Origin of the sequence: Anabaena azotica SJ-1, from assembly GCF_047275885.1 — a bacterium.
In the GTDB taxonomy this organism is placed as follows: Bacteria; Cyanobacteriota; Cyanobacteriia; order Cyanobacteriales; family Nostocaceae; genus Trichormus_B; species Trichormus_B azotica_A.
Genome location: NZ_CP178454.1, coordinates 4,727,373 through 4,785,043, shown reverse-complemented (window position 1 = coordinate 4,785,043; position 57,671 = coordinate 4,727,373). Strand labels below are relative to the sequence as shown.

The window sequence follows — 57,671 nt, the reverse complement described above, 5'->3', positions numbered from 1 at the left end:
TTCCAAAATTTGCAGCAGCATATTGAACACATCGGGGTGTGCTTTTTCGATTTCGTCAAACAGCACCACGGTGTAAGGACGACGGCGTACAGCTTCTGTTAACTGACCACCTTCGTTATAGCCGACGTAACCTGGAGGTGAACCAATCAATTTACTGACGGTGTGACGTTCCATGTACTCGGACATATCCAAGCGAATCATTGCTTCTTCAGAACCGAAGAAGTAAGAAGCCAAGGATTTCGCCAACTCGGTTTTACCAACCCCGGTAGGTCCAGAGAAGACAAAACTCGCAATTGGCCGATTAGGATTCTTCAAACCCACACGAGCGCGACGAATAGCGCGGGAAACAGCCTTCACAGCATCATCTTGACCGATGAGGCGCTGATGTAAGGTATCTTCCATGTGTAGCAACTTCTCAGATTCAGATTCAGTGAGTTTGTTCACTGGTACACCTGTCCAAGAAGCGACGATGTGAGCGATGTCTTCTTCTGTTACTACAGGTTCAACACCGTCACCACCAGCCGCATTGGTTTTGGTTTGAGCAATGGTGCGTATTTCCGCTTTGATTTCCATTTCTCTGTCCCGCAGTTCTCCGGCTCGGTCAAAGTCCTGAGAACGGACAGCATCATCTTTTTCTTTTAAGATTTGCCGCAATTCCTTGTCTAACTCTTTTGCTGCTGGGGGTAGCTGGGAGTTAATCAAGCGGACGCGAGAACCTGCTTCATCAACCAAGTCGATGGCTTTATCTGGTAAATAGCGATCGCTAATATATCGATCAGACAATTTTGCAGCCGCTACTAAAGCTTCATCGGAGATTTTTAACTTGTGGTGTTGCTCGTAGCGATCGCGCAAACCATATAAAATTTCAATTGTTTCATCAACGGAAGGCTCACCCACCATCACAGGCTGGAAGCGTCTTTCCAACGCTGCATCCCGTTCAATGTGCTTCCGGTACTCATCCAAAGTGGTCGCACCGATACATTGCAATTCACCTCTTGCCAAAGCTGGTTTGAGGATATTTGCCGCATCAATTGCCCCTTCAGCTGCACCTGCACCAATTAAAGTGTGAACTTCGTCAATTACCAGGATGACATTGCCCGCAGAGCGGATTTCATCCATGATTTTTTTTAGTCGTTCTTCAAATTCACCCCGGTACTTGGTTCCTGCTACTAGCAAGCCAATATCGAGAGTGACAACACGCTTATCTTCGAGAATGTCGGGGACATCTTTGTTAGCTATCCGGCTCGCTAGACCTTCAGCTATCGCCGTTTTACCTACCCCTGGTTCACCAATCAGCACTGGATTATTCTTAGTCCGGCGACCCAAAATTTGAATCACGCGCTCGATTTCTTTAGCGCGTCCCACCACAGGATCAAGTTTATTGTCTGTGGCCATTTGGGTCAGGTTGGAACCAAATTCATCCAAAGTCGGGGTTTTTGTGCGACCAGATGAACCTCCCCCTGGTGAAACTTCGGCTGTTTCTCCTAACATTCGGATTACCTGGGTTCTCACCTTAGATAAATCCACACCGAGGTTTTCTAACACCCTGGCTGCTACACCTTCCCCTTCGCGGATGAGGCCCAACAGCAGATGCTCGGTGCCTATGTAGTTATGCCCCAGTTGGCGTGCTTCTTCCAAGGATAGTTCTAGAACTCGCTTTGCCCGTGGCGTAAACGGAATTTCCACGGCTACAAAGCCTGAACCCCGACCTATGATTTTTTCAACTTCAATGCGGGCATCTTTCAAATTAACGCCCATTGATTTCAGCACCTTGGCGGCCACTCCTGTGCCTTCACCAATCAGACCCAGGAGGATCTGCTCGGTTCCAACAAAGTTGTGACCTAAACGGCGGGCCTCTTCTTGGGCCAGCATGATTACCTTAATGGCTTTTTCTGTGAAGCGTTCAAACATGGCATCCTTCCCATCACCTGCGTCGTGCCGGTACGCTGATTTTAGCACAGGCTAAAAGTTTGGATGTCTGTATACAAATTTTTGACATCCAACTTCCATTGCCAATGGTGATGAGTTAATTGCTAACTTTTTATTACTTTTTGTGTAGCTTGTGTACTGAGGAGGTTGAATTTACCAGGCTTTTTGGGACTAATGACAAACAGATATAGCCTTAATGTTGAGATTTTGTTTATTTAATCCCAAGCAGACATAAATATCACAAGAGTTGGTATTTTGTCAATAAATTGCATATTCCATAAGCCTAGATTATGAAAAGACTAAATTTAGTTTAAAATTCTGATTTAAATTAAGTAGCATGAAAATTGCATTTTTTGTCATTAAGGAGAAAATTAATTAAAAATTAAAAATTAAAAATTGAAAATTCTTACTTGTTCCCGCTTATACCACTTTCCAGATCAGCCTGATACAAATAATTGGTTCTTAATTGCTGCCTGCGCTCCTTCTCGGTCTATTTGTACCAACTTTCAAGTGAAATATATTAACTATCCTCTATGACCAATCTTCCATATCTAAACACCAACAAGATTGACACAGGCGATCGCTCACTATGGTATACCAATCGTCCAGATTTTTGAAAAATTTCGGCTGTTGTAAATCAGAAAGCCAAAGAATCAGCGCGTCTTCTTCGTTATCTTTGTAGTAACGCGGTCTTCTACCAGCGGTTTTAAAGCCAAATTTTTCATATAACGAGATAGCCCCGTCGTTAGAAGCTCGGACTTCAAGAGTAGCTCTCTCCAAACCGCGATCGCTGGCTGTCTTGAGTAAAGAATACAATAAAGCCTGTCCCAAACCTTGATGGTGATATTGAGGATGAACCGCCAAAATCGTAATATGTGCTTCCTCTAAAATTGACCAAAAACAGCCCATTCCCAACAACCCAGAACTAGAAAACGGGGAAAATAAACCCAGAAAATGACTATTAGGGCTTTCCAACTCACGTCGGTAACCATCCATTGTCCACAAGCCATCAAAACAAGCTTTATCAAGCTCCAGCAATTCACCCAAATGCTCTGGTGTCAAGGATTGAATTTTTAAATCTAATAATTTCACGATTGGAATAGGGAATAGGGAATAGGGAACAGGGAATAATATATATCTTTTTTTCTGACCAATGCCCAACACCCCATTACCAGCAAAGCTGTAAACTGAGAATCGAGATAATAACTCACGCCCGTAATTTTAACAAGGACAACTCTTAATTAGATATGGTATCGACTCACCCCGTCGGGATTCAAGCTTCTGGCAGTCAATATTTACCTCAAAAGCGCAACAACACAACTCTTTCACCCAATCAAGAACTCTTACCCTTGAGTGCTAGAGTTAATCATCATGACTCCCTAGAAATCGGTGGGTGTGATGTCACAAAGCTGGTTGAGCAGTTTGGCTCACCTTTATATATTTTAGATGAAGAAACCCTACGGACAGCTTGTAGGCAATACCATGATACTTTCAAAGCATACTACAAAGGCGAATCTCAAGTATTGTATGCCTCTAAAGCATGGAATTGTTTAGCTGTTTGTGCCATTGTTGCTTCTGAAGGCTTGGGAATTGATGTGGTATCTGGTGGTGAACTATACACTGCGCTCAATGCGGGTGTGAATCCAGATAAAATCTACCTACATGGCAATAATAAATCTCGTGATGAGCTAGTTTTAGCGATCGCATCAGGTTGTACCATTGTTGCCGATAATTGGTATGAACTGCATACCTTGGTAGAATTGGCAACACCCTCTTCTCCAATCCGTATTATGTTGCGGTTAACTCCGGGGATTGAATGTCATACCCACGAATATATCCGCACCGGACATTTAGACAGTAAATTTGGCTTTGATCCCAATGATTTAGATGAGGTATTTGCCTTTGTCAGCAAACAACCAGGTTTAAACTGTGTGGGTTTACACGCTCATATTGGTTCGCAAATTTTTGAACGGCAACCCCATCGGGATTTGGGTACTGTAATGGTACAGTGGTTGCGGGATGCGGCCAAATATAATTTGGAATTAACAGAATTAAATGTTGGTGGTGGTTTAGGAATTAGGTACACAGAATCAGATGATCCCCCAAGCATTGAAGAATGGTCAAAGGCAATTTGTGAAGTAGTTCAACAAGCTTGTGCTGCTGAAAATTTGCCCTTACCTAAATTACTCTGTGAACCAGGGCGATCGCTAATTGCCACAGCTTGCGTTACCGCCTACAGTATTGGTTCAGCTAAAGTTATTCCTGATCTTCGTACTTATGTGACAATTGATGGAGGAATGTCTGATAATCCCCGCCCCATCACCTATCAATCAGTTTATCGAGCAGTAGTTGCTAATAAAATGTCTGCTGCTTTAACAGAAACAGTCACATTGGCTGGTAAACATTGCGAATCAGGAGATATTCTGATCAAAAATGCCCAACTGCCAAAAACTGAACCAGGTGATATTCTCGTCGTTATGGGAACCGGTGCCTACAATTACAGTATGGCATCTAACTACAACCGCTTGCCCCGACCAGCAGCTGTTTTAGTGGCGAATGGTGAAGCAAATTTAATTTTGCAACGTGAAAATTATCAAGACATAATTCGACAAGATTGCCTACCTGAAAGACTGAAATAATAGAAGGAGTATGGCTTACGCCACGCTACGCTATCAGTAGTTGAGTAGTTCAGTAGTTCAGAATTTTAGTAGTTGAGAAAGTTTAGTATCCTGCTTCTACAAATTCTGTAACTCCTGTAACTCCTGTAACTCCTGTAACTCCTGAATTCATTATTTATCCAGATGTCATGAGAGATTGGTGGAAGCAATGGCTGATAAACCTGGGATGGTCACAGTCCTTGCTATTTGGGACTCTGGATATTGTGTTGGTGCTGGCGCTGACATACATGATCCTGGTGATTATTAACGAACGCCGAACGCTGTGGATGGTAAGGGGATTTATACTCTTGATGCTGGCCTCAGCATTCAGCGGTACTTTAGGGCTACCTCTGCTCAATTTCGTTCTTGAAAAGTTGGTAATTGGTTGCGCTGTAGCAATGGCTGTAGCACTTCAATCAGAGTTTCGCCGCTTTTTGGAACAACTGGGACGAGGTGAGTTCCGGCTGTTATTTCAACCCAACCGCTTGGCAGTCCCCAAATCTGATAGCGTGATTGATGAAATTGTTGAAGCTGTAAAGGAACTGTCAAAAAATCGGATTGGCGCTTTGCTAATTTTGGAAACTTCCGGGCCAATTGATGAGAGAGATTTTTCAGTACCTGGAGTAAAGTTAAATGCAGAGGTTTCTAAGGAGCTAATACAGACAATTTTTCAGCCAAAAACTTTATTGCATGATGGGGCAACGTTGATCCGGGGTTCACGAATTGTGTCATCGGGTATAATTTTACCACTTTCGGGACGCACAGCCTCGCGCCAGTTGGGTACACGCCATCGGGCAGCAATGGGAATTACTGAACGGGTCGAAAATTGCATTTGTGTCGTTGTATCAGAAGAAACGGGTTCTATTTCCTTAGCGGAAAGGGGAACTCTATACAGACCACTGACGATTAGGAAGTTAAAAGAATCTTTAGAAACTCGATTTTCGCCCACTGTCGATAGAGACGCTGTAGCTCCTGGTCTTGTCAGTTTAATTCGTCAAATTAGTGGTCAGACACTAGCACTGGTGTCACGTTTACTCAGATTATCAAGTCTTCGACACGCTATGCGTAGCTTGCTTCCCCGTAGGGATACGACCCCTTCTCGCCAAAAAAATAAGACTGAAAAATGACTACACAACATACTGAACTGCAATATTTACCCTCTGATTTACAACGAGAATTACTCCCCCAGCACGTTGCGGTGATTATGGATGGTAATGGTCGATGGGCTAAACGTCAAGGTCTACCAAGGATTATGGGTCACAAGCGGGGAGTTGATGCCCTCAAAGATTTGCTGCACTGTTGTAAGGATTGGGGAATTAAAGCCCTGACTGCTTATGCTTTTTCGACGGAAAATTGGAAAAGACCACAGGAAGAAGTGGAGTTTTTAATGAGTCTGTTCCAACGGGTTTTGCGGCAAGAACTACGGGAAATGGTGGAGGAGAATGTACAGATTCAGTTTGTGGGTAATTTGCAAGCTCTACCAACAGCACTCCAGGAAGAAATTTCTCGTTCAATGGCAGAAACTAAGGATAATCGCAGTATCCGGTTCACAATAGCTACAAATTATGGCGGTAGACAGGAGATTTTACAAGCTTGTCAGGCGATCGCTCAAAAGGTACAACAAGGTATATTAAAACCAGATGAAATCTCTGAAGAATTGTTTGAAAGTCATTTATATACAGCTGGAATAACAGATCCAGATCTACTTATCCGCACCAGTGGGGAAATGCGACTTTCTAATTTTCTGCTTTGGCAAATGGCCTATGGAGAAATTTATATTACCGATACTCTCTGGCCTGATTTTGACAGAAAAGAATTTCACCGGGCTTTATGTGCCTATCAACAACGGGAACGTCGGTTTGGAAAAGTATGATAATTTTGGATTTGAGATTTTAGATTGTCAATTCTGACATCTCAGTTTCAATTGCTTAGTTATTATTTCTCGATCTTTACAAAACGCCAAAAACCCTTCTCAGTGGAAAATGAAAACCAGTGTTTTTATGCCCTTGGTACTAGGTCTGACTGGATGCTCACTAATATCACCTTTAGTATTAACTCCAGCAGCACTTCAATCAAAGACAAGGATTGCTGCTAATATACCTGCTTCTGAACTGCCTTGTGTGGAAATTCAAAATTCCAACCAGTCAGAATTATCATTGAGAAGCAATATTTCTTCTGAAATTGCTGCTACTTTTTCATCGGGAAATTTTGAAAAATTAGAAAATTATTACAACCTATATAAAAAAAGAACCAGTCGAACACCTTCAGGTTTGTGGAAGTTAAAATTTTTTTATGATGGAATGTTTGATAGTAATTTGACTAAATATGATAATGAAAATAATTGGATAAAAGTTGAAGCTAAAATACGGGAATGGATAAAAAAATATCCTCAGTCTCCTGCGCCTTACATTGCCTATAGTAACTTTTTCATTAAACGCGGTTGGCATTTTAGAGGAGGTGATTTTGCTGACAAAGTTAGTGATGAAGCTTGGGAAAAGTTCAGGACTAATATTAAATTAGCAAATAATTTTCTGGAAAAAAACAAACAAATAGCCAGTGTAGATCCTCAGTGGTATACGAATATGCTACATATAGCTAGAGTACAAAGCTGGCGCAAATGGGAAGTGAAAAAACTACTACGGGAAGCTTTGTCTAAAGAGGCTTACTATTACGAAACTTATTATGAAGTTTTTGAATATTTACTACCGAAATGGAGTGGTAGCTTTGAAGAGGCTGAACAATTTGCCGATGATGTAGTTTTAGTCACAAGCAAATGTGAAGGAAAAGGATTGTACTCTCGTATTTATTGGAGAGCTTTCAATAAACATTATGAATTTCAGAGTCAACAATTTTATGCGACACCTGCAAATTGGCAAAAAGTAAGTCAAGGATTTGAAGATATTATTGCATATTACCCTGATCCTTGGAATGTAAATAGTTATGGTAAGTTTGCGTGTTTTGCTGGAGATAAGGCAAAAACTAAGGAATTGATTACAAAAATAGGCAGCAACCCAATTCCGGAAGCATGGAAACAATTTAGACTCGATTTCGCATCTTGTCAAAAATGGGCGTTTGAGTAATAAATTATGTCGGTAACTATGTTGGTAAAATCTCCAATTGAATTATGGCCCTGCGAAAATTGCTTGTTCTATATCTTGCCGACTGAGGGAATATTTAAAAGAACGTTGAATATCCTGACCGTTGTCTCCGGCTTGAATGTATCTAACTGTGATTTGTTCAATATCTAGCCAGAGTTCTGCTTGCCAGCTAGATTTTTGCAATCGCCAACAATGTAATTCATTTTCATCTTGTTGACAACCTTGGTCTTTTAACCATTGTTCAATTTGTGGTAGTGGATGGCTATATAGAGGTGTATTGGCAGGAAGAATAGACATAAGAAATTTGAAATAGTGCTTACAGCAGGCTACGCCAACAAAATTCAAAATTATTAGTTTGTATTGGGTTGAGAAGCTGGGATATCTCGGTGATTGGTTGTGGTGTGTTGAAGTTGGACAATTGGGTTTGTAAACTCGGTTCACCACGAAGAACGGCGATCGCGATCGCTAAGATCATACAACCCACAAAGGTTAAGCCTAACACAAATAATACAAAGATTTCTCCTGATGAGAGGGGGCGATCGCTCGCATCCAGATACATTGATTTTGAGTAATCATAAGGTTTATGCACGGGATGGTTTAAATCCGTTGGTGCTTGAATGACACCAAAACGAGAATAGCCAATCTTTAAATCATAACTTAAACGCCGTTCTGGATGACTGAGAGTGGCGTAAGCTTCGTTAATTTGTTGAAATTTTTCTGTAGCAACTGTAGCAGGTAATTCTGTGGTATCTGGGTGATACTGTTTACTCAATTCCCGAAAAGCGCGACGAATATCAATCACCGACGCTGAAGGATGCAGTCCTAACAGGGAATAATATGTATGTTCTGGCTGTAGCTTTGTTCCGTTTTGACTCACGGCTGTTGGATTCACTTTGCTCAAATTCAATATAAACATTATATTAACATCGCTTTAACTGAACTAATAACACTACAATTTCATCCATTGCTTTCCTCACAATGCTTGCAGGTTGTTCCGATTGATTTACCATCATACTGAAAACTACAGGTTCATGATTAGGCGCATTGACATATCCAGATAGGGAAACTACACCCATCATTGTGCCTGTTTTGGCTTGGACAATTCCCTGAGCCGGTGTGTTAATAAATCTATTTTTTAAAGATCCACTCATACCTGCAATGGGTAAGGATGCACGAAATATTTCTGCTTGGGAAGATTTAGCCATCACTTGCAAAAGTTGTACTAAGGCTTCTGGACTAATTAAGTTTTTACGAGATAAACCAGAACCATCTACTAATATATAGTTTGTGGGTTCAATTCCCAATTCGGTTAAAGTGGTTTTTAAAACTTTCAACCCAGCATCAGCAGTAGTTTCATTTTTTGCTAATGGCTGCTGATTAGCTAAATTTCTGAGTAAAGATTCTGCATACAAATTATTGCTATTAACATTTGTTTCTATCAATAAATCAGATAAAGTTGGAGATTCAACAAATGCTATTTCTTTGTCATTTTTAATAGCATTACCTATGGATGTTTGTTTAACATTAATGCCCTCTTTGCGTAAATTATGACGGAAATGTATGAGGAAATTTTCAACGGGATCAAAAACAGCTAAAGCTGTAATTTCTGGTTTGGTATTTACAGCTAATTGCCCTTTAATCCGCAATGTTTGTCCTTTTAAGTCACGATTTATTTCTACAAAACTTGGTTCATTTTCTTGAACAGTGACAGCAGTATTTTCAATTTTCCATTTATATGCTTCCGTCGGATCATTCCATTTAATTTGTAATGGCTGATCGATTTTTTGGGGTAACAATGTTAATAGAGAAGCGTTTTCATTGATTATCAAACTATTGACTGGTGCGCCATAATAAGCTTGTACGTCTTCCCATTGCCAACTGGGATCAACAAGTTCACCTTGAAAATAACTATCATCAGCAATTAATTGATTAATTTGACGAATACCTTGTTGATATAGTTGCTTGGCTAATATTTTCAGTTGCTCATCTTTTAAGCTGGGATCTCCTCTACCAACAATCCGTAAAACTCCTTCGCTATCTTGATAAATAGAGGTGCGAATACGGAAATTTGCTCCTAATTTTTGTAATGCTGCTGCTGTAGTGAATAGTTTAGTATTAGAAGCAGGAATAAAATACTTATCGGCTTCTCGACTGTAAAGTGTTTGTGGAGATGATAGAGGTTTTACTAAAATTCCCCAACGCATTCTTTTAAAAATAGGACGGTTAATTACAGCATTGATAGATGATTTTAGTTGAGCAGGACAAGTATATTTTGTGGTAGTTGGTGGTGCAAGAGGAGTTTGTGCTTGAGCTATTTGCTGGTTAAAACTTACTTGAATACCTACAAATAGTAGTATCAAGTGCATAGAAATGTTCTGGGAAATGTTCTGGGAAATTTTCATACTCATTAATAGTAGATTGAACGGAAATTTTTTATATGTAAAAAGCCCATGATAGTCTTGAATATACTAGTCATGAGCTAAATAAACTTATTTATCTGACAACGGCAACTCAATAATTCTTTTTGGTGAATGTGGTGATATCACAAGTTAGATAAAAAAAGAATTATTCCTATTCTTCCTCTTCCTCATCGTCTTCATATTCTTCAAACACTTCGTCTATTAGTTCTTCTGCTCGCTCATCGGAAATCTTCAATACTTCCTGAAGCTCAAACAGAAAATCTTGATCTGATTCTGATATATCTTCTTCCATCCCCACCACCAAGATAGCGGTGATATAAGCACTTTCACGATAATTCTTTTTTGTTAAGGATGCGATCGCACTAGGAATTAAATTTTCTGCTTTTTCTTTCTCTATCACGGTGTTGACTTTTGCTGTCAACTTGTCAAAATCTTCCTCAGCGTATTCTTCAAACACTCCCACACCTTCTAGCATTTCCGCTAATGGGTATTCTTCGGTGGGGATAATCCCTTCACCATCAGCAGAGGCTGAAAACAGTCCCATAATAGCGATCGCTACTTCTGGTTCTAACTTCACTTTACTACCGCTGCTTTTGAGCAAGTCACATTTAGACATAAATATCCTTGGATTTAGCTAACTTCTAAGATTCCCAAATGATTGCAGAAAATCACAGAGACTGTTACTTTTTTTCATACATTTTGCACGTTGCAGTATCTTTTTTTACTGGATTCATTGGTGACTCCGTTAGTTTCACAAGGGTGTGGAGTATGGGGTGTAATTCTTTTATGCTACACCCCAATGTTAGCGATTATTCCCACACCAGAATACTTACAACTTAGTCCCGCACTCAGAACAAAAGTTATGGTTAGGGGAGTTTTTTGTCCCACAATGACTGCAAGAAACTGGCTGATCTGTATTTGTGGGTGCAGGTTTTGGCAAACCAAACATCTGCGCGTTACTCTTACCAGGAGCTACCATCGGATAGCAGTTTTCATCTCTGGTAACATGAACGTTGACAATTACAGGGCCATTGTGTGCCAGCATTTCGGCAATTTTATCAGCCAATTCTTCCCGGCTGCTAATCACCATCCCTTTGATACCATAAGCCTGTGCTAAAAGCTCAATATCAGGCATCCCTACTTCCATATTGGAACAGGAATAACGTTCACCATAGAAGGCTTCTTGCCATTGACGCACCATTCCTTGCCAACCGTTATTTAAAATTACGGTCTTGACATTTATACCATATTGTGAAAGAGTTCCCAATTCCTGTAAGCACATTTGGAAACTGGCATCACCGCTAATACAAATCACTTCTTCATCAGGGAAAGCGACTTTAGCACCCATCGCCGCAGGGACACCAAAACCCATTGTTCCTAAACCGGCGCTGGAAATCCAGCGTCTAGGCCCATTTTTGAGGAATTGTGCTGCCCACATTTGATGTTGACCGACATCGGTGGTATAAAAAGCGTTGGGTGCTTGGCTGCCAACTTCCACAATTACCTCTTGGGGGGAAATGCTGTCAGCATGATGAGGCACAACCAAGGGATAATCTTGTTTCCAACGGTTAATTAGATTTAACCATTCTTGATTTTGATCAGGTTTAGTTTTTCCCGTTGCGTCTTGACATCGCCGGAGTAAATCAGTTAAAACACTCTTGACATCGCCAACGATAGGAACTTCAGGAACGCGGTTTTTACCAACTTCTGCTGGGTCGATGTCGATGTGAATGACTTTAGCACGGGAAGCAAATTCATCTAATTTTCCTGTTACACGGTCATCGAATCTTGCACCAACACAAAGGAGCAAATCACAATCTGTAACTGCAAAGTTCGCGTAAGCAGTACCGTGCATCCCCAACATTCCTAAAGATAGGGGATGATGTTCATCAAATGCACCGATACCCATAAGGGTTGTGGTGACGGGGATATTAAATAATTCTGCCAGACGTTTAACTTCTGCGTGGGCATTAGCGGCGATCGCACCCCCACCCACATATAATAAGGGTCTGCGACTTTCCCTAATCAACTGAATCGCCGCATTAATTTGTCGGGGATTACCTTTAACTGTGGGACGATATCCAGGTAACTTGACTGAACCAGGTTCTACAGGCACATAATCAAATTCTTCCAAAGCCACATCTTTGGGAACATCTATCAAAACTGGCCCTGGTCTGCCTGTACTGGCAATGTGGAATGCTTCAGCCACAATCCGCGCCATATCTTTGGGGTCACGGACTACATAAGAATGCTTGACAATGGGCAGAGTAATACCGTAAATATCCGTTTCTTGGAAAGCATCTGTACCAATTGCTGCTCGTGGTACTTGTCCTGTCACCACAATCATCGGAATGGAATCCATGTAGGCTGTGGCAATACCTGTCACCAAGTTAGTCGCCCCAGGGCCAGAAGTACCAAAACACACTCCTACTTTACCTGTAGCACGTGCGTAGCCGTCAGCCGCATGGGAAGCACCTTGTTCATGTCTCACAAGGATGTGTTTAATTGTACCAGTGGCTTCTACTTTATACAGGTCATCATAAATCGGTAAAATTGCCCCACCGGGATAACCAAAAATATATTCAACACCATGACGGAGGAGACTATCTAACAAGGCAAACCCGCCAGAAGCCCTTGTAGGAGCGACAATTGGCGAGTTAGAGATAGGAGATTGCTTGTGATTTGACGATTGTGGGAGACTGATTTGAGAAGGCGATCGCACGGTTAACCTCAAAATATAACTAAAGTTAAGGCTTAGATTCTGTATTTATAATTTCATTTTAATGGAAAAGCTCTTATCAATCCTGATAAATCTCTATTTCTCAGCATTAAGGATGGATTATGATTCTACAGGATTTAGATTACATCTTGCAAGACTCTCCTGGTATTGTGCCAAGTCCAGAAACCAATAGCTAGGACAGTGAAACTCATTCCGCACAGCACCACTGGCAATCCAAAAGCGTTAACCAGTTTGGTTGTAATCAACAGAGGAGCAGAGAGGGCAATATTAATGGCATGATTTTGAAAGCCAAATACCTTACCATGCATTGCTGGGGGCGTGTATTGTTGAATCAAAGTTTGCATTGGCACGTTAATTAGGGCTGCACCCAAACCTAAGAAAACGCACAGTCCCAACACTAAAGCTAGGTTCTGAATAAAAATAAACATTGCCAATGCTACTGCCATAAATATAAAACCAATTAAAGGCAAAGGCTTACGATGTAGTTTATGGCCAAAGTGTCCTATAATCCCTGCACCTAAAACCATGCCTACACCAGCTGCTGCTACAAAAAAGCTAAAATCTGTTTGCTCTAAGTTTAACTTTGCAGCTAATCTGATGGATAATTCCAGGAGAGCAGCAAACACGCAGTACAAAGCGACGATTTGCAGCATCGCATTCCAGATCAGGCGATTTTGTTTGAGATACCGCCAACCTTGCAAGAATTCAGTTAAGGGATTAGCTACAGAGGTTTGCCGATCTTCTTTAAAATGAATGGGCAGCATAATTACCGCAGACAAAAGGTAGAAACCACCTACTAATAGTTCTTTCCCAAATTCAAAGTTGAGATATTCAGCCCAGTGCAGAATTGGCTTGCCCACAGCATAGCCAACAATTAATGCTCCCATCATGGTGCTGCTAAATAAGGCATTGGCAGCCATGAGATTCTCTCGTTTCACCATTAGGGGAATAGTGGCTTGTTCGGCGGGAGCAAAAAACTGTGTCACAGTGGAAATACCAAAATTCAGTGCTAATAATATTCCTAACTGTCGTGGCAAGAATGGTATACACAGAGTCAATAACCCACGGACAAGATCAGAACCAATCATGATCAGCTTTTTTGGCATCCTGTCAACAATGACACCACCAGCAGAACCAAAAAAAATGGCTGGCAGGGTAAAAGCCATGTATAAATAAAAGCGCCCTGTCCCTTCTGACAAATTAGCAGGTAGGTATTTTTTTTCTAATAGGTCAATCATGAGGATTAGTAAAACCTTATCTGCTAACTGGGAAATCAGTTGCCCAATCCACAGGAGCATAAAATTGCGATTTTTTAGTAGTGCGCCAAAGCCACTATTAACAGCAGTCGGTTCAATGGGAAACATCAGAATACTTAGTAGGAATAGGTGACAGGTGACAGGTGACAGGTGACAGGAGGCAGGGGGCAGAGGGGCAGGGGGCAGAGGGGCAGGGGGGCAGAGGGGCAGAGGGGCAGAGGGGCAGGGGGGCAGAGGCAGAGGGGCAGGGGGCAGGGGGGCAGAGGGGCAGAGGGGCAGAGGGGCAGGTAAAAGATTATTCTCCCCATTTCCCCCATCCTCCCCATTCTCCCCATCTCCCTCATCTCCCCCATCCTTCCCATCTCCCCATCTCCCCATCTCCCTTTTTATTCATAGCGTTTTAGCAACAAATGTAAAAATTCAGCAGCATTCAGGCGATTCTGGGGCAGGGAAGACCCTATTGATTGATCTACCCAATGACCTTGTACCGTTTGAGGTGATCGCCACATTGATAAATGGTCTACTGATGGGTTGGCATAAAAATTATCTTCCCCATTACTTAAAATAGCAGAACTCCAATGGGTAAAATAATCATGACTCAAGCGATGTATTGGGAAATTACCCCATAGTGGGACTCCCCAGCCATCTATAGCAATAAAAGCTTTGACATGACCGCCCAAGATTTGCCACTTGGTAGCAGCGATAATTGCGCCAACTACACCAGCACTAAAGCTAATGAATATAACAGGCGATTCTAGCTTATTACTCAAGCGATGCCTACGGCGATTAAAGTTATCATGCAAAAACTGCAAAATATGAAATCCTGATAAAGCTAAAATACCTTCTCCTGGGAAGGTAAGTATATCTACTGCAACTCCATTGATACTTATATCAGTTGCTGGATTTAAGCACTCGGCAATAAAGCTTTCTGTTAGTTCTGGTTCATGAATTCCAGGGCAAATAATGATAATCATCCGATTTTGGATTTTGGATTAATTCCACAGATCAATCTGGGGGCTTGTACTATCAAAAAATTATCGGTCATTTATTTTGTGATATCGGCTCTCACACTTTTCATTCTTTAGAAAGATTAAATATTTGAGATTAAATATTTTAACTATTATGTATTTGCGTAAAATTTATGAGCTTTTACCTTTTATAGGCTTTGATTATCAGTCAATTATTACACAAAATCGGCACTGATAATTAAAAGACACAATCTCCTATGTAAAGTAATAACAACACTATGTCTTTGGATGTATATTTTTGTGTTTATGTCTATCCTATCCCCCTGGAAGGGATAATAATGAACGAGTACGGGCAATGATACAGTCATTCCCACTTACAATCTCGCCACGTTGGTTATATTGAGGAAATTATTGTGGTTGCAACTCCAGAAAAACTGCAACATACTCACGAGCATCTACCAGGCCATGACCGAGTAGCTGTATTGCTCATGGGCTACGGTGAAGTCGAAAGCTACGAAGACTTCGCAAATTATAATGAACAGGCTTTAAATCTACTTACTGCCAAATTCGCTCCAGTACCTACTTGGATTTATCCCCCCTTAGCAAAACTATTGGCGTTATTTGACCGTCATGAGTGGGGACATACACATCATGATTTCATCTCTCCACATAATGCCATTTTTGAAAGGCAACGGGCTGGAATTGAACACGAATTACAACATAAATGGGGTGGTGGAATTCAAGTTTTCAAAGCTTTTAACTTTTGCGCTCCTTTTTTGCCTAAACAGGTTTTAGCAGAAATCAAAAATCAAGGTTTTGAAAAAATCTTAATTTATCCGTTGTTGGTCGTAGATTCTATTTTTACCAGTGGTATAGCTATTGAGCAAGTTAATAATGCTCTAGCTGAATTAGCTGATGGTGATGAACATTGGGTAAAAGGAATGCGTTATATTCCTTCTTTCTACAATGAGCCTGAATATATTAATTTAATGGCGCGTTTGGTAGAAGAAAAAATTAATTCTGATTTAGCTGATGCCTACCTACCTTCACAAATTGGCATTGTGTTGATGAATCATGGTTGTCCTCACAAAGCCAAAGGTTTTACATCTGGTATTGATGAAAGTCAAGCACTTTACGAATTAGTCAGAGAAAAGTTAATTAACCGTTATCCTTTAATTTCTGTAGGTTGGTTAAACCACGATACACCGTTAATTGACTGGACACAGCCAAATGCTACCCAAGCTGCAAAAAATCTCATTCAATTGGGTGCAAAAGTGGTTATGTTTATGCCAATTGGCTTTGCGACAGAAAACCACGAAACATTGTTAGATGTTCATCACATCATTCATGATTTAGAAAAACAGCATCCGAATGTGGATTATTTACAAATGGCTTGTGTAAATGACGATCCCCAATTTTTGGATATGGCTGCTGAATGGGCAAATGGTCATATTGCAGAGTTGATGCAAGAGGACGCTAAGGAAGTTAATGTGCAGTTGGCTTTAACTCATCATCATCACCATCATTAGGTGACAGGTGACAGGTGACAGGTGACAGGTTAAAGAAGAATAATAGCTTTTTGTCTATTGCCTGTTGCCTTTTATTTTAAGTTTCAATGTTAATCTGGAACTAACACAAGACAAGTAGCAGTTTCAGGAGGGAAGGATGACACAAGCTAATTTAGCTTCAGTCATTGCTGTGAATATTCCTGCTTCAATAACGTTGAAAATCTCCCATGAGCAGTTTGTTGATTTGGCACTTGCAAATCGAGATTTACAATTAGAACGAACTGCTATGGGAGAATTAATTATTATGCCACCTACTGGAAGCTATACTGGAAAAAGAAATTTTGATATTGCTGGACAACTGTGGTTATGGAATCGTCAGACTAAATTAGGAGTAGTTTTTGACTCTTCAACTGGTTTTCATCTTCCTAATGGTGCTGACCTTTCTCCTGATGCGGCTTGGGTAAAACAAGAAAAATGGGATGTTCTCAGTTTAGAACAAAAGGAAAGTTTCGCGCCTATTTGTCCTGATTTTGTGCTGGAATTACGTTCTAAAACCGATTCTTTAGAGAAGTTGCCAGCGAAGATGAGAGAATATATAGAAAATGGTGCTAGTTTAGGTTGGTTGATAGACCGGAAAAATCAACGAGTGGAAATTTATCGTCCAGGTAAAGATGTAGAAGTTTTGGAACATCCTGTAAGTTTGTCCGGGGAAGATGTTTTACCTGGTTTTGTTTTGGATTTAACTGAAGTTTGGAGTTGAGAATCTTCGGATGGTGTTTTGATAGGATTAAGAACAGGAGGAAATGATGACAATGGTTAGACTACAAGTTACTTTTAAATCTTGCAGGTTTTGTTTCTGGCAGTTCTAGGAATTCTTCGAGGGTGATAATTTGAGCAGGTGTTTGTACCATTTGCAGGTTTCCTGATTTATTTATTATGCATAAGCCGCAGCAAATATTTTAAGAAAAGTAAAGGCTACGTTGGTATTAAATCTTGATGGAGTCTATAGAGGCGCTTTCACTACACCTTTAAGAGTCCGTTTTTGGGCTTCTTCAGAATCCCCGTGTCTTTAGACCGGGGAGTTTCAAATTATTTTGAGACATATCTCCGGTATTACTTTATTCTGTTAGTATATTTTTTTAAAATAATGACAGGCATAATTTTAATACCAGTATCCAGATGAAAACAACTACAGCAAATATTCACAGTCAGCCACCTACACCAAGCTATTCACCGTCTGTACCCCTTCATGTGTACAGGGAGTTAGTTGGGGAGTTACAAGCGGTACAGGCTAAGTTAGATGTAGTCACCAGCCATAATCAGAAATTGTCCCAGGAAAATCAACAACTGCGGCAAGAAATTACCAAGGTGGTTCAATCTTGTTTAGAACTGCAAAAGTTAGTAGACTCTTCAGCACCTGTGTCTCAACCAGCTAAACAGACTCAAGCTGATGTTATCAAAACTATACCGAGTTCTCAGCCATTACCACGTATTAAAGCTAAAGCTAAATCTGCAAAAAAACCACCTGTAAAAACTGCACCTCCTCCACGTCAACCAACTTCCAAACCACCTCAAAAAATCAGACGTGAGGTTTTTTCTGTACCTGTGATAGATATGAATTTTCCCTCTCCAGCACCAGTTTTTATAGAGGAACAAGAAGTAAGATATTATACTACTCATGAGTCTGAATTAAAGGGGCTGAATGGCTGGTGGTTATTAATTACTATTGTATTAATTATGATTACTGGTTTTGGTGCTGGGTATTTAGTTGTACGTCCTTTGTTGCAAAATCAGAGTCAGAGTCGTTAGCTATTCAACACCCATGAATTTGTTTCTTCATCATCCTAGTTGACTGCTGACTGCTGATGACTTACATGATTAAATTTTACCCACAACAGGTAAAGCCACCTTCAATCGTTTAAACATTGCTTCTCGCCCTTGCATTGCCAAGGTATCATTTAAGGGTGAAAGTTGAATTTCTTGCTGATATTTCAACCTTAAGGCCGTTTGAATTAACCAATCTGCTACAAAGGGATTTTTTGGTAATAACGGTCCGTGAGAATAGGTGGCGATCGCATTCTGATAAAATGCACCTTCTGTACCATCTTCACCATTATTACCTAAGCCGTACACCACACGCCCCAAGGCTTCCACTTTACCTAATTTAGTGCGTCCACCATGATTTTCAAATCCGACTAAATAGGGTTTTGTTCCTGTCATTGCTTGCAATTCTTGGGCAAGACGGGAAGCTGTAACTTCTATCACCAAATTACCAATACAACGCTTGGTATTTTCCCCAGGATGGATAGAAACTAAATCTAATATTCCTAAACCTTCGATTCTTTGTCCCAAAGCAGGTTCATAATAATGTCCTAGTAATTGGGGAGAACCGCAGGTGAAAACGCCTGGTGTGCCATTTTCGATTTTTTCCCGCATTGCGTCAGCTTTTGCACCTTGTAAGTCCCGCATGACGATTTCTTGCTGACGGTCTTGTGCGCCTCCACCAACTATCACATCCACTGATTTAAGATCATCTGGGGTGGAGTTTTGGTCTAAGGGTAAAATAGAGACATTGTATCCCCGCCATTGGGCGCGACGTTGTATAGTTATAACATTGCCGCGATCGCCATAGGTACTCATCAACTGAGGATATAGCCAACCTATAATAATTTTCATTTGTCCAGAACTCATAAATCCTCACTTTAACAATTCAAATTAATTTGCGTTCAATGTTACCTCATTTTTTCTATTTCTCCATTTTATCTAGAAATTTTGTAGTTTATGTAACAGTATTTCTATCAGCTTGTCACCATAATGACTAAAAAGCTAAAGTCTAAATTTTACTTCGACTGCTAAAACTACATAAATAATCGGGTTTTTTTTCACAACCGCATAAATTAATAAATATATGGATTGTCAAACAGCTACTTTAGTCTACCAAGCTGATAATCATCTAGAAAAAATTCAGGAAATTTTTCCCGAAGCTTGGAACTTTTTAGAAGAACAAGCTTTTGCTTATGTTCAGGGAAAAGTACATGAATTTGACTCCGCAGTTAAAAAGTTAGTTGGGGAAACAAGTTTTAAATTCAGAATGGTTCACCGTGATGATAAAGACCAATTAACAAAAGATTTGAGTGAGTTATTAGGTGATATTACTTCGCGGTTATTGTTAGAAAAGCATTTTTCTCAAGTTGTGGGTCAGCAGATTTTCTTTAGTACAATTTGTTGTAGCAGTCATCTGACTACTGACCATGAATTAAGTTTAGAAGAAGTTTTACCTTTACAACGTGCTGCGGTGAAACTGCAATAGTAAAAAAATTACATTCTCGCAATTTGCTTACGTTTGTTTTTACGCTATTACGTAGTAGTCTGTAAAATGAATTTTTATGGATAAAGAGAAATGAACCGCGAAGGACGCAAAGAGCGCGAAGGAAGAAGGAAGAAGGAAGAAGGAAAATTGCACGCAAGATTTATTTATGCTTTAGTTAGTTCTTGACAAACTACTAGTTGTCGTTTTCTGCTACTTTTGTCTTCGATTTTCAAAGTTTGTGGTTAATTGACTTTTTTGGTTGATTACTTTGTCCTGGCGTTACATACTCGATTGTGAGTTTGATGGTATTTTATTTTTACACAAACTCTTTGATCACCATCGCAATACAAAGTATGACACTCAATTTATATTTACTGCGACATGGCGAAACTACTTTTAGTCAAAGTGGTAATTTCTGCGGTAAAACTGATGCGGAGTTGACACCAGAAGGGTTGCAGATGGCATCCAGTTTTGCTGATGTTTATCAAAAATTGAAGTGGGAAGGGGTTTATGTTAGTCCGATGAAACGTACTATTGCAACTGCCAAGCCATTTTGTGATGCTATTGGTATGGATATGCAGGTGCGTGAAGGACTTAGAGAGGGTAGTTATGGTGAGTGGGAAACAAAAAGTAAATCCTTTGTTCAAGAGAATTACACAGAAAACTATATCAAATGGTTGTCAGAACCCGCTTGGAATGCACCATTAGGTGGAGAAACTGCGGTAGAGATTGCTAACCGTTCTATGCCTGTGATTACTGAAATTATAGACAAACACCCCCAAGGTAATGTTTTAGTAGTTTCCCATAAAGCCACTATTCGGATTATGCTTTGTAGTTTACTAGGAATTGATTTGGGATGCTATCGCTATCGGGTAAATATTTTGGTTGCTTCAGTCAGTATGCTGAAGTTTGATGTAAATGGTCCTTTGTTGGAAATATTAGGCGATCGCTACCATATACCTGATCATATTCGCTCCCGTCCAGGAACATAACAGTCCTACGGGGGATAAATATAGGGTTTTTGAATTAGTTCTTTCTCAATCTATTCTATCGGTAGACCATTAACTTGTAGTAAATCCAAATCTCTTTCAAATATCTCATCAATGGGCAACATTTCCCCCGTAGTGGTCATAAATTTATGATCTTTTGTTGCCCGAATTATTGAACCATCATCTAAAGAATATTCATACAATTCTTGCACTCCCCGTTTATGCCATTGTGCTATCGGTTGTGTGTAGATATTTCCATTTGTATCAGCACTGAAAACACTACATTCAATGTTCTTCTCAACAATTTCCCCAATAGGAATCAAACCATATTCAACAGTTAAAACATCCGTTTCATAACTTAAACAATATTCGGCAAATTTCAACATATCTGCAAATAGCTTTTCTGCAACTTGCTTCTTCACTCCATTTTTCATTGCACCGTCAATAAACTTTTCTTCCTGCTTCTGCATTTCTGAAACTTTCTTTTTACCCATAGCGCGACGCAGCAAGTCAGCTTGTCCTAAAGTATAACCAGCCATATCTTGAGCAATTTTCATAATTTGCTCTTGATAAACCATAATTCCATAGGTTTCATTTAAAATAGGTTCTAAAATTCCCGTTTCATATTCAATTTCTTCCCTTCCATGTTTACGGTTAATAAACTTAGGAATCAATCCTGCATCTAAAGGGCCTGGTCGATAAAGTGCCAAGATAGAAGAAATATCTTCGATATTAGAAGGTTTTAAATCTCTTACTATCTGCTTCATTCCCGAAGATTCTAATTGAAATACACCTTCCAAATCTCCAGATTCTAATAATAAATATGCCTTTTGGACTTCTTTCGGTAATGTACTATGTTGACCTTTAGCTAATATATGTTGAGCTTTTCTTTCTTGACCAGTAATTTCATCTGGGTCAATTTTGTAGCCATTAGTTTCTTGAATTAAATCAATAGTTTTTTGAATTAGTGTCAGGTTACGTAAACCCAAAAAGTCCATTTTTAATAAACCCAATGATTCTAAATCTTCCATAAAATATTGGGTAATTACAGAACCATCATTATTCCGTTGTAAGGGAACAATTTCATCTAAAGGTTCAGCAGAAATAACCACACCAGCCGCATGAACACCAAAGGTTTTATTAGTTCCTTCAATTCGCATTGCCATATCTAGCCAATGACGAACTTTAGGATCATTATCATATTTTTCTTTGAACTCTGGTGCTGGTGTTTCATTAGAAACCATGACTTTGAGTTTAGTTGGCTTTCCCCGTACCACTGGAATCATTTTCGCCATTTTGTCAGCTTCCCCATAGGGAATATCTAACACTCTAGCTACATCTTTTAATACTGCTTTTGATGTTAAACGGTTAAAAGTAATAATTTGGGCAACTCTATCAGCACCATATTTATTAGTTACATATTCAATCACTTGATCTCGTTTTTCAATACAGAAATCTGTATCAATATCAGGCATTGATTTGCGTTCTGGATTTAAAAATCGCTCGAATAGTAACCCATGATGTACCGGGTCAATATTCGTAATTCGCATGGCATAAGCGACCAAAGAACCAGCTGCCGAACCACGACCCGGACCCACAGGAATATTATTATCTCTTGCAAATTTGATGTAGTCCCACACAACTAAAAAATATGTGGAAAAACCCATTTTTTGCAGCATTTTTAGTTCATATTCTAATCTTTCTTTATAAACTTGATCTACTTCGCTGCGAGATTTACGATTTAATCTTTCTAAAAGTCCTTGCCAAGCAATTTCTTCTGCGTAAGTATCAGGAGTGTGACCAGAAGGAATAGGAGGAGTAGGAATTTTCGGCTCATCCATAATATGGTAAGGCTCAATTTTATCCCCTACCTCTTCCGTTGTAGCGATCGCTTCGGCAATGACATCATCGGGTAAATGGTCACGAAATAGCTGTTGCATTTCTGCGGCAGATTTGAGATATTCTGTACCGCTATATCGCATTCTTTTATCTTCACTAATTAGCTGTCCTGTTTGAATACAAAGTAAAGCATCATGGGCTTCTACATCAAAGCAAGAAATGTAATGTGAATCGTTGGTAGCAATAAATTTAATCCCTAATTCACGGGCAATTTTGACAATTTCGACGTTAACAATTCTGTCTTCTTGTGAACCGTGGTCTTGGATTTCTAAATAAAAATCTTCACCAAATATTTCTTTATACCATTTAGCTACTTTTCGGGCGGCATCTGGTCTATTACTAAGAATTGCTTGGGGAATTTCTCCACCTAAACAGGCGCTGGTGACAATTAAACCTTCTTTATATTCTTTGAGCAAGTCTTTATTAATACAAGGACGGGAAAAAATTCCTTTACCTTGTACACCTTGAAGGTGAGAAATTGTGGTTAATTTAACTAAGTTTTTATAGCCTTTTGTATTTTTAGCTAAAACTACTTGATGATATTTAGGACGGCGTTCTTGTTTTTCAATATCACCGTTAATGATATACATTTCATTGCCAATAATTGGCTTAATATTCTTACTACGGCAAATTTTTATCAGTTCAACAGCGCCATACATGACACCATGATCTGTGAGTGCGATCGCTTTCATCCCCAGTGCGATCGCTTGATCTACTAACTCTGGTAATTGACTTGCTCCATCGAGCAAACTATAGTCACTGTGTATATGTAAAGGTACAAAAGACATAAGCTAGTACAAATTAAAAATTAAAACTTAAAAATCACAAACTTAAAAATCAATATAGCGGTTGTCAGTTAGATGAGAACAGACAGTGATCATAAAACTTCAGATCCCAAAAGACTTTTCCCCTGTTCACTCCTATATGCAGTAACAGCTTAACAGTTTTTCTCCAAAATGACCTCTAAAAATGCGAAACTTTTCGACTGATAACTGATGTTCTAGTAGAGACAAATATACAATAGTATCCACCATGAGCAAAATTAAGGCTATTACCTGGTTAAAGCGTATTCCTCTCACCTTACAAATTATTATTGCCCTAGTCCTGGCAATCGTCTTAGGTATGGCGTTAGGTGCAGGAAATCCTAGCCCCAGCAATGCCACCTTAATTACTAACTTAGCAATTCCCGCTGAATTAGTGTTAAAAGCACTCCGCGCCTTAGCTACACCTTTAATTCTAGTAGCGGTGCTGCACACCTTCATGACTACCAATATTCCCGGTACAGCGGGCAGACGGTTAGCGGTGCTGCTTTTAACTAACACCACAGTAGCTATTGTGGTGGGACTCTTAGTAGCCAACATTTTACGTCCAGGTACTTGGGGAACTTTAGTAGCCCCAGGTAGCACAGAAATGACTCCTCAAAGTTTCGACCCTTGGGGATTATTTAAAGATGCCGTACCAGAAGCCATCCTCAAACCCCTGGTTGATAATAATGTCATCCAACTTATCGTGATCGCTCTCAGCTTTGGTATAGTTTTACGAGCATTAAAATCAGAACAAATCAATGCTGGCAAGACAGCATACCAACCAATTGAAGATGTAATTGCCATATTATTTGAAGCAGTTATCCGTATCCTCAACTGGGTAATTGCCTTAGTACCCATAGCAGTATTTGGTATAGTCGCCAAAATCATTGCCGAAAGAGGTTTTGCACCATTTCAATCTTTAGCGGCTTTCATCTTAGCAGTGTTGGTGGCTCTATTTTTACAAGCTTGTTATTACCTCACCAGAGTCAAATTTGGTTCTTGGGTAAACCCGGTGAAATTCTTAGTTGGTGGTGCTGATGCCTATTTAACAGCCTTCTCCACTTCTTCTTCAACAGTGGCAATGCCCATTACTTTTGAAGTTTTACAAACAAAAATTGGTTTAAGAGAATCTTCCGCTTCTTTAGGGGCATTAGTCGGTGCAAATTTCAACAATGATGGCACAGCCCTTTATGAAGCCATGTCTGCATTATATATTTCCCAAGTCATCGGGCAACATTTGAGTTTAGGACAGCAATTAGTTGTCGTTCTCACATCCATTTTTGCCTCAGTGGGTGCAGCCGGCATTCCTAACGCTGGACTAGTAACGATGACCCTGGTTTTTACGTCCGTAGGTTTACCAACACAGTATATAGCTTTATTGGTGACAGTAGACTGGTTTTTAGATCGTTGTCGCACGGCAATAAATGTCATGGGAGATATGACTGTCAGTGCTTTACTAGATGGCAAAAAGCCCCGTTCTATAGACGAGGGGTAATCAGGAGTCAGGAGTTCAGGAGTCAGGAGGCAGGAGGCAGGAGGCAGGAGGCAGGAGGCAGGAGGCAGGAGTCGTGATTCAGGAGGATAAGAAGAAAATATTTCCCCCATCCTCCCCATCACCTGTCACCTGTCACCTATCACCTATCACCTGTCACCTGTCACCTGTCACCTGTCACCTGTCACCTATCACCTATCACCTGTCACCTGTCACCTGTCACCTAAGACTGGTGATGTCCTTTAGCATCGCAATGTTTAACCAGACACCGTTCTAAAAGTTGGATTCGCCAAAGTAAGGCAAAGCGTTGAGGATTCCATATCAATTTAGTATTAGCATTAAATAAGGGTTGGTTTAAATAATGCCAAAGGGGGAATTTAATTTTTGTGTTTTGAGAAGCCATAGGAGGAACAAAATATTATAAAATTGATTCAGGAGTAGTTGTGATTTTATTAAATAATTAATTTCAACTACTAAATACCTTTTATATACAAGATTAAACTAATATTTTTTAATTGTCTTTGTGGAAATTGCGGAAGTTAAAATAATTTAACTTTTGCATCCTTTAAAAAAGAGCGCATAAATCTTGCATTTGTCGCTGGTAAGAACTTTGGTAGGAGGGAAGGCTGAAAAGAAAGTTTTGATATGCCATAGACATTTGTCTAGCTACTTCATCAATAGGTACACAACCCATACTTGTTCCCAACCCAGGAACGGCAACTATATTAATTTGTTTTTGTAAACAGTTACAGTAGAATTTATTATGTTGACGAATTGCCAACAGAGTTGACCACATACCTTGATACACATGCTCTTTACCTGCCATAGATATGGGCATTCTGAGAGTGGGAGTATGAGCGATAAAAGGATGTAAAGAGTGATTTGTTTCTACAATTAAAGATGAACCTATGGGTTGCTCTCCTAAATACTCTTCTTGAATACGTTTTTGTAATAATTTTTCTACATCTTCTCCAAAAAATTGAAGAACTTCTGCATCAACTTTGTGGTTAGCAGAAGATAAACTACTAGCAGCGGTAACTACACAATCGAAGAAAGGCAAATCTTCAAAAGTGCCATTAACTATTTCTACATTGGGTAAGCCTTCAAAATAATCGGCAAAAGTTCTACATAAAAAAGTTTTAGTATCTAGTAAAATTAGTTTTAAGGGGATATCATAGCCCCAAGTTAAACAGGAATCTGTGTTGTAAATTTTAGTTTTGTAGTTTGATTTATTAATCAAGAAAATTAGATGAGAATTAAGAACGGCAAAGATAGAATCAATGTTTAAAGTAATATCACCTACTTTTTCTGCTGTTAAACTCTCGTTTGATTTAATGGCAAAGATTAATTTTTTGAGTGCATGATAAATATCTAAAAATAATAATTGTAGAGGTTCATCGGCGATAATTGGATAACGCAGTAATTGTAAACAATCATCTAAACGAGTGACAATTTTCTGCAAACTGGTAAATCCTAGCATGGCTGATCCACCTTTGAGGCAAAAGGTAGCACGGAACATTGCTTCTAATTCGTATCTATCATCAATTGTATTTTGCAGATTCAAGAAACCGTTGTAGATGGTGTTCAGATATTCTTGTGATTCCTCAACAAAGTAATCTATAATGTTGTGAAATTGTTGTAGAGTCATAATTTTAATTGGTTAGTTAAAAACGGATATCAAATCAGACTTGTTAAGTATTTTTTACCAGGATTTTGATAGCACAGGTGCTATTTTTTACGATTTTTTTCGGTATATAAACAGCTACAGAGTATGTTTAAAGTTTGATTGTTTTGACAACTACTGCTGAATAACTACAAGAGAGGATATTCTTTTTCCAGAAATAGACTCCTGAATATTTGCTGTCTTTAGACTACCCACTTTAAACCGGATTCCTATCTTGAGTGAATGCAAAAAAAACCGCTTTCAGTAGTGAAGCGGTTCTGAACCTATAAATTGAGACTTGAATCCCTAACTTGCTTGTCGATAAATTCCAGATAATAGCTGTTAGCGTAGCCACTTACTGATTACTGACTGCTGAATGCTTACAGCTAAACTTAGTGTGGCGTGACGATAGCCATACTTATGCTAATAATGTGTCCCTGTCTTGCGGTGGTTAATAGCTGTTATGGCATCGGGTTTGAGTAATTTACCGTTATCTACGGTTGCATAGACTACCCAATGATCTCCACATTCGAGACGTTGGTTAACGGAACATTCTAAATATGCTGAAGCGTCGGTGAGAACTGTACAACCGTTGTCTGCGTCTACAGTCTGGAAGTTAGCAAACCGGTCTTCTCCGGGGGTAAAATTCTTGCGGAAATGCTTCATGTAGTCTACATGAACTCCTTCTGGGAGAATATTCAGGACAAATTTGCCACCAGGATACATGAGGGATTCTACTGCTCGGTCTTTAGCGATCGCCACGGTAATTCCTGGTGGGTTAAAAGTAGCTTGAGAAACCCAAGCACCTAACATTCCTGTAGAAACTTCACCTTGTTTAGCACTGACCACACAGACAGAACCAATAATTCTTCCTACTGCTTGTTCTGTAGGGGTAGAAGCTTGTTGCGGTACACGAATTTTCCTAGCCTTTTTCAACCCCTGTGCAAAATCTGTACCCATTTCTTCACACATTTTCAGAGTCAGTTCATCAGGTTTAAACTTGACTTTCAAAGTGTCGAAGCCAAACCGATATCCAGCATCTCGCAGTTTACATTCAACTAAATCTAAAGCTTCTCCACTCCAACCATAGGAACCAAATACTCCAGCCAGTTTACTATTGTCACCAGTGGCTAAGACAATACCTAAAGCTGTGTGAATAGGTGTAGGTGCATGACCTCCAATAGTTGGAGTACCAATAATTAAAGCATCTGCTTGTTCTACGGTATGACGAATTTCGTCAGGGGGTGCGAATTCGCAGTTAATAGAATGAACAGCGACTCCTCCTTTAGTTAGCCCCAAGGCGATCGCCTGTGCTAAAGTTGCAGTATTGCCATAAGCTGAAGCGTAAAGCAACGCTACAGATATTTCTCGATTCTTTTGGGAATGACTCCATTCTCCATAAGCTTTGGTTAGTTCAATTAAGCCAGTGCGTACCAAAGGCCCATGACCAACAGCATACATTCTCACTTGCAAATCGGAGATTTTCTCCAAAGCAGCTTCAACGTGAGTTGCATGGGGAGCCATCAAGCAATTAAAGTAATAACGCTGGTCTTCCTTGAAGTTTTCCACGTTGTCGTCAAAGACTTCATCTCCACAAATATGCACTCCAAATAATTTATCTGTGTAGAGAATTTGGGTTTGCTGGTCGTAGGTACAAAGTGCTTCTGGCCAACGGGGACTAGGAGTAGGTAAGAATTTTAAAACATGACCCTTACCCAAATCTAATGTTTCCTTGCCACGCATGACCAAAACTTTGATATCTTGGTCTGGGAAAGAAGCTCGCAAATTATTCGCACCAATTAGAGAACAAACAAAAGTAATTTGTGGTGCAAGTTCTAAAAGTGCTTTTAAAGTTGGTACACGGTTGGGACTAAAATGACCCAAAATCACATAATCCAACTTGCGGAAATTGACCGTATTCTGCAAAGCTTCTAGATAAATAGTGGTGAAGCTTTCTCCCGGAGGATCAATCAATGCAGTTTTATCGGCTTCTATTAAATAGCAATTAGAGGTAGTACCTCTTTCTAGTGCATATTCAATTTCAAACCGGAGACGTGACCAACTTCTCGCTCTGAGAACCTTTGTATTTGTAGCAATAGGAAGAACTTGTACGTCGCGTGGTTTGGAATCGCTCATAGATTTTTTAGATGTTTGTTGTGGAGAAAAAACTTGAGAAAACCAATTTTTAGCCGATGCAAAAGCGTTGGAAAAAGAATCAGGAAGTTCCATAGCAATTATGAAAGAATCGCTGTAAAATATCTGTGCATTGCAAGTCAAAATAAAAAAGAAGGAGTTCAGGAGTTACAGGAGTTCAGAATCAATATAAGACTTGAAAGCAGGAGTATGGCTTACTCCTGAATTCTTAAACTCCTGAATTCTTGAAATTCTGAATTCTTGAAATCCTGAATTCTTAAACTCCTGAACTCCTGAACTCCTGATAGCGAAGCGTGGCGTTAGCCATACTCCTGAACTCCTCTTAGTAGTAATTCCCTACTTTGCGATGACGTACTGCTGTAACTGCGTCAGGTTTGGAAACTCGTCCATTTTCAACTGTGCAGTATAAAATCCAGTGGTCACTACATTCCATGCTGGTGACAACTTCACATTCCATGTATGCAAGTGCATCTGTCAAAATTGGTGAACCGTTGTTAGCGGTTTGGGTTTTTACTCCGGTAAATCTATCTGCACCGGGATGTAAACGCTTGAGGAAGTGCTTTTTCAGGTCTTGATAATTGCCTTCTTCCAGAACATTGAGAACAAAGCGATCGCCTATTTGCAGTAAGCTATCAATAGCCCGGTCTTTAGCTACAGCTATTGTGAATCCTAATGGCTGTAAACTAGCTTGTGTTACCCAGGAAGCGATCATTGCACCACTAATATCACCTTTTTTGGTGGTAACAATATATAAGCCACTGCTAATCCGACCCAACGCTTTTTCCATGTTCACGTCGAGGGATTTGATTTGTTTGATGTTGCGTTCCCGCATCACCAATTGTCCCAAGTCTGTACCGGCTTCTCCACAAATTTGGTACGTAAAGACACCAGGAACTTCTTTAATGCGAATGGCTGGGAATGCTTCTTTAATGCCTAAATCAATGAACTTACGTCGTAAAGTATCAATGGGTTCATCATCGCCACCGTAACATTCAAATAGTCCCACTACTTGCTTATTTTTGGCGACTGATAGCAATGAACTGATACCAGATTGAGCAGTATTGGAAGTAGTTGGAGGCATTCCAATCACAAGACCTGATGCTCTACCGGCTAGTTCTTGAATTTCTTGAGGTTCTGCGGTGTTAAGATCAATTACTTCTACTCCCACACCTGCTTTTTGGATACCTTCAGAAATTGCCATAGCCAAGCGATCGCTATAACCGTATTCTGAAACATAGAATAAACCAACAGTTGTTTCTGCTGTGGCTTGTCTTTGGCTCCAACTGTGGTAACACTCTGTGAGAATATCTAAGTGATGGTGTAATAATGGTCCGTGTCCGTTGGCAATAATGTTAATTTTGCCTAAATCACCCATTCTCTTCATTGCATTCAACAGAGAACGAGCATTTGGACCCATTAAGCAATCATAATAAAATCGGAAGTCGGCTTCAATGGCTTCTAAATCTTCGTCAAAGGTGCGACTATCACAAAAATGCATTCCAAACGCATCACAAGTGTAAAGGATTTGGGTTTTGCGGTCAAAGCTGAAAATGGTATCAGGCCAGTGTAAATTTGGCGCACTGACGAATTCTATTTCATGTCCTTTCCCAATATTAATGCGATCGCCACTTTTAACAATTCGCTTAGAAAAAGGATCATGTACCAAACCTTCCAAAAATTGCAGTGCTACTTTGGAAGCTAAAACCGTCGCTCTCGGTGCCAACTGTAATACATCTTCTACCAAACCACTATGATCTGGTTCTGTATGACTGACAATTATATAATCAATGGTTTTGGGGTTAACCAAACTTTTGAGTGTATCTAAATACAATTGACGAAACTTCTGGTGAGAAGTATCAATCAAAACTGTTTGTTCACCTCTAATTAAATATGAATTATAGGTTGTGCCGTTTTGCAGTCCAAATTCAATATCAAAACGATCCCGATCCCAATCAAGAGAGCGAATCGCCGTGGTATTAGGAGCAATTTCTACAGTTTGTATAGTTAACCGAGGCTCAACTTTCTCTGAGATCGCTACCATGATTCGTCTCCGAGTCCAAATAATATTCTCTTCTCAACCCATTTTCTTACTAAATCCTTTTTAAAGTTGTAATGAAGAATATATTTTGAAAAATTCAATTTGTATCCATTATTGCTATAAAAGATTTTCAACTCTGTTCCCTGTTCCCTGTTCCCTACTATAAAAATGGTGTAGGTGCGCTAACTAATTCTAACGCACCTTTAAAGTTAAGAAAAATTCACGCTGCAAGTATTAACTAAATTTGCTTCTAATTTTAGACCAAATTCTTCTTCAAACACTCCTTTTTTATAATCTAAGCTCCACAGTTCTAAAGCGCAATCATCACCTAAAATACGGGGAAATAACAACATTTTAAACTCCTGTTTTTGTGGAATATACTCACACTCCACACGAGAAATAGCACCAATTTGTCTTCTATCTAAAGCTACTGCTAATCTTAAAATTGCACTCAGTTGAGAAACTATGAGCCGATGTTCTTTATGCAATAAATTACGGTAGTTATCGTGTTTTTTCTTAGGTGGTGATTTGCGGTGATAACGGGCTAAATTAGCGATGATTTCTATTTCAGTTTCGTTATAACCAAGTAATTCACCATTTCTAATCAAATAGTATGAATGCTTGTGGTGTGAAGAATGGCTGATGTAGTGACCACAATTGTGTAAAATGGCAGATGCCCAAAGCAATTGTCTTTCTTGTTGACCCCAATTATGTAGTTGACCTTGGGTTTGATCAAATAAACTCAATGCAAATTTAGCTATGCGATCGCTATGCTCGCCACAAGCATCGCTCTGTTCTAAGTTAATATGGTATTTTTTGGCAATTTTTAGCACATTACGTTCTCTAATCGAACTTTGATAGCGTAGTTTATTGTCAATAAAACCATGTGTCAGCATCCAATCGACAATTACACCTTCTCGCAGAGACCGTTCACAAAGTGTAACAGAATCCACATCTAACAAGGTCATGGCTTCCTGTAATATCACTGCCCCAGCTAGTATTACTTCTGACCGCTTTTCTGGCATTCCGGAAATGGCAGCCCTTTCTACATTGCTCATCCGTCGTAAGCGAGTTACCCAAGTCCGCAAGTCTTGAAGACTAAATTGATAACCGTTGAGAGTAGAAGGAACAACACCCATTTTTTCTTTAGCATGAATAGTTGCTAAGGTTTCAATGGTGCCTGATGTTCCTACCAATTTGGGAGATTCACCAGGTTTGAGTTTAGAAAGTACATCTTCTACAGAACGTTCTAACATCCCTTTTGCATAAGCTTGCAAGTATTGAAACTCGGAATTGCTAATTGGGTCGGTGTTAATTAACTCTCCAGTTAGTCGCACTGCACCTACTTTCGTGCTGGTAAGGCTGCGGGGTTCTTGAGAGTCACCTAAAATTAATTCTGTCGAACCACCACCAATATCAATAATGATGTGTGGTTCGTGATTAAATTCCATACCCGATAACACACCTAAATAGATGCGTCGGGCTTCTTCTTGACCGGAAATCAAGTCTACACTCAGGCCTATTTCGCTTTCTATTTTCTGTAAAAAATCCTGACCATTAGGGGCTTCGCGGACGGCGCTGGTTGCCACGGCAATAATACTTTCTGCTTCTAGGCTTTTAGCAAGTTTTTGGAAACGTCCCAAACAAGCGATCGCTTTTCTGATCACTTCTGGTTTGAGTTCTCCGGTTTCCAAGTGGCGATCGCCTAATCTTACCGTTTCTTTGTCTCTGGCGATCATCGTAAAAGCTGGTAGCGTCGGTTCAATTCTTACTATAACGATATGTAAGGAATTAGTACCGATATCAATGGACGCAATAATTGGGTTTTGCTTAACTGGTTGAGTAGGTGTACTCCCCCAGTTACCTGAAACTGCATTCAGCATTTAGGTTTCTCTCTCTTAACAATGAATGGTACAAGGAGGCAGAAGGGGAGAAGCAAGTGAACAATTACAGGAAATTGCAGATCAATGAAGTACAGAATCTAAATTCAAACCTAGACAGCAAGAGATTTTTACTCCTGACTCCTGACTTCTGACTCCTGACTCCTGCTGTATTAGTGTGTCAGTTTTATTGACACTCAATACTTGTTACTTACAACCTATAGAGTTGTCAGGTTAATTTTTGGTAACATTACTCACAATTTAAGCAATGAATTTTTATCCAAAACTGTAACCTTACTTGATGTGTAAGGATCAGCAAATTACAAACCCAGGATGCAAACGAAAGATGGTGAAAAAGAGTTTTGCATCACCCTATGTATTTTTCCAAAATTTGGATGCTCCCTGTATGTACAGTTATCAAATAACGATATTCTATAGATGTAAAGATATGTGAATTCCTTAAATATGTTCAAAACACCAGACAGCAACCAAGAACCATTATGGCTTGCAATTATCCGGCTCTTACGCTGGCATAAACCAGAAGGCAGGTTAATTTTGATGATTCCTGCACTATGGGCTGTATTTTTGGCAGCTGCTGGTAAACCACCTTTACCCCTAGTAGGAGTAATTATATTAGGTACTCTGGCCACTAGTGCCGCAGGTTGTGTAGTTAATGATTTATGGGATCGAGACATAGATCCGCAAGTAGAGAGAACCAGCAATCGCCCTCTGGCTTCCCGCGCTCTTTCCCTAAAAGTTGGTATTGTGGTTGGTATAGTTGCCTTAGCCTGTGCAGCAGTTCTCGCTTTCTATCTTAACCCATTGAGCTTTTGGTTATCTGTGGCAGCAGTTCCTGTAATTGTACTTTATCCAGGGGCAAAACGGGTATTTCCTGTACCTCAATTGGTGCTTTCCATTGCTTGGGGTTTTGCGGTGTTGATTAGCTGGAGTGCAGTCACACAAAACATTTCCGCACCTACTTGGTTACTGTGGGGTGCAACTGTTCTCTGGACATTGGGATTTGATACAATTTATGCCATGAGCGATCGCCAAGATGATCAACGCATTGGTGTTAATTCTAGCGCCCTCTTCTTTGGTGAAAACGCTCCTACCGCCATTGGTATTTTCTTCGCTGGAACAATCATCCTCCTCGCTGGAGAAGGTCTTTTAGTTAATCTTAATGGATTTTTTTGGATTAGCTTAATCATTTCCGCTTGTGGCTGGGTATGGCAATTTCTACGCTTAAGAAATCCAGAACTACCCAACCCTGCTTATGGTCAAATGTTTCGTCAAAATGTCTGGATTGGATTCTTGATTTTAGCAGGAATAATAGTTGGTTCTTTCTAAATACCTTGGTATTTTTTGAATTCTCCTAGACTCAATGGTCCGGGGATTATTAAACATGGCAAAAATAGGCTTTTTATCTGTCACCACCCTTTCACCCCCTACACTACTGACTGCTGACTGCTAACTCCTTGCTGTTTTATGGGTAGCTTAATTGTAAATTCTGTTCCCTGCCTAACTTCCGAATCTACCTCTATTTTACCCTCATGTTTCTCAACTATTTGATAACAAATACTCAACCCTAAACCAGTACCTTTACCTACAGGCTTAGTCGTGAAAAAAGGATCAAATAGTTTATTAATAATTTCCGGTTCAATTCCTGAACCATTATCTTTAATTTTGATTTTGATATATTGATCATTAACTTGTGATGTCTCTATCACTATGTGTTTATTATCTTGTTTTGGAAATTCTATCAACGCATCTATGGAATTACTAATTATATTCATAAATACCTGATTAAGTTGTGCCGGATAACAATCAATCAAAGGTAAATTATTATATTTTTTAATAACTTTAATTTCTTGATTCAAGCGATGATTTAAAATTAATAAAGTATTATCAATACCCTCATGAATATCTACATCCTTCATTTCGGCTTCATCTAATCGGGAAAAATTACGCAATGACAATACAATTTCCCGAATACGTTGAGCGCCCACCATCATAGATGACAACATCTTAGCCAAATCTTCAGTCATAAATTCTAAATCCATGGCTGCAATTTTTTCCTCAATTATTAAATTTTTAGCAGGGTACTGTTCTTGATACAAATGTAATAAAGCAATTAAATCTTTTAAATAATTTTCAGTACAGGGAATATTACCATAAATAAAATTCACCGGATTATTAATCTCATGGGCTATTCCTGCTACCATCTCTCCCAAGGAAGACATTTTTTCCGTTTGAATTAATTGCGCTTGAGTATTTTTTAAATCTTGTAGTGCTTGTTGCAGTTCTTGAGTTCTTTCTTTCACCCTTTGTTCTAAACTTCGTTGTGCTTGTCGCAGTTCTTGAGTTCTTTCTTCTACCCTTTGTTCTAAATTTTTACGAGCAAATTCTAGTTGCTGGGTATAATCTCCAACCCATTCAACTAATTGATTTAAAGATGTTGCTAATGTCCCTACTTCATCATTAGTTTTAACATTAGCTCTGATTCTAAAATTTGATTCTTGGGTGATTTTTCTAGCAGTATTAGTAACTGCTTGTAGAGGACGGGTAATTAACTTAGTAGTCATAAATGCCAGCACAACTGCTATTAAAGACGAAATCAAGATACTACTAGCAATAATTTTTATTCGCAGATTTTTAGCTTTATCAAAGCTAATATTTGCCTCATATCTTTGTCGGTCAGCATTTTTGATAATTATATTTAGCTCATTTGCAAGTTCCTCAAATTGGATATTGAGCTTTAGATATTCTTGTTCATTGAGCAAAATTAGTAGAATTGGCTGAGTAGAATTATTTGTTTGATATTGCAAGTTATTGACTTCTATAGAACGCCAAAAAGTTCTGATAGTTTCTGTATATAACTCTGTATTATTTTTATATTTTTGTACTAAGTTAATGAAATCTTGATTATTTACCGCTAAAGCATTAGGATTTTCTGTAATAAAAGTTTCTAACTGAGATAACTGTGTATTTACCTGATTAATTTCGGTTGTAAATCTATTTTTTTCAAAATCTAATAAAAAATAATTTTCTACTACATTAACCAATCTTTGTGGATACATCCTTACCGTGGCTATAGAATTTTTTAAATCTTTTACAAGTAATTGTTGCTGATAAGATATAAATAATTGCTTTTGGGCTGTTTCTTCATAATAGTTGGCAATCAGTAAACCACCTATTGTTCCTGTAGCAACTATACTCAGTACGATAGTGTAACCAAAACTAATTTTTTTGGCTATATTCCAGTTATTAGTGAAGGAGCCAAGACTCCAGAAAATGGGTTTTATCTTTCTTTTAATAAGATATATCATTCATTAGATCAACTAATTAGAGAAATTTTCTGTTCCAATGCTTTTATATACTGCACTTATTATATTATAATCAGCGTCATTTGCCAAAACTAGTGGCAATTTCTTCTATTTCTGTTTAGTTTGAGCCGATACTATCAAACTTTATTTGAATTCGCTGTACAATTACTTAATTGTTACTAATAAGTAATTCATTCTCTAGTGAAAATACCAAAAAATCAAGTTAATTAATATACATTATTATCAAATAATATAGCAATCTGGTTTGATTCATTCATAATATCTTGCGTAGCCATAATTACTTTTTATCAGATGCTACACCAACATAGAGATTTTTAACGAGGAAAAAAGGGAAAGAGGACAGATATGTACGGTTTTTCAAGCGTACAGTATAGGCTGCTTCGGCTCTAATTTGCGTGATATTAGCCATAAATTCCTGAAAGTGATACATAAAAACCCAAGAGAATTTCTGTAATTAAATCATGAATAACTGGTAACTGATTTAATATCTCTAAGGCTAGATTCAAAATTATCATGATAGTTGTTTTATTAGTTGAAATATTAATCTACAAGCTAGATTCATTCAACTAAATGCAGCAATCTCTTCTTGTGAAAATTACTGGTATAGGTTTATTTTCTATTTGTAGTGTTAGCGTACTTACTGGCAGTTTTCTCTTCACAAAAACTTCTAGCCGAACAGGGACAGCACAGATAGTTACTGATACATTACGCTATCCAGAAATTCGTAATTACAAGTGGTCTGATCTTAACTTAATCAAGCATTTTCCTGGATCAATTCCTGCTAATGCCAAAGCTGTGCATCTAGCTTACTCACCAGGTTTGAGGCAAGGAAGTAGTTTTTTTCAACTCCGTTTTCAACAGCCTCCAGAAAAGATTGAAAAATTACTTTCACAGTATAGTAAAAGTGCATTGTATAAATATCAAGGAGGTGATACTAACGACCATAGTAACCAACCTCATGGTGTACCAACAACATTTTTTTATACGAGTGGTTCGGGTGATGAAGCTTTTCCCAAGACTTATCAAATATTGGTATTAAAAGCACAGGATGAAGGTAAATCTGGGTTTAAATGGAATCATGGTCATAGCTATGGAGTAGCGATTGATAGTACAGCATCAGAAATTGTTTATTGGGTAGAGAAGTGGTAATTCAATTCATCCTGGGTAATTCAGGTCAGATTGTAAGAATTTAGGTGAAGTGATCAGATCCCCGACTTTTGAGATCAATTTATCATTTATGGAGATAATAAATAAAATAAGTCGGGTATCTATCCGAGTATTAACAAGTGCTATATAGTCCGCAAAAACACTCAGAGCGGATGATTTGCAAAATGCTTATGTACACGGAGAAGAAGCGATCGCAGTTACTAAGACAATCTTAAACTAAAATATACCCCTACCTACTTAGATCAATCTAGCTATCAAAATCGTTACAGTTCATTGCGAATTAAGAAGCCAAGTAGAATAAACATGATAGCTTGTAATCATGTTTTACAACCATACAAAATTTAGTAAGGAGAACTCAGTGACAATGGAATCAAATGTATTAACGGGCGTAGTTGTAGAAAACCAAGATATCAGTGAATACGTGGCACATCTACAATTGCACATGACACTCCAAGCTCGCAACTTGGTTCCAACACTAAAACAGATACAAGAAGATAGTCGCCACCAGTTACTTCATCAAACCCAAGCCAACTTTGAAAAGCTGGTTTCTCGACAAGCCTTGTAGAAACAACAGGTACTATACAGAATTTTAACAATTTGCGGAAGTCCCCACCTTCAATGTACTAATCAGGTGGGGATTGTGAGCAGGGGATGAGGATTGCATCTGGAATTAATTTATTAAGCTGTTACGCACCTAAATTGGATAATCCTAAAATAGTTAAATCTTGTGGGGTGGGCATCTTGCCCGCCAGACTTATACAAATTAAATGCACAGCAGCTTACTAAGCAAACACAAACTCTTTCCTGTAAGAAGAATCCCCAGGATGTTTTGGTAAGATATTGAGTATCTTGACCACCAATGCCGTAAGCGAAAACCAAGCTGATAGGTAAGTGTCGCCAGAGAAAGATTTGGGTCTTGGGAATCAGGACTCCTGCCCTGGGAGGGAATGTTAGACTTTCTATAACTATGGATTTCTAGAAGCTATTGCCGATGAATTGGGAAGCTCCTTCCGTCTTACGTCGGAGTAGTTCACCTGAATTATTATATAATATAAGCAGATATATTTGTGATTAGTGTAGCAATGTAATCACAAATATATCTGCCTTTTATAGTTTTTTTTCGGTATTTTTTACCAAAAAAATGGGTTTGAGGTTCCCCGTCCTAGAAGGACGGCTTTCTGATACAATTGTGCAAACAGGCAGGGCATTGTCTGTCGGGCGAGATAGTGTAAGACGGGCTATACCTGCAACTGTTGTTTGAGCCCAGAATCTCTGCACTTTTAGGGCAAAGAGTATGTCAAGAAAATCACTCTTTTGGAGCAATGGCTTAAGAGCAGAAAGCCGTTAAGATTATTATTGCAGCAGTATCTCACCCTTGGCAATTAGTAAAGGCTAAATGGCGGCTTGAATCAAAATGAATTCACTACTTCCTCGAAATCTCAGCCTCGTAATTCGCCCAGTCCAATACCGGGATCTGGACGGCATTGAACGTCTAACTCAAGATTCATTTGCAGCCGTCTCTGTGCAGGGAAGCTTCTTTACGATGCAATGGCTGCGTCATTGGTTTGGGTTACTCAAATTTTTAAGTTGGTTTCCTAACCCGTTACAATATCGCTTCTGTGGTTATGTAGCAGAGCAAGGGCGGATATTATTGGGGATGATTCAAGTATCGCCGTTTAACCGCACTCGCAGCACTTGGCGAATTGATAGGGTCATGTTAGACCGGGCTGCTGATAAGCAAGGTATAGGCTCACAATTGCTCCGCCATTGTTTTGAATCAATTTTAGAAGCTCGTACTTGGCTGCTAGAAGTTAATGTCAATGACAAAGATGCTCTAGCACTTTATCGGCAAAATGGATTTCAGCGGTTGGCAGAAATGACATACTGGGAAATTACTCCAGATTTACTGGTAGAATTAGCACAAGCCGAACCAGATTTACCCAACCTTTTACCAGTCAGTAATGCGGATGCGCCATTGCTATATCAACTAGATACAGCATCAATGCCGCCTTTGGTACGTCAGGTGTTTGACCGCCACACCCATGATTTCAAAACCAGTTTATTTGGTGTTCTTTCTGATGCTGTGAAACAGTGGCTGACTAAAACTGAAGTTGTTAGCGGCTATGTGTTTGAACCCCAGCGTAAAGCAGCTATTGGCTATTTTCAGGTGCAACTTGACCGTAAAGGCGAAAATCCTCATGTAGCAACTCTGACGGTTCACCCTGCCTATACTTGGTTGTATCCAGAATTGTTGTCTCAACTGGCTCGCATAGCTCAAGATTTTCCCCAACAGGGTTTACAACTAGCTTCCTCTGATTATCAGCCGGAGCGTGAAGAGTATTTAGAAAGAATTGGGGCCAAGCGTATTGAACATACCCTGATTATGTCGCGCTCTGTTTGGCATAAAATCCGGGAATCAAAATTGGTGTCCTTGGAAGGGATTCAATGGCCGGAAGTGCTGCAAGGATTACAACCAGCACGCAAACCCATTCCTGGTGGAATGTCATGGATTCCTAAACAACAGCAGCCCAAGTCAGACCGACCGGTGCCAAGTAAATCAGAAATTGTCGCTTTTGGCAATCAACATCATTGTGAAGAAGCTGATGCCAAAGAGGAGAACAATTAGTGTGATCCCTCAGCAGGAGTTAAAGTCCTTTATATCAGCCTTGGGAGTAGATGTTGGTAGCAAACGTATTGGTCTGGCTGGGTGCGATGGTACTGGTTTAATTGCCACAGGTCTGACAACTATTGAGCGTAAATCCTTTAAAGAGGATGTGGAGCAAATCCAACAAATCGTGAACGATCGCCGGGTGCAAGTTCTGGTTGTTGGTTTACCTTATACAATGGATGGCTCTTTAGGTTTTCAAGCCCGTCATGTCCAAAAATTTACCCATAGGTTGGCTCAAGCTCTGAAACTGCCTGTAGAATATGTGGATGAGCGATTAACTTCTTACCAAGCAGAACAACTGCTGATTGCCGAAAATCGCTCTCCTTCACGTCATAAGGGACTGATTGACCGTAAGGCAGCAGCTTTAATTTTGCAACAGTGGTTAGATGCTAGACGTAGCACTTCCAATAGATCAGTAGCATTTGTCGATGATTGATACCTTTTAACATGGTATTGTGAAAACTATTACTCAACTGTATATCCAAATTTTGGGTTGACATTGACTGCCATTAAACAGTTCAATAAATTCCATAGTTAGGGATATTGATAAATTTACATAATGTGACTATGTATTCCTCTGAATTTTCTGAAGAAAATGATCGCGCTGACGCTGCTTCTATCACTTTGACAGATGAAAAAGGGCGATCGCTCGAATGTTATGTTGAGCATTCCCTGTCAGTAGATGATCAAGAATATGTTTTACTTCTGCCTATAGACTCGCCTATCGAAATCTTTGCTTGGCAAGATGAAGGTGAGGAAGAAGAAGCTGTCTTGGTGGAAGATGATGAAACGATTGATAGAGTTTTTACTACCGCTCAAGCAGTTCTCGCCGAGCAGAATCTGATTCTTAAAAATACTGCCTATGCTTTAACTGTAGCAGGTGAGTTGCCACCTGTTGAAGAGTCAGAAATTTTCACCTTAGAAATTGAAGATGATGAAGCAGAGTTAGAACCAGAGCAACTACAACTACTGGCCAGTTTTTATCATGAGGAGCAGGAGTATGCAGTTTATACCCCTCTCGATCCATTGCTATTTTTTGCTCGGATCACTACATCAGGTAAGCCGGAACTGCTCTCTCCTGAAGAGTTTCGCAAAGTACAACCGCTGTTAGAAGAACATTTGTTTAATCAAGTTGAATAATCGGAGTTTGAAAATTACAGCAGATTGCAGATCAATGAGGTACAGAATCTAAATTGAAACTTGTTCCCTGTTAAGAGTTCCCTGTCTACACAGATAACTTTTATGGCTTACGCCACGCTACGCTATCAGCAAACCCTAATTGTGAAGTTTGAATTCTGAATTTTTCCATTACTAATCTGACTTTTCACTGTATGTGAATTAGGTTGATTAGTAGTGGAATTTTCTCAATCAGATATTTCCTATCCAAAATCTCAATTTATTATGACTTGGAACAATATCTTGCAGCCGGACTTGATTTTAGAAGGTTCAGTGTTGAACCTGACACCAGATACAATTCAAAAATATGGGCTGAAAGGGCTGGTGTTGGATGTTGATGACACTTTAGTACCAATAACTGTCAGTGCTGCTTCCCCAGAAATGAAACAATGGGTCGAAGAAATCCGTGCCTGTGCTGTATTGTGCCTGGTCAGCAATAATCTGAGTGAATCTCGAATTGGTAGTATTGCCCGTTCTCTGAATTTGCCTTATTACTTGGGTGCGGCTAAACCCTCACGCCGCAAAATTAGAGCAGCTTTGGAACAAATGAATTTACCTGTACATCAAGTGGGTATGGTAGGCGATCGCCTGTTTACTGATGTTATAGCTGGTAATCGCTTGGGAATGTTTACTATTTTAGTCGAACCTATTGTTCATGCTGATGCTGTCCTCCGTTCTCACCCTATCCGCAACTTTGAAGTTTGGGTATCGGAAATTCTCGGCGCTTCTATCGCTCCCAAGCACACAAAAATTAACAAAGATTTATAAATCAGTAAAAAACTAAATCTAAAGAAATACTTAAGAAATCTCAACTTTTGCCAGAAATCTTAGATGATAAGTATTAATAACATCAGGTCAAGCACATAAAGACCTCAGACAATAACAGATAAATATAAACCCGTACAGCGTCAACCTTCACTATAGAGGGATTGGCGCTGTACAATTTTTTAGGTGTTGATAGGTGACAGGTGACAGGTGACAGAAGAGAATAACAAATAGCTAATGACTAATGACTAAAACAATTGTTGTTAAAATCGGTACTTCTAGCCTAACTCAACCAGAAACTGGACAACTAGCCCTTTCTACCATTGCCAGCTTAACGGAAACCCTGTGCAATTTAAGACTCCAGGGACATCGCGTGATTTTGGTTTCTTCCGGTGCTGTGGGTGTAGGTTGTGCGCGTTTGGGTTTAACAGAACGCCCCAAAGCGATCGCTCTCAAACAAGCAGTAGCAGCCGTTGGACAAGGTAGGCTCATGCGTATTTACGATGATTTATTTAGCACTTTAGAACAACCAATAGCCCAAGTATTATTAACAAGAGCAGATTTAGTACAACGTAGTCGTTATCTTAATGCTTACAATACTTTTCAGGAACTATTAGGACTGGGAGTAATTCCGGTAGTAAATGAAAATGATACAGTAGCGGTTGAGGAATTAAAATTTGGTGATAACGATACCCTTTCTGCTTTAGTTGCTAGTTTAGTGGAAGCAGATTGGTTATTTTTGCTGACAGATGTGGATAGATTGTATTCAGCCGATCCTCGTACTGTACCAGATGCCCGTCCTATTTCTTTAATTAGTAATATGAAGGAATTGGCAGAATTACAAATCCAAACCGGGGGACAGGGTTCACAGTGGGGTACAGGGGGGATGGTGACAAAGATTTCGGCTGCTAGAATTGCGATCGCGGCGGGTGTGCGAACTGTAATTACTCAAGGGCGTTTTCCTCACAATATTGAGAAAATTATCCAAGGGGAAGCTATAGGAACGCATTTTGAACCCCAACCAGAACCAACTTCAGCCAGGAAACGCTGGATAGCTTATGGTTTAGTACCGACGGGTAAATTATATTTAGATGATGGGGCTATTAATGCTATTTCCCTAGCGGGAAAATCTTTGTTAGCAGCGGGAATTAAGGCTGTAGAAGGGGAATTTGACAATCAAGAAGCGGTACAATTGTGCGATCGCACAGGTAATGAAATTGCTAGAGGTCTGGTGAATTATAACAGCGAAGAATTACAAAAAATTTGTGGTTGTCATTCACGGGATATTGCGGGAATTTTGGGTTACGCAGGTGCAGAAACCGTCATTCATAGAGATAATTTGGTTTTAACTTAATCACGATTTTTCGTAGGTTGGGTCTAAAGAAAGCGCAACTCGACAAAAACCCGTCAATGTTGGGTTTCCTAACGTTAACCCAACCTACCTAATTTAATGTTTTGAACTTAACCGACAAGTATTGGAACAAGACCGAATAATATGCACTTCAAAAAAACTATTTTTAGGAGTAATTTTATGAAGTTATTAGCAAAAGAATTACCATCACCAAAATCAATTCAAGAAACTCCCATACCTGGTAAAAATCAAGACCCACTCATTGCCCGAAATTTACAAAAAGAGCAGTATGTTGGCATTATCGGATTAGCGATTACCTTAGTTGCGGCTGTGGGATTTTTTAGCCGTAGAGTTGAATATGCTATTGTATTTGCTCTTTTTCTTAGTGCTATTCTCATCGCTTTCTTCTTATTCATATAGTAAATTATTTATTACAGCAGATTGCGGAAAAAACTACCCATGAATCAAATTGCTATCAATCTCATTGCTATCTCCGTATTCTTGATGACGCTTTCTACTTTGTTGGGACCCTTAATACATCTGTCCCCAACTATCCCAGCTTTAACTATGGTGGGTTTTTTGGGTATCGCGACCTTGGATAATTTCAGCTTTCAAGGAAAAGGAGGAACAATAGTTTTAGATTGGTTAGCGCGATTTTCCCCAGAATATAAAGAACGAATTATACATCATGAAGCAGGTCATTTTCTCGTCGCTCATCTATTGGATATTCCTGTCACCGGCTACACTCTCAGCGCGTGGGAAGCTTGGAAAATAGGACAACCAGGACAAGGTGGAGTGATTTTAGAAGATAGCGAAATTGCCAAACAATTGGAAAAGGGAAAGATTGGCGTTTCCATGGTAGAACGCTATTGTAATATTTGGATGGCAGGAATTGCAGCAGAAACTCTGGTTTTTAAATCTGCTGAGGGTGGTGGTGATGATAAAGCCAAGTTAAATCAATTTTTAACAGCTTTGGGTTTTGAAGAGAAAGTTTTTGAACAAAAACAGCGTTTTTATTTGCTTCAAGCTAAAAATTTGATTCAGGAAAATTGGGAGAGTTATCAAGTTTTAGTGGAAGCGATGAAAACAGGGGTTGATGTTGAAGAGTGTAAAAAGGTAATTCGTGAAAGTGCGACATAATAGAAATATAAATTATAGCTTGAGGATAGTGAAAAATGTATCAAACAGATCCGCCACTTTCCCCATCAATCTGAGTTTAGAATGTTTCAGTTAAGAGGCGATCGCTATACCGAAGCAACTTTAACGAATTCCCGCTTCTGGATACCCAGCATAAAATTAGGTTTAGGAGTATGGGAAGGGAGTTATAAAAATGTAAATATGCCTTGGTTGCGTTGGTATGATAAAAATGGAAATTGGGTATTAACTCCCGCAGAATCAGAAAAACAACGTGCAGATCAAGAAAGACAACGTGCAGATCAAGAAAGACAAAAAACAGAAAAATTAATTGCACAATTGCGTGCTTTAGGTCTTGAACCTGATTTAGATTAGATGAGAAAATTGTCCTATATAATATTTGTGGTAAAATTTGGAACAGTAAATTAGCTAGATTTCAGGCTTTAATATGTCCAGTTCCCAAGCACCTTACCGTGGAGCAGTACAAGCTCAAGGAGATGATATTACGAAGAAAGGAGGCTACACGCGTGCTTGGGCAGAAGACAAACCTGTTACTGATGAAGAGGGATTATCATTTCTTGCTAAAATTGAAGGAGAATGTAGCAACTCTGAAAAGGCACAACGAAAACAGGCTTTTGCGAAAGCTAGACGTTTCGTTAAGAAAGCTAGTCAACAAGGTGGTGTCGGACCTGAATCACAACCTCACTCATTTCAAGATCCTAAGCGTACAGTGGGCAATGCTCGTGTTGACATTGAAATTCGCAGCGGTATCACTTTTATTCCTACACAACAAGCAGAATGACAACTACTCTCACTAAAGTACAGCAATTTTTAGACTCCGGTGATAGCGACGGAGCGAGAGAAGAAGTTGCCAAAATATCTGTTAATTTTAAAAAAGTAGATGCAACTGTTAGAGATTTTGCGACCTTGCTTGTTCTAGGATCACAGCAAGTTGTAGAAATAGGTTTGGGCGTTTTGGGACGTGAACTTCTTAAAACAAATATAGAAGAAATCAACAATGATGTAATTTGGTTATTTCTCGCATCTATATTATCTAGGCATAACATAAATTCTGATAGTCCATTAAGGATTAGTATTATTGGTCTTATTTCTTGTGTTAAAAATTGGGAATTACCTATTTTTGCAATATTAAGTCCTGCAATAGACTCCTTTTTGATGGAGAGTCTTTATGAAGATAATCCTCTTATTTCTGAACAAACGGTGGATTTTATCTCTACTTGGGGAGAAAATTATGCAAAAGCTCCTCGGACAAGAAAGCAAATTAAACAGTTTGAATCGTTGATTCAGTTAGTTCTTGATAAAGTAGATGATTTAGATATCAAAGATGAATGGACTGAAGGAGTAGAGACATTTTTAAGAATAGCAGGGCAAAAGCAATACAATCAATACTCAGATCAACGTATTTGGTCAGATGCTAGTAATTTACTCAAAAAAATATATAGTCCTGAAATCTTAAATTCTGAGCAAGGCGCAAATTATTATCAAGTCAAAGACAATATACATAGACTAATTACTTCATGTCTTGCAGCTTTGGGGACAGTCTTTAGTCATGATGGTTTATCGGTTGCAGTGCGTATTGATAATCCTCAAGAAAACAAGTCTTGGTCAGTTGTTGCTCATGCAGTTGATAAGTTAGAAAGATTATTTCAAGCAGTTGCAGATGAGACTTTTAAGAAAATAACCACACTTCCCACTTTTACGCCAGCACAGGCAATCCCCGGTTCATGGACAATTATCCTCCATATTGATCTAAATACCAATCAATCATATTTACTTGCAAATGCAATCAAATCTCTTTCTTCAGCAGAATATGTAGAAAACGAAATTAACGCATTTATAGTTGATAGCTGGCAAGATTGTGTAGCACAACTTAAAGAAAATGAACTGCAAGTAAATTTAGCTGTTTCTACAAATAATCCAGAATTATATTTTGTTAACTCTATCTCTACAGAAGATATTCCCAAAGTTGAAGAATCTGTTCGGCAAAATATTAGAGTCTTCTCTCATGACATTCCCCAAGCTGATAACCTTGACCGAATTCTAGATTTTGCATCTTTATTGATTCAATATCCATCATCTCCATCAATAGTCAGACAGAAGTTTTTGGACATAGATGGAATTAGTGAAAGACAGTTCTTTTACTATCTAAGAGCAGTAGAAATTCTTGGTTTGGCAAATGAACGACAAGAACCAACGGCTAGTTGTTATATACTGCATCGGTTACAAAATGAAGCCAAAAAGAGATTTCTTGCTTACCAATTTATATCATCAAACGTTGGATCAGCATGGTTTAATTGGCAAAATGCAAATGATCTGTCAGATATTCAACCTGAAAGTGCAACTCAATTCTTGTTAGAAGTATGTCCATCACTTGCGGAAGAAACAGCTAAACGACGCGCTAAGACACTAAAATCTTGGCTAAATATATTCCTTCAATACTGGTAAAAATATCGAAAATATAATAACAAATATTCTTCTTGTAAGATTTATTCAATCTTTATTCGTTTAATAAATTGAGTGTAAGTTATAAATAGTAATGATGCTTTTTGCAGAATTAACCAACTTAATTAAAATTGATTTCGTAAACACTCATGTCTTCAACTCCCCAGTATCTTAGCGGTAACGATATTCGCGCTTTATTCCTTGACTTCTACACCCAACGGGGACACCAACCGCTTCCGAGTGCTTCCCTTGTACCAGAAGATCCGACTGTGCTGCTGACGATCGCAGGGATGTTACCATTTAAACCCATTTTCCTGGGACAGCGCATACCGGATTTTAAACGCGCTACGACTTCTCAAAAGTGTATCCGCACCAATGATATCGAAAATGTGGGACGGACAAAGCGCCATCATACATTTTTTGAGATGTTGGGTAATTTTAGCTTTGGTGATTATTTTAAAGAACAAGCGATCGCATGGGGTTGGGAAATTTCCACAGAAGTTTTTGGTATTTCTCCTCAAAATCTAGTTGTCAGCGTGTTTGAAGAAGACGACGAAGCTTTTGCAATTTGGCGCGATAATATTGGTGTCAATGAAAAACGCATCAAGCGGATGGGTGCAGATGATAACTTTTGGGTATCTGGCCCCACTGGTCCCTGTGGGCCTTGTTCAGAAATTTATTATGATTTTCATCCAGAATTAGGAGATGATCATATTGATTTAGAAGATGATACCCGATTTATCGAGTTTTATAACTTGGTATTCATGCAATATAATCGGGATGCTGCGGGAAATCTCACACCTCTGCAAAATAAGAATATTGACACGGGAATGGGTTTAGAGAGAATGGCGCAAATTCTCCAAAAAGTTCCTAATAATTATGAAACAGATTTGATTTTCCCAATTATTGAAACTGCGGCGAAAGTTGCTAAAATTAATTATCATCAAAGTGATGAAAATACCAAAGTTTCATTAAAAGTAATTGGTGATCATGTCCGTTCTGTGGTTCACATGATTGCTGATGAAATTCGCGCTTCTAATGTTGGTAGAGGTTACGTTTTACGACGTTTAATTCGTCGTGTTGTTAGACATGGGAGATTAATTGGTATTTCTGGAGAATTTATTAACCAAGTTGCAGAAACCGCAATTTCTCTTTCTGAATCAGTTTATCCAAATTTGCGACATAGGGAAGCATCAATTAAAGCCGAATTGCAACGGGAAGAAGTAAATTTCCTCAAAACTTTAGATAGAGGTGAAAAGCTGTTAGCTGAAATTATCCAAGAGGTAAAACAAAAAGGATTAACTGACCTTAGTGGTGAAAGTGCTTTTACCTTATATGATACCTACGGTTTCCCATTAGAATTAACTCAAGAAGTCGCAGAAGAAAATAATCTGACTGTTGACGTTGATGGTTTCAATGCAGAAATGCAAAAACAGGTAGAACGCGCAAAAGCTGCACACGAAACCATTGATTTAACTGTCCAAGGTTCTTTAGATAAACTTGCAGAACATATCCATTCCACAGAATTTATCGGTTATACTGCAACAGCAACAACAGCAAAAATCGAAGTTTTATTAGTTGCTGGTGTTTCTGAGGAAGCAGCAGAAGCAGGAACAGAAGTACAAATTGTTTTAAATAAAACACCATTTTATGCAGAATCTGGTGGACAAATTGGAGATAAGGGATATATTTCTGGTGATGGTGTTTTAGTGCGTGTGGAAGATGTGAAAAAAGAATCCGATTTCTTTATTCATTTTGGACGCATTGAACGGGGAACAATTAGAATTGGTGATGAAATTACCGCACAAATAGATCGGGGTTGTCGTCGTCGCGCTCAAGCTAATCATACAGCAACTCATTTATTACAAGCTGCATTAAAGAAAGTAGTTGATGAAGGAATTTCTCAAGCTGGTTCTTTGGTTTCTTTCGACAGATTACGGTTTGATTTTAACTGTCCTCGCGCTTTAAATGCGGATGAAGTTCAACAAATTGAAGAATTAGTAAATAGTTGGATTTCCGAAGCGCATTCTGCCAAAATCGAAGTATTACCTTTAGCAGAAGCAAAAGCTAAAGGTGCAGTAGCGATGTTTGGGGAAAAATACGGTGATGAAGTGCGCGTGATTGATTTCCCTGGTGTTTCCATGGAACTATGCGGGGGAACTCACGTTAATAATACTGCGGAAATTGGCGTTTTCAAAATCATTTCCGAAGCGGGAGTTTCTTCCGGGGTGAGAAGAATAGAAGCGGTGTCTGGTGCTGCGGTATTGGATTATTTGAATGTGCGTGAAACAGTAGTTAAAGATTTGTGCGATCGCTTTAAAGTCAAACCGGAAGAAATACCCGACCGCATCACAACTTTACAAACCGAACTTCGCAACAACGAAAAAGAAATTCAAACCCTAAAATCACAACTAGCAATAGTTAAATCTGACAGCTTATTACAAACTGCGGAAACCATCGGAGAACATAAAATTATTGTTTCTCAACTGGAAGACGTTGACGCAGAATCATTAAAATCTGCTGCGGAAAGATTACTGCAAAAAATTGGTAATGGTGCAGTGGTTTTAGGTTCTATTCCCGAAGCAGGAAAAGTGAGTATTGTTGCTGCTTTTAGTCCTGAAGTGAATAAAAAAGGAATACAAGCAGGTAAATTTGTAGGAACTATAGCAAAAATTTGTGGAGGTGGAGGTGGTGGAAAACCCAACCTCGCGCAAGCTGGGGGAAGAGACGCAACCAAATTACCAGAAGCTTTAGAAACTGCGAAAAGTGATTTGTTAGCAGCGTTGAAATAGGATTTAGATCCCCGATTTTTTAAAGAAGTCGGGGATTTGAATTTATATTGTCACTGCAACTTTACCAACTTCTGTAAAAGGTTTAGGTATAGGTTTTCCATCTTCTTTTAACACTTCCAAATACAATTCTATAGCTTCTTTAATATTTTCCTGTACTTCTGCTAAAGTATCCCCAATGCTGACACAACCGGGTAAGTCAGGAACATAAGCACCCCAGTTTGTTTCACCACGTTCATAAATTACTGTGTACTCAATCATTATATTTCTCCTAATTTTGCTTGCTTCCAAATTGATGAAAGTGTACCTATGGGAATATCATCACTTGGTTTTCCAGGTACAACTACGATACCTGATTTATTTTCATTTTTGAGGATACGGTGACTACCTCTAATCCGATCTATATACCAACCATCTTCTTCTAGGATTTTGAGAACTTCTTTAACCTTCATTGTTTACTATCATAGCGTGATTAGTGATTTGATAAGTTATGCGTAAAAGCACCAAGACATCAAGTATAATATATTCAATCCACAGAATCCAAAATTTTAGTTATTTATTAAGTTAGTTTAAGGAGTTGTATGATTTATCGTCAGGTAAAAATGGAAGATAGAGAACTTTTAAAATTCTACAAAGAAGGTAAAAGAAATTTTAGTCATCATAGATTATATAACAGAAATATCGAACTTCATAATATATGTAATAGGGCTATTCAGCCTAATGCTCGACCAAACTTTAGCAATGAAAACCTGGCAGAAATTATTTTAACTCATTCCAACTTATATAATGCAAACCTGAGTGGTACAAATTTTAGTGGTGCAACTTTAATTGATGTAGATTTGAGTTATGCAAATCTTAGTGGTGCAACTTTAGTTAATACAGACCTTAGAGATACAAATTTATATCATGCAAACCTTAGTGGTGCTAATTTATCTGGTGCAGATTTAACCAATACTTGTTTAAATGGGGCTATTTTAAAAAATGTTATTATTGATGATAAAACCAAGATTCATAAAAAATATTATTTAATTTCGCAAATTCTCAACGAAGAAGTAGTAGTTGTAAATCTCCCCGGAGTTGATTTAATAGGTGCTAATTTAGATGGTGCTAACTTAACTAAAGCTAACCTTTCTAATGCAAAGTTGCACGAAGATCGGGTTAATAATGCTTCAAACATATATCAAAATACAATTCTTATAACAAGACTAAAAAAAGCAATCTTAACAGAAGCAAATTTAGAAAATGCGAATTTGAGAGGAGCCAAGTTAACAGGGGCAAATTTGAGAGGAGCAGATTTAACAGAAGCAGATTTGAGAGGAGCCAAGTTAACAGGGGCAAATTTGATGGGATCAAACTTGACTAGATGTAAAATTAGGGATGCTAATTTTTCAAAAGTTTATTTTAGAAACACTGATTTAAGTAATACTAAAACTAAACTTACAGGTGCTAACTTAAGAGGAGCATATTATAATAATGAAACTAAATTTCCTAAAGAATTTGATCCCAAAACTGCAAAAATGAGCAATGAGGCAGATATTAAAAAATATTATAATCCTGGATTCATAGAATTATTAACTCAGAAAAAAGTAAAAAAACAAAAATCTCCACCACCACGAGAAGGACAAGCAGAGTTTAAAAATGAATTAACACAAATTTATGGTTATAAATGTTTAATTAGTGGCTGTGAAATTGGGGAAATTATTGAAGCAGCACATATTATTCCTTATAGTAATATTGAATCTCATGATGTAGCTAATGGCTTACTTTTGAGAGTAGATTTGCATAGACTTTTTGATGCACACCTGTTAGCTATTCACCCAAAAACAAGAGAAGTGTTAATATCTGAACAAATAGCGAAAGACTATCAAGATATTAGAGGAATACAAATAGTAAGTTGTTTAACTGGTGAAGATGCTACTAAACAACAGGATACGCTAAAATATCATTGTGAACAATGTAATTGGATAAATAAGCGACTTCTTGAATAATTCAGCGATCTGATATAATAAATTTAGTTATTATTTCTCTGTTATCTTCATTTAACAAACCATGCTAAAAAGTGTAAAAATAGAGAATTTTCGAGGTTTCAAATCTTTTGAACTTCAGCAATTAGGTAGAATTAACTTACTGGTTGGTGAAAATAATAGCGGCAAAACTTCTATATTAGAAGCTATTCAACTTTTATGTTCACGGACTAATCTAGAACCCCTTGGGGAAATAATGATTAACCGAGGTGAGTATTTTTGGAGTGATGACAGTAAAGGAGAAATGCAACTTGATATTAGTCATCTTTTTCATGATCACAAATTCGATATAGATAGTAAATTTTCTATTTCAGGAATTAATAACAATATTCATGAAATACTTGATATGTCAGTAGTAGTTCCGTTATCTCAAAATGGAAATAATTCTTTATCACCCTTTTTTGAAATAAAAGTTGATCCATCAGATGAGTCTTTTAAGGAGTTAAACAAACTTCATTTTTCTGTTAAATGGAAAATAGGTAAAACAACATCTGTCATTGTTAGAAAAATATTACCAGATAATAGTATTAAAATTGATGATCTGAAATTCTTATCTCACCAAGAGAGTGGAATTCCAAAACAACAATTTGTTAAATCATCTTCTTTGAAAACAGAAAAAATGATTGAGCTATTTGATAATTTAGTATTAACACCTGAAGAAAAAGTTGTAGAAGAAGCACTCAATCAAATAGATTCTAAAATTCAGCGTATTGCTCCTATTAGTTCTCAAAAATTAAAGTATTCATCAGATTCACGCGGTGGTTTTCTTGTACTTCTTTCTGATGGTAAGCGTGTACCTATTGGAAGTATGGGAGATGGTATTTGGCGAATTTTAGGATTAGCATTAGCTCTAGTATCAGCTAAAGATGGTTATTTATTTGTAGATGAAATTGACACTGGGCTGCATTTTACTACAATGTCAGGTATGTGGAAAATGATTTGGGATACAGCCAAAAGATTAAATGTCCAAGTTTTTGCAACTACACATAATAGTGATTGTTGGAAAAGTTTAGCTGATATTGCAGAACAAGAAAATATCACCGATGATGGTATTAGGATTCACAGAATTGAGAAAGGTAAAGAAAAAAGTATAGTTTTCAATGAATCTCAAATGGTCATTGCTGCTGAAAGAGAACTTGAGGTACGTTAGCAATGGCAAAAAATGATAAACCTAAAAAATTATTAGTTGAAGGTCAAGATGATTTACGAGTTATACCAGAATTAATTGAGAAAAATGGAATAACCTGGGGTAACAAGAAAGAGGAAGCAATTATATCAATTCAAGAATGTGGAGGTTATGAAAATATTACTTATGACCTGATATATACAGAATTACAAACTAGAGGACGCACACATTTAGGTTTGATGGTAGATGCAGATGATGATGTGTCTTTACGTTGGCAAAGTATCAGAAATGCTTGCTTAACAAGTATTCCTAATCTTCCTGAAGAAATACCAGAGACAGGATTAATTATTAGCACACCCGATGATAAAAAATTTGGTGTTTGGATTATGCCAGATAATATTATAGAAGGGATGTTAGAAACCTTTTTAGGTTATATGATTCCAGAACAGGGAGAATATCTTTGGGAATATGCACAGGATGTAGCAAAAGAAGCAAAAAATAAAGGTGCAACATTTAAACAATCTTATATTGATAAAGCAGAAATTTACACTTGGTTAGCATGGCAAAATGAACCAGGGAGACAAATACATCAAGCTATCAAATATAATATTTTAAATCCCAACAATCCTAAAGTGCAGGGGTTTATCAATTGGTTTAAAGATTTATATGATTTGTGAGTAAAGTTATCCCCAACTTTTTAATCAGTCGGAGATATAAAAATACATATTTAAAAGTCACTAAAAATCAAGATTCCTGTTCAGGAGGACGATTTTGCAAAATATCAAGAATCCGACGATTTTCAGTTTGTAAACCCCGCACATCCATCTGTATTTCTCTAATTTCTGATTGCATCTGCACCATATCAGAACGCATATCTCTAATTTCTGCAATCACCATTTCAAAATTACGCTGAATCGTATCAAAATTACGTTGATGTACAGCAGCAGTTTCCAATAAAGCACTCACCGCTAACCGCATATCAATAAGCTGATTTTCCATTTTATCCATCCGTTATTTATTACTCATATTTTTTATTTTAGTGAATACATCGCAAATACCGCATTATAATTATAACAGAGTTAAAATATTAAGATTATGACTCTTGCACAAGAAACACGTTACTATTCACCCGAAGAATACCTAGAATTAGAGGTAAATTCAGAAATACGTCATGAATATATCAAGGGATTAATTATACCCATGACAGGTGGAACACCAAATCATAACCAACTTGCGCTTAACTTTAGCGGTACACTCAATTATCTTCTCAAACGTCAACCCTATCAAGTCTTTGTTACAGACCAACGTCTTTGGATTCCTGATAAAAAAATTCACACCTATCCTGATGTTATGGTCGTCAAAACTCCCTTAATTTATGAAGAAGGAAGAAAAGACACTTTAGTAAATCCTGTAATGATTGCAGAAGTTTTATCGAAATCTACCAGAAGCAAAGATAGAGATGAAAAATTTGCAGCTTATCGCACAATTACCACATTACAAGAATATATTTTAATTGATCAATATACAATGCACGTTGAACAATATTTTAGAACTGATAATAACAAATGGATATTTTGTGAATTTACAGAGGCAGAAGAAAGCTTAAATTTAGCTTCTATTCCCTGTCAAATATTACTGACAGATATTTATGATAAAGTTGATTTGAATGCAGAAGAATAAAAACCCTAAACTCAATCTACCTCTCTGCTCCTCTGCATGAAACTATAATAATTATAATTACCAAAGGAGTCAAAAAAATGGGACGCATTAACCCTTACACCTTACAAATGCAAATTACCCAAATGTTTGCACAAGGACAATCATTCTTTGCTTTAACAAAAGTCCAAGATTGGTTAAGAGAACATAATCAAAACCCCCTAGAATATGAGATCATCTTCCATCAAAAACCTGCACCTCCTGGTTCAAAAGAAGTGATGGTAATAGAAATTGAATTAAAACGCAGAGATGGAAAACCAGTAGACCCTTGGTTACAAGAACAAGCCAATTTACACGCATAATTAATAATCAGAGCAAAATTCCCAATCTCAAACTTACCAAATTGCGGAATACGTCTTGATATTCCTGTAGATAGCAAAAACACCATTCAAAATCATGCAAATGACAAATCATCAACGTTGGGTTTTTGCTTTTTGGGTTTATTTGGGAATTTTACTTTCTATCTCTCTATCAGCTTACCTGCGAATTATACCCGTAGAAATAGCACAATTTCCCTATTATGACACAATTTTACATTTTCTATTACTCGGAATTGCTGCTTTTCTCAGTCATCAAGCATTAAGAAAACGTAAGTTTGATATATTAAATATGCCTGTACCGCTTGCACCATTAATAGTCTTTATTTTTTGTATTATTGATGAAATAATTCAATCTTTTGTACCTTATCGTAGTGCTGATATTACAGACTTAGCTGCTGATATTTTGGGGATTATCATATTTACTTGGTTAGCAGAAAAATTCCCAGAATCAATACATGAATAATATCAATATTTGGACATATGTTGATAGGGGTTAAATAGATCATTTAGAGACAGGTTTTTTCAGTATCAAACTCATTCTTCAACTGAAAACACCACTCGCAAACCCGACATCCTTAAACCACCTTCTGCTTCATTCCATGTGCGACTCGCACTGCGACACAGTTCCGCACTAAAATTCCAAGCACCACCGCGCAAAACTCGACGATGGATATCACCATCAATATCCCATACACTGCTATCATTCGGTGCGCCATGATAATTTTTATGCCAAGGGTCAGCACACCATTCCCAAACTAACCCGTGCATATCATATAACCCAAAGGCATTTGCTAAATCAAAACTGCCAACATTTGTGATTTGTTTACGAAAATTACTTGTTGGTGGTACAAAATAAAAATCTCCACCACTACAATTCATTAAATCAGCAGTAATTCTTTCTCCAAAATGAAAAGCAGTGGTAGTTCCAGCGCGACAAGCATATTCCCATTCGGCTTCACTAGGTAAACGATAATTTCGTCCTGTTTTCATTGACAAACGCAGACAAAATTCTACAGCTTCATACCAAGAAACGTTTTCTATTGGTAAATTTGCACCTTTAAATTTTGAGGGGTTGGGGTTTAAAGGTTGGACAATTTGTGGTAAATCTGTTACTGCTTTCCACTGTGCTTGAGTAATGGGATATTTCCCCATAAAAAAAGGTGCAACGGTGACTAAATGTTGAGGATATTCTTCCACATCACCTTCATATTTGGGTGAACCCATCATAAAACTACCACCAGGAATGGAAACCATTTCTAATGCGATATTTTTATTTAATTCTTCTAGAAAAAATTTGGCGCTAAGTCTGTCATAGCTAACTTTCTTACCAGCGGTGTTTACCGTCACTACATCAAAATCAAAGATTTCTAAGGGTGGTAAGGGAAGGATAATTTTTTGTGCTGGAGGTGGAGGTGTTGATGGTGTTTCGATAATATGAGAAATTTCTGAAGTTACTGGTTCTAACACTTCAGGTTCTAATGCTAATGGAAGTGACTGTTGTGCTGTTAAATCATCTAAAACTTCTGCTGCTGACTGATATCTATCGTTGGGAAAATGTTGCAGTAATTGATCTAAAATGTATGTTAATTCCTGACTAATTGAAATACTTTTTGCCTGTAAACGTTCTTTCCATAACCATTTTGCAGTCATAGGATCATAAAGAGGATCTTTAAGTCCATAGGTATCTTGCATGGGTAAATCTTGAGTTAATAACCTGACACAAGTTACACCCAAAGCATATAAGTCGCTGGCATGGCAAGCAAAACCTGCCATTTGTTCGGTTGGTGCATAACCTAAAGTATAAATAGCTGTGGCTTGTCTAGCTATGCTGGTGTGTGTTACTTGTTTTGCACCACCAAAGTCAATTAATACAGGTTTATGATCTGTATCTCGACGAATAATATTTTCGGGTTTGATATCCCGATGAATTACGTTTTTTTGGTGAACAAAATCGAGAACTGGCAATAAATCTAACAAAAGTTGGCGAATTTCTGTTTCGCTATAGGCCTGTTCTTGAACTTCTTCTAGGAGTGTTTTTCCAATAATAAATTCCTGGACTAAATATAAACTAGCGCCTTGTTCAAAGTAAGCTAATAAACGAGGAATTTGGGGATGATTTTCGCCAAGTTCGTATAATCTAAAAGCTTCTTCTTTGAAAAATTCTGCTGCTTTTGCACGCTGTCCTGTTCCCTGAACTTGGGGGAAAAATTGCTTAATAACGCAGGGTGCGTTTAGTCTGTCTACATCTTCTGCGGCATAGGTTTTGCTAAACCCACCTTCTCCGATTAAGCGCAAAACACGGTAACGGTTTCTGAGAAATTGTCCAAATGTACCGTGTCCACAAACGATACAAAATTTACTGTAGTCGGGGTTGAATGGGTTTGAACAATGGGGATTTTGACAAATTTGCATGGTGAAGGGGAAGATAGCATCTTGTCCAAAGTCAGCCCCAATTATTAATGATTTATTAGTTACCAGTTATCAGTTATTAAGTAGTAATTAAGGGTATATATATGGGCGCACAGATTTCCATTATAAGAGTAAGACTATAATATTTTTGAAAATTTGTCAAGTGCTTGGTTAATCATTTTTTGGTGGATTCAGATCATATTTTTGATTGAGAATAATTAACTAGATTCCCGATTTTTTGAGGAAATTGGGAATAGAATTCTCGTTCCCATACTCTGTATGGGAATGCGATTTAGAAGACTCTGCTTTTAGTAATAATAGAGTCAGAGCCTCTATGATGGCATTACCAGTCAGAGACTGGTAACGAGATAAATATAATCAATTTTCAGTTTTTTCTGGTAGGTTACGTGGT

52 protein-coding genes and 1 pseudogene (2 of these 53 cut by a window edge) are annotated in these 57,671 nt (G+C 38.4%); 30 read left to right on the top strand and 23 right to left on the bottom strand.

Annotated elements, in window-relative coordinates; all coding sequences use genetic code 11:
* Both ACLLO5_RS20750 and rimI read right to left on the bottom strand, forming a co-directional pair.
* Window positions 1-1,911, bottom strand: partial view of an ATP-dependent Clp protease ATP-binding subunit gene (locus ACLLO5_RS20750; protein ID WP_413172387.1) — the 5' portion only. 564 nt of this gene lie to the left of the window's left edge; the window shows 1,911 of its 2,475 coding nt (coding positions 1-1,911); it begins with the start codon at window positions 1,909-1,911; its stop codon lies beyond the left edge, outside the window.
* Between the two features lie 549 nt (window positions 1,912-2,460).
* On the bottom strand, window positions 2,461-3,021 hold the full coding sequence (rimI, locus tag ACLLO5_RS20745) for a ribosomal protein S18-alanine N-acetyltransferase (RefSeq protein ID WP_413172386.1): 561 nt from the start codon (window positions 3,019-3,021) through the stop codon (window positions 2,461-2,463).
* Window positions 3,022-3,176: 155 nt separating this feature from the next.
* Between rimI and lysA the strand changes: the two genes are divergently transcribed.
* The 4 genes from lysA (at window position 3,177) to ACLLO5_RS20725 (ending at window position 7,666) form a co-directional block, all read left to right on the top strand.
* Window positions 3,177-4,568 carry a diaminopimelate decarboxylase gene (lysA, locus tag ACLLO5_RS20740; RefSeq protein ID WP_413172385.1) on the top strand — a complete coding sequence of 464 codons (1,392 nt, stop codon included), beginning with the start codon at window positions 3,177-3,179 and terminating at the stop codon, window positions 4,566-4,568.
* Between the two features lie 167 nt (window positions 4,569-4,735).
* Window positions 4,736-5,713: a diadenylate cyclase CdaA gene (gene cdaA / locus ACLLO5_RS20735; protein ID WP_413172384.1), complete on the top strand. Its 978-nt coding sequence runs from the start codon at window positions 4,736-4,738 to the stop codon at window positions 5,711-5,713.
* On the top strand, window positions 5,710-6,459 hold the full coding sequence (locus ACLLO5_RS20730) for an isoprenyl transferase (RefSeq protein WP_413172383.1): 750 nt from the start codon (window positions 5,710-5,712) through the stop codon (window positions 6,457-6,459). Before cdaA ends, ACLLO5_RS20730 begins: the two co-directional genes overlap by 4 nt.
* Window positions 6,460-6,568: 109 nt before the next feature.
* Complete coding sequence (locus ACLLO5_RS20725) at window positions 6,569-7,666, top strand: hypothetical protein (RefSeq protein ID WP_413172382.1); 1,098 nt, start codon at window positions 6,569-6,571, stop codon at window positions 7,664-7,666.
* A 42-nt stretch (window positions 7,667-7,708) separates the two neighbouring features.
* Here ACLLO5_RS20725 and ACLLO5_RS20720 read toward each other — a convergent pair whose 3' ends face one another.
* The 7 genes from ACLLO5_RS20720 to ACLLO5_RS20690 all read right to left on the bottom strand — a co-directional run bounded on the left by ACLLO5_RS20720 (window position 7,709) and on the right by ACLLO5_RS20690 (window position 15,074).
* Window positions 7,709-7,981: a DUF3143 domain-containing protein gene (locus tag ACLLO5_RS20720; protein ID WP_413172381.1), complete on the bottom strand. Its 273-nt coding sequence runs from the start codon at window positions 7,979-7,981 to the stop codon at window positions 7,709-7,711.
* 19 nt (window positions 7,982-8,000) lie between these two features.
* Complete coding sequence (locus ACLLO5_RS20715) at window positions 8,001-8,576, bottom strand: J domain-containing protein (protein WP_413172379.1); 576 nt, start codon at window positions 8,574-8,576, stop codon at window positions 8,001-8,003.
* 28 nt (window positions 8,577-8,604) lie between these two features.
* Window positions 8,605-10,068: a D-alanyl-D-alanine carboxypeptidase/D-alanyl-D-alanine-endopeptidase gene (dacB, locus tag ACLLO5_RS20710; protein ID WP_413176147.1), complete on the bottom strand. Its 1,464-nt coding sequence runs from the start codon at window positions 10,066-10,068 to the stop codon at window positions 8,605-8,607.
* 187 nt (window positions 10,069-10,255) lie between these two features.
* Window positions 10,256-10,720 (bottom strand): tellurite resistance TerB family protein, encoded by a 465-nt coding sequence (locus tag ACLLO5_RS20705; RefSeq protein ID WP_413172378.1) that lies wholly within the window; start codon window positions 10,718-10,720, stop codon window positions 10,256-10,258.
* A 213-nt stretch (window positions 10,721-10,933) separates the two neighbouring features.
* Window positions 10,934-12,826 (bottom strand): biosynthetic-type acetolactate synthase large subunit, encoded by a 1,893-nt coding sequence (gene ilvB / locus ACLLO5_RS20700; protein ID WP_413172377.1) that lies wholly within the window; start codon window positions 12,824-12,826, stop codon window positions 10,934-10,936.
* Window positions 12,827-12,960: 134 nt separating this feature from the next.
* Entirely contained in the window at window positions 12,961-14,208 is a 1,248-nt protein-coding gene (locus tag ACLLO5_RS20695) for an MFS transporter (protein WP_413172376.1), read from the bottom strand.
* 278 nt (window positions 14,209-14,486) lie between these two features.
* A complete protein-coding gene (locus tag ACLLO5_RS20690; protein ID WP_413172375.1) occupies window positions 14,487-15,074 on the bottom strand; it encodes a hypothetical protein in 588 nt (195 codons plus the stop codon).
* A 407-nt stretch (window positions 15,075-15,481) separates the two neighbouring features.
* On the opposite strand from ACLLO5_RS20690, the gene ACLLO5_RS20685 reads away from it, so the two are divergent.
* The 3 genes from ACLLO5_RS20685 to ACLLO5_RS20675 all read left to right on the top strand — a co-directional run bounded on the left by ACLLO5_RS20685 (window position 15,482) and on the right by ACLLO5_RS20675 (window position 18,385).
* The gene (locus ACLLO5_RS20685) at window positions 15,482-16,597 is read left to right on the top strand and encodes a ferrochelatase (protein ID WP_413172374.1); all 1,116 of its coding nucleotides are present in this window, start codon (window positions 15,482-15,484) and stop codon (window positions 16,595-16,597) included.
* A 136-nt stretch (window positions 16,598-16,733) separates the two neighbouring features.
* Complete coding sequence (locus ACLLO5_RS20680; RefSeq protein ID WP_413172373.1) at window positions 16,734-17,336, top strand: Uma2 family endonuclease; 603 nt, start codon at window positions 16,734-16,736, stop codon at window positions 17,334-17,336.
* Window positions 17,337-17,755: 419 nt separating this feature from the next.
* Entirely contained in the window at window positions 17,756-18,385 is a 630-nt protein-coding gene (locus ACLLO5_RS20675) for a hypothetical protein (RefSeq protein WP_413172372.1), read from the top strand.
* Between the two features lie 69 nt (window positions 18,386-18,454).
* Here the strand turns inward: ACLLO5_RS20675 and ACLLO5_RS20670 are convergent, their stop codons facing one another.
* Complete coding sequence (locus tag ACLLO5_RS20670) at window positions 18,455-19,267, bottom strand: type 1 glutamine amidotransferase (RefSeq protein WP_413172371.1); 813 nt, start codon at window positions 19,265-19,267, stop codon at window positions 18,455-18,457.
* Window positions 19,268-19,484: 217 nt separating this feature from the next.
* Here ACLLO5_RS20670 and ACLLO5_RS20665 point away from each other — a divergent pair, with 217 nt between their 5' ends.
* Window positions 19,485-19,886 carry a hypothetical protein gene (locus tag ACLLO5_RS20665; protein WP_413172370.1) on the top strand — a complete coding sequence of 134 codons (402 nt, stop codon included), beginning with the start codon at window positions 19,485-19,487 and terminating at the stop codon, window positions 19,884-19,886.
* Between the two features lie 353 nt (window positions 19,887-20,239).
* Entirely contained in the window at window positions 20,240-20,878 is a 639-nt protein-coding gene (locus tag ACLLO5_RS20660; RefSeq protein ID WP_413172369.1) for a histidine phosphatase family protein, read from the top strand.
* Window positions 20,879-20,928: 50 nt separating this feature from the next.
* Here ACLLO5_RS20660 and ACLLO5_RS20655 read toward each other — a convergent pair whose 3' ends face one another.
* A complete protein-coding gene (locus ACLLO5_RS20655) occupies window positions 20,929-23,562 on the bottom strand; it encodes a DNA polymerase III subunit alpha (protein ID WP_413172368.1) in 2,634 nt (877 codons plus the stop codon).
* A gap of 244 nt (window positions 23,563-23,806) precedes the next feature.
* Here ACLLO5_RS20655 and ACLLO5_RS20650 point away from each other — a divergent pair, with 244 nt between their 5' ends.
* Window positions 23,807-25,075 carry a dicarboxylate/amino acid:cation symporter gene (locus ACLLO5_RS20650; protein ID WP_413172367.1) on the top strand — a complete coding sequence of 423 codons (1,269 nt, stop codon included), beginning with the start codon at window positions 23,807-23,809 and terminating at the stop codon, window positions 25,073-25,075.
* A gap of 220 nt (window positions 25,076-25,295) precedes the next feature.
* Here ACLLO5_RS20650 and ACLLO5_RS20645 read toward each other — a convergent pair whose 3' ends face one another.
* The 5 genes from ACLLO5_RS20645 to ACLLO5_RS20625 form a co-directional block, all read right to left on the bottom strand.
* A complete protein-coding gene (locus ACLLO5_RS20645; protein WP_413172366.1) occupies window positions 25,296-25,475 on the bottom strand; it encodes a hypothetical protein in 180 nt (59 codons plus the stop codon).
* Between the two features lie 162 nt (window positions 25,476-25,637).
* Window positions 25,638-26,720: an Hpt domain-containing protein gene (locus ACLLO5_RS20640; protein ID WP_413172365.1), complete on the bottom strand. Its 1,083-nt coding sequence runs from the start codon at window positions 26,718-26,720 to the stop codon at window positions 25,638-25,640.
* Window positions 26,721-27,158: 438 nt separating this feature from the next.
* Window positions 27,159-28,871, bottom strand: a complete 1,713-nt coding sequence (locus ACLLO5_RS20635; RefSeq protein ID WP_413176146.1) for a diflavin flavoprotein — start codon at window positions 28,869-28,871, stop codon at window positions 27,159-27,161.
* Between the two features lie 340 nt (window positions 28,872-29,211).
* The gene (locus ACLLO5_RS20630; RefSeq protein ID WP_413172364.1) at window positions 29,212-30,930 is read right to left on the bottom strand and encodes a diflavin flavoprotein; all 1,719 of its coding nucleotides are present in this window, start codon (window positions 30,928-30,930) and stop codon (window positions 29,212-29,214) included.
* Between the two features lie 206 nt (window positions 30,931-31,136).
* Window positions 31,137-32,810 (bottom strand): Ppx/GppA phosphatase family protein, encoded by a 1,674-nt coding sequence (locus tag ACLLO5_RS20625; RefSeq protein WP_413172363.1) that lies wholly within the window; start codon window positions 32,808-32,810, stop codon window positions 31,137-31,139.
* Window positions 32,811-33,272: 462 nt separating this feature from the next.
* Here ACLLO5_RS20625 and ACLLO5_RS20620 point away from each other — a divergent pair, with 462 nt between their 5' ends.
* Window positions 33,273-34,154 (top strand): 4-hydroxybenzoate solanesyltransferase, encoded by an 882-nt coding sequence (locus ACLLO5_RS20620; protein WP_413172362.1) that lies wholly within the window; start codon window positions 33,273-33,275, stop codon window positions 34,152-34,154.
* A gap of 98 nt (window positions 34,155-34,252) precedes the next feature.
* Here ACLLO5_RS20620 and ACLLO5_RS20615 read toward each other — a convergent pair whose 3' ends face one another.
* Entirely contained in the window at window positions 34,253-36,133 is a 1,881-nt protein-coding gene (locus tag ACLLO5_RS20615) for an ATP-binding protein (protein ID WP_413172361.1), read from the bottom strand.
* Between the two features lie 295 nt (window positions 36,134-36,428).
* A complete protein-coding gene (locus ACLLO5_RS20610; RefSeq protein WP_413172360.1) occupies window positions 36,429-36,560 on the bottom strand; it encodes a hypothetical protein in 132 nt (43 codons plus the stop codon).
* A 161-nt stretch (window positions 36,561-36,721) separates the two neighbouring features.
* Here ACLLO5_RS20610 and ACLLO5_RS20605 point away from each other — a divergent pair, with 161 nt between their 5' ends.
* The 13 genes and pseudogenes from ACLLO5_RS20605 (at window position 36,722) to alaS (ending at window position 49,667) form a co-directional block, all read left to right on the top strand.
* On the top strand, window positions 36,722-37,300 hold the full coding sequence (locus ACLLO5_RS20605) for a hypothetical protein (RefSeq protein ID WP_413172359.1): 579 nt from the start codon (window positions 36,722-36,724) through the stop codon (window positions 37,298-37,300).
* Between the two features lie 382 nt (window positions 37,301-37,682).
* Window positions 37,683-37,883: a hypothetical protein gene (locus ACLLO5_RS20600; protein WP_413172358.1), complete on the top strand. Its 201-nt coding sequence runs from the start codon at window positions 37,683-37,685 to the stop codon at window positions 37,881-37,883.
* An 849-nt stretch (window positions 37,884-38,732) separates the two neighbouring features.
* Window positions 38,733-39,944, top strand: a complete 1,212-nt coding sequence (locus ACLLO5_RS20595) for an N-acetyltransferase family protein (RefSeq protein WP_413172356.1) — start codon at window positions 38,733-38,735, stop codon at window positions 39,942-39,944.
* On the top strand, window positions 39,922-40,422 hold the full coding sequence (ruvX, locus tag ACLLO5_RS20590; RefSeq protein ID WP_413172355.1) for a Holliday junction resolvase RuvX: 501 nt from the start codon (window positions 39,922-39,924) through the stop codon (window positions 40,420-40,422). The genes ACLLO5_RS20595 and ruvX overlap by 23 nt, the downstream gene beginning before the upstream one ends.
* 131 nt (window positions 40,423-40,553) lie before the next feature.
* Window positions 40,554-41,126, top strand: coding sequence for a DUF3727 domain-containing protein (locus tag ACLLO5_RS20585; RefSeq protein ID WP_413172354.1), 573 nt, complete (start codon window positions 40,554-40,556; stop codon window positions 41,124-41,126).
* Window positions 41,127-41,387: 261 nt separating this feature from the next.
* A complete protein-coding gene (locus tag ACLLO5_RS20580; protein ID WP_413172353.1) occupies window positions 41,388-41,930 on the top strand; it encodes a YqeG family HAD IIIA-type phosphatase in 543 nt (180 codons plus the stop codon).
* Window positions 41,931-42,171: 241 nt separating this feature from the next.
* Window positions 42,172-43,281 (top strand): glutamate 5-kinase, encoded by a 1,110-nt coding sequence (gene proB / locus ACLLO5_RS20575; protein ID WP_413172352.1) that lies wholly within the window; start codon window positions 42,172-42,174, stop codon window positions 43,279-43,281.
* A 177-nt stretch (window positions 43,282-43,458) separates the two neighbouring features.
* A complete protein-coding gene (locus ACLLO5_RS20570) occupies window positions 43,459-43,698 on the top strand; it encodes a hypothetical protein (RefSeq protein ID WP_413172351.1) in 240 nt (79 codons plus the stop codon).
* A 39-nt stretch (window positions 43,699-43,737) separates the two neighbouring features.
* The gene (locus ACLLO5_RS20565; RefSeq protein WP_413172350.1) at window positions 43,738-44,418 is read left to right on the top strand and encodes an ATP-dependent Zn protease; all 681 of its coding nucleotides are present in this window, start codon (window positions 43,738-43,740) and stop codon (window positions 44,416-44,418) included.
* Window positions 44,419-44,481: 63 nt separating this feature from the next.
* Window positions 44,482-44,787 (top strand): annotated as a pseudogene (locus ACLLO5_RS20560) (hypothetical protein); the annotation flags it as partial.
* 73 nt (window positions 44,788-44,860) lie between these two features.
* Entirely contained in the window at window positions 44,861-45,214 is a 354-nt protein-coding gene (locus ACLLO5_RS20555; RefSeq protein ID WP_413172349.1) for a hypothetical protein, read from the top strand.
* Complete coding sequence (locus ACLLO5_RS20550; RefSeq protein ID WP_413172348.1) at window positions 45,211-46,878, top strand: hypothetical protein; 1,668 nt, start codon at window positions 45,211-45,213, stop codon at window positions 46,876-46,878. The genes ACLLO5_RS20555 and ACLLO5_RS20550 overlap by 4 nt, the downstream gene beginning before the upstream one ends.
* A gap of 146 nt (window positions 46,879-47,024) precedes the next feature.
* Window positions 47,025-49,667: an alanine--tRNA ligase gene (gene alaS / locus ACLLO5_RS20545; RefSeq protein WP_413172347.1), complete on the top strand. Its 2,643-nt coding sequence runs from the start codon at window positions 47,025-47,027 to the stop codon at window positions 49,665-49,667.
* A gap of 42 nt (window positions 49,668-49,709) precedes the next feature.
* Here alaS and ACLLO5_RS20540 read toward each other — a convergent pair whose 3' ends face one another.
* Both ACLLO5_RS20540 and ACLLO5_RS20535 read right to left on the bottom strand, forming a co-directional pair.
* Entirely contained in the window at window positions 49,710-49,925 is a 216-nt protein-coding gene (locus ACLLO5_RS20540) for a type II toxin-antitoxin system HicB family antitoxin (RefSeq protein ID WP_413172346.1), read from the bottom strand.
* Window positions 49,925-50,116, bottom strand: a complete 192-nt coding sequence (locus ACLLO5_RS20535; protein WP_137909550.1) for a type II toxin-antitoxin system HicA family toxin — start codon at window positions 50,114-50,116, stop codon at window positions 49,925-49,927. The genes ACLLO5_RS20540 and ACLLO5_RS20535 overlap by 1 nt, the downstream gene beginning before the upstream one ends.
* Before the next feature lie 129 nt (window positions 50,117-50,245).
* On the opposite strand from ACLLO5_RS20535, the gene ACLLO5_RS20530 reads away from it, so the two are divergent.
* From ACLLO5_RS20530 to ACLLO5_RS20520, 3 genes are all read left to right on the top strand, one after another.
* Window positions 50,246-51,652 (top strand): pentapeptide repeat-containing protein, encoded by a 1,407-nt coding sequence (locus ACLLO5_RS20530; protein ID WP_413172345.1) that lies wholly within the window; start codon window positions 50,246-50,248, stop codon window positions 51,650-51,652.
* Window positions 51,653-51,713: 61 nt separating this feature from the next.
* On the top strand, window positions 51,714-52,838 hold the full coding sequence (locus ACLLO5_RS20525; protein WP_413172344.1) for an AAA family ATPase: 1,125 nt from the start codon (window positions 51,714-51,716) through the stop codon (window positions 52,836-52,838).
* 2 nt (window positions 52,839-52,840) lie between these two features.
* Window positions 52,841-53,491: a DUF3226 domain-containing protein gene (locus tag ACLLO5_RS20520; protein WP_413172343.1), complete on the top strand. Its 651-nt coding sequence runs from the start codon at window positions 52,841-52,843 to the stop codon at window positions 53,489-53,491.
* Window positions 53,492-53,558: 67 nt separating this feature from the next.
* On the opposite strand, the gene ACLLO5_RS20515 is transcribed toward ACLLO5_RS20520, so the two are convergent.
* Entirely contained in the window at window positions 53,559-53,813 is a 255-nt protein-coding gene (locus ACLLO5_RS20515; RefSeq protein ID WP_413172342.1) for a hypothetical protein, read from the bottom strand.
* Between the two features lie 96 nt (window positions 53,814-53,909).
* Between ACLLO5_RS20515 and ACLLO5_RS20510 the strand changes: the two genes are divergently transcribed.
* From ACLLO5_RS20510 to ACLLO5_RS20500, 3 genes are all read left to right on the top strand, one after another.
* Window positions 53,910-54,494 (top strand): Uma2 family endonuclease, encoded by a 585-nt coding sequence (locus tag ACLLO5_RS20510; protein WP_413172341.1) that lies wholly within the window; start codon window positions 53,910-53,912, stop codon window positions 54,492-54,494.
* 77 nt (window positions 54,495-54,571) lie between these two features.
* Window positions 54,572-54,832: a hypothetical protein gene (locus ACLLO5_RS20505; RefSeq protein WP_413172340.1), complete on the top strand. Its 261-nt coding sequence runs from the start codon at window positions 54,572-54,574 to the stop codon at window positions 54,830-54,832.
* Between the two features lie 100 nt (window positions 54,833-54,932).
* A complete protein-coding gene (locus ACLLO5_RS20500; protein ID WP_413172339.1) occupies window positions 54,933-55,313 on the top strand; it encodes a VanZ family protein in 381 nt (126 codons plus the stop codon).
* Window positions 55,314-55,384: 71 nt separating this feature from the next.
* Here ACLLO5_RS20500 and ACLLO5_RS20495 read toward each other — a convergent pair whose 3' ends face one another.
* Window positions 55,385-57,262 (bottom strand): SUMF1/EgtB/PvdO family nonheme iron enzyme, encoded by a 1,878-nt coding sequence (locus ACLLO5_RS20495; protein WP_413172338.1) that lies wholly within the window; start codon window positions 57,260-57,262, stop codon window positions 55,385-55,387.
* Window positions 57,263-57,637: 375 nt separating this feature from the next.
* On the bottom strand, window positions 57,638-57,671 hold the 3' portion of the coding sequence (locus ACLLO5_RS20490) for a Rieske 2Fe-2S domain-containing protein (RefSeq protein WP_413172337.1). It continues 1,376 nt past the right edge of the window; only the last 34 of its 1,410 coding nucleotides appear in the window; its start codon lies off the right edge, out of view; the stop codon is at window positions 57,638-57,640.

Bases quoted from the DNA above. Each gene is read 5' to 3' on its own strand.
- lysA (WP_413172385.1), top strand. From the start codon at position 3,177: ATGGTATCGACTCACCCCGTCGGGATTCAAGCTTCTGGCAGTCAATAT.
- cdaA (WP_413172384.1), top strand. From the start codon at position 4,736: ATGAGAGATTGGTGGAAGCAATGGCTGATAAACCTGGGATGGTCACAG.
- ACLLO5_RS20730 (WP_413172383.1), top strand. From the start codon at position 5,710: ATGACTACACAACATACTGAACTGCAATATTTACCCTCTGATTTACAA.
- ACLLO5_RS20725 (WP_413172382.1), top strand. From the start codon at position 6,569: ATGAAAACCAGTGTTTTTATGCCCTTGGTACTAGGTCTGACTGGATGC.
- ACLLO5_RS20720 (WP_413172381.1), bottom strand. From the start codon at position 7,981: ATGTCTATTCTTCCTGCCAATACACCTCTATATAGCCATCCACTACCA.
- ACLLO5_RS20705 (WP_413172378.1), bottom strand. From the start codon at position 10,720: ATGTCTAAATGTGACTTGCTCAAAAGCAGCGGTAGTAAAGTGAAGTTA.
- ACLLO5_RS20695 (WP_413172376.1), bottom strand. From the start codon at position 14,208: ATGTTTCCCATTGAACCGACTGCTGTTAATAGTGGCTTTGGCGCACTA.
- ACLLO5_RS20690 (WP_413172375.1), bottom strand. From the start codon at position 15,074: ATGATTATCATTATTTGCCCTGGAATTCATGAACCAGAACTAACAGAA.
- ACLLO5_RS20680 (WP_413172373.1), top strand. From the start codon at position 16,734: ATGACACAAGCTAATTTAGCTTCAGTCATTGCTGTGAATATTCCTGCT.
- ACLLO5_RS20675 (WP_413172372.1), top strand. From the start codon at position 17,756: ATGAAAACAACTACAGCAAATATTCACAGTCAGCCACCTACACCAAGC.
- ACLLO5_RS20670 (WP_413172371.1), bottom strand. From the start codon at position 19,267: ATGAGTTCTGGACAAATGAAAATTATTATAGGTTGGCTATATCCTCAG.
- ACLLO5_RS20665 (WP_413172370.1), top strand. From the start codon at position 19,485: ATGGATTGTCAAACAGCTACTTTAGTCTACCAAGCTGATAATCATCTA.
- ACLLO5_RS20660 (WP_413172369.1), top strand. From the start codon at position 20,240: ATGACACTCAATTTATATTTACTGCGACATGGCGAAACTACTTTTAGT.
- ACLLO5_RS20655 (WP_413172368.1), bottom strand. From the start codon at position 23,562: ATGTCTTTTGTACCTTTACATATACACAGTGACTATAGTTTGCTCGAT.
- ACLLO5_RS20650 (WP_413172367.1), top strand. From the start codon at position 23,807: ATGAGCAAAATTAAGGCTATTACCTGGTTAAAGCGTATTCCTCTCACC.
- ACLLO5_RS20645 (WP_413172366.1), bottom strand. From the start codon at position 25,475: ATGGCTTCTCAAAACACAAAAATTAAATTCCCCCTTTGGCATTATTTA.
- ACLLO5_RS20640 (WP_413172365.1), bottom strand. From the start codon at position 26,720: ATGACTCTACAACAATTTCACAACATTATAGATTACTTTGTTGAGGAA.
- ACLLO5_RS20635 (WP_413176146.1), bottom strand. From the start codon at position 28,871: ATGAGCGATTCCAAACCACGCGACGTACAAGTTCTTCCTATTGCTACA.
- ACLLO5_RS20630 (WP_413172364.1), bottom strand. From the start codon at position 30,930: ATGGTAGCGATCTCAGAGAAAGTTGAGCCTCGGTTAACTATACAAACT.
- ACLLO5_RS20625 (WP_413172363.1), bottom strand. From the start codon at position 32,810: ATGCTGAATGCAGTTTCAGGTAACTGGGGGAGTACACCTACTCAACCA.
- ACLLO5_RS20620 (WP_413172362.1), top strand. From the start codon at position 33,273: ATGTTCAAAACACCAGACAGCAACCAAGAACCATTATGGCTTGCAATT.
- ACLLO5_RS20615 (WP_413172361.1), bottom strand. From the start codon at position 36,133: ATGATATATCTTATTAAAAGAAAGATAAAACCCATTTTCTGGAGTCTT.
- ACLLO5_RS20610 (WP_413172360.1), bottom strand. From the start codon at position 36,560: ATGGCTAATATCACGCAAATTAGAGCCGAAGCAGCCTATACTGTACGC.
- ACLLO5_RS20605 (WP_413172359.1), top strand. From the start codon at position 36,722: ATGCAGCAATCTCTTCTTGTGAAAATTACTGGTATAGGTTTATTTTCT.
- ACLLO5_RS20600 (WP_413172358.1), top strand. From the start codon at position 37,683: ATGGAATCAAATGTATTAACGGGCGTAGTTGTAGAAAACCAAGATATC.
- ACLLO5_RS20595 (WP_413172356.1), top strand. From the start codon at position 38,733: ATGAATTCACTACTTCCTCGAAATCTCAGCCTCGTAATTCGCCCAGTC.
- ruvX (WP_413172355.1), top strand. From the start codon at position 39,922: ATGCCAAAGAGGAGAACAATTAGTGTGATCCCTCAGCAGGAGTTAAAG.
- ACLLO5_RS20585 (WP_413172354.1), top strand. From the start codon at position 40,554: ATGTATTCCTCTGAATTTTCTGAAGAAAATGATCGCGCTGACGCTGCT.
- ACLLO5_RS20580 (WP_413172353.1), top strand. From the start codon at position 41,388: ATGACTTGGAACAATATCTTGCAGCCGGACTTGATTTTAGAAGGTTCA.
- proB (WP_413172352.1), top strand. From the start codon at position 42,172: ATGACTAAAACAATTGTTGTTAAAATCGGTACTTCTAGCCTAACTCAA.
- ACLLO5_RS20570 (WP_413172351.1), top strand. From the start codon at position 43,459: ATGAAGTTATTAGCAAAAGAATTACCATCACCAAAATCAATTCAAGAA.
- ACLLO5_RS20565 (WP_413172350.1), top strand. From the start codon at position 43,738: ATGAATCAAATTGCTATCAATCTCATTGCTATCTCCGTATTCTTGATG.
- ACLLO5_RS20555 (WP_413172349.1), top strand. From the start codon at position 44,861: ATGTCCAGTTCCCAAGCACCTTACCGTGGAGCAGTACAAGCTCAAGGA.
- ACLLO5_RS20550 (WP_413172348.1), top strand. From the start codon at position 45,211: ATGACAACTACTCTCACTAAAGTACAGCAATTTTTAGACTCCGGTGAT.
- alaS (WP_413172347.1), top strand. From the start codon at position 47,025: ATGTCTTCAACTCCCCAGTATCTTAGCGGTAACGATATTCGCGCTTTA.
- ACLLO5_RS20540 (WP_413172346.1), bottom strand. From the start codon at position 49,925: ATGATTGAGTACACAGTAATTTATGAACGTGGTGAAACAAACTGGGGT.
- ACLLO5_RS20535 (WP_137909550.1), bottom strand. From the start codon at position 50,116: ATGAAGGTTAAAGAAGTTCTCAAAATCCTAGAAGAAGATGGTTGGTAT.
- ACLLO5_RS20530 (WP_413172345.1), top strand. From the start codon at position 50,246: ATGATTTATCGTCAGGTAAAAATGGAAGATAGAGAACTTTTAAAATTC.
- ACLLO5_RS20525 (WP_413172344.1), top strand. From the start codon at position 51,714: ATGCTAAAAAGTGTAAAAATAGAGAATTTTCGAGGTTTCAAATCTTTT.
- ACLLO5_RS20520 (WP_413172343.1), top strand. From the start codon at position 52,841: ATGGCAAAAAATGATAAACCTAAAAAATTATTAGTTGAAGGTCAAGAT.
- ACLLO5_RS20515 (WP_413172342.1), bottom strand. From the start codon at position 53,813: ATGGAAAATCAGCTTATTGATATGCGGTTAGCGGTGAGTGCTTTATTG.
- ACLLO5_RS20510 (WP_413172341.1), top strand. From the start codon at position 53,910: ATGACTCTTGCACAAGAAACACGTTACTATTCACCCGAAGAATACCTA.
- ACLLO5_RS20505 (WP_413172340.1), top strand. From the start codon at position 54,572: ATGGGACGCATTAACCCTTACACCTTACAAATGCAAATTACCCAAATG.
- ACLLO5_RS20500 (WP_413172339.1), top strand. From the start codon at position 54,933: ATGACAAATCATCAACGTTGGGTTTTTGCTTTTTGGGTTTATTTGGGA.
- ACLLO5_RS20495 (WP_413172338.1), bottom strand. From the start codon at position 57,262: ATGCAAATTTGTCAAAATCCCCATTGTTCAAACCCATTCAACCCCGAC.